We start from the raw sequence: 57671 nt of genomic DNA on the forward strand, positions 1-57671 counted from the left end.
TTGGAGGCGTCGTCAAGAAGCCTGATCCAACCTTTCGGAGAGGTCTGCTTCGAGAACGAGAGCCTGAGACTTGGGGATCATTGGGACAACTATTATTTTGAACACCTGCGCTTCGTCGCAGAATCGCTGGACCCCGAGAAGTACTTGATCGTTGGACGTCGGGGAAGCGGGAAGTCATCGCTCTTGGAGCACTTCAAGTATCAGACCCGCTATAAGAATGCAGGATGCATCATTGTGAACAATGATCATGATTACTATGAGGAGATGTTCAGGGTGAGCTCTGAACTGCACGTTCAGAGCTCGCGTCTCAAGAAGTTGGTCTCGGTATGGGAGCATGTCTTCTGGCAGCTGGCATTCACCAAATTGCGCGAGCGGGAGCCGCGCTTGGATAACGTACTGGATCCGATCGAAGAGCATGCGGGATTCGCGAGCATTGTCAAGAGCGTGGTCGCTGGGGTCTTGTCCAAGTTCGCCATGGAGAACGCCTCTGCCGTTATCGATGCCGTAAGCAAAAGACTTCAAAGCACCCGGATGGTGGAGGCACGGGAGATGGCGTTGGCCGTCACTTCGAAATACCCGCTGTTCATCGCGATCGATTCACGGGAGCAGTACGAGGTGCGGAGCCAGGAAGAGATGCAGATCACGGCAGCGCTCATCGAATGCGCCTCCCGCTTCAATCTGCAATATGCCGGCCGAGGGTTGCACATCAAAGTATGTGTCGCTGACGAGGTCTTCCCTTACATCAAGGAGGACGCCATATCGAACACGGCGAAGCACATCCGTGATCCCCTGTTCATCACGTGGAGGCCCAAGGACCTGATGCGCTTGATCTGCTGGCGGTTGCACAAATACCTGGTCACCGTGGGGCTGCCGCACATCAGCGAACAGGAGGTGAATTGGGATTCGTTCGAGGATATCCATGCCAAGATCTGGCTCAGGCATTTTGATGAGAAACTGCTCAACCGATGCGGAATTGAGGAGCGGTCGTGGCCATACGTGCTCAGACACACACACCTGAAGCCTCGACAACTGGTTCAATTGTGTAATCGTATCGCGCGACTGGCGGGGGAGCGGAACGAGTTCCCGCGGTTCACTGGTGCCACGATACGCGACGCCGTTCGGCAGTGCGAGGTGGATCTGGCAGATGAATTGATCAATTCCTATCGGTCCGTATACCCAAGGATCGGTGAGATCATCTCGGCGTTGGAAGGAGCTCCGGTCGAGTTCAAGGCCAACTTCCTGGATCGTATGGCTCATCGAACAGCAGGCCAATGGCCGGACCGGACATACTCCGCGTATGAGTTCAAGAAGTTGGTCATGGAACTGGGTGTGGTCGGACGCAGGAGAGGGTATACCGATGAGAAGACCTGTATCCTTCGGGCGGATTTCGAGTACTTTTTCGATGATAGGATATACTTGACCGAGAGCGATCATTGTGTGATCCATCCGATGTTCTTCGCCAAGCTGAACATCAATAGGACCGATCCCAAACGCATTTGTATCTATCCGTTCCCGGAAAACAAGGAGTTCATCAATTGATCGATGGTGCTGCTTATAACCAAGGCTCGGAAGAGGTGCCGATCGCGTGTGTTCGCCAGAGCTGTTAGGGGGGGGGGGGACGAAGAAGCGTGGTGCTCAGGCGGCGCGGCCCTGGCCCATCGCTATCTGGCGGGCGAGAGCATGGCCCATCCGGTGAGCGTGCTGCGCACTCGTGCCGTGTGCCAGGCCGCCCCGGAGGCGGACCGCGCCCGCCGGCGGTCCGAACGTGAGCGGGAGAAGGCGCGCTGGCATGCCTGGTGGCGATGGAGCGGGCGCAGCATCGCGCTGGGTTCCGCGGCCCTGGCCTGCGGCATCGTGTCCATCGCGGTGGGCTTCGCGCCCACCTGGTGAACGGCCGCGCACGAAAAGGCCGCACCGCCGGAGCGGTGCGGCCTATCGTTGCGGGGGTGGTCACTTCACCGAGGCGAGGCGCTTCTCGGTGCTGCGGATCACGCGGTCGAGCACGGCGCGCTGCTTCATCAGGTCGATCGATGTGCTGAGCAGCTTGCGTGCCTCGGTCGCGTTGCCGTCCTCGGCGGCGGCGAGGGCCAGCGTGTTCAACTGGGCGAAGAAGCGGATGTGCCCGAAGGTGTCGGCGCTGCGCTCGGGCGACTTCAGCAACGCGGCGCGTTGCCGCTTCACGGCCTGCTCCACGTTCTTCTTGCCCGAGCGTACGGCGAGCGCGCCGCCGTCGGCGGTCACCAGTTGTTTGAACTGGCGCAGCTGCGGGCTGGAGAGGGCCACGGCCGCGTGCAGGGCCGCCGGGTTGTCCGGCAGCCGCTCGGCCACCTCCTCCAGGGTCCGCATGCCGTCCTTCAGGGCCGGGGCGCCCTGGAAGGCGAGGGCGCGGGCCACCTCCTCGGTGAACCAGTCGCCGGCCACGCGCGCCTCCTCGGCACTGGCGGCCGGAGCCACGTGGATGCGCAGCGCGTTGCTGATCACCACCTGGCCTTCCACCTGCACCGCCGCCTGGATGGTGTAGAATCCGGGCTCGTCGATCACCCAGCCCTCCGGCGTGGCGCTCACCGGGTGCGCACCGTACACCGAGGCACCGTGCTTCAGATCATCGCCGTGGTGCTCGTGGCAGCGCGTGATCAGCGGCCGCCAGGGCTTCACCAGGCCGCCATCGCGCTGGATCAGCAGGCTGATGTGCCGTCCGTCGGACAGGTGGTCGGCGTCGACCACCGCCGCTCGCCCGGTGAGGTTGGTGAGCTTCAGCTCCAGATGCACCGGCTCCAGGAAGCGGAAGCTGTTGGACATCTTGTTGGGCCGGATCCGAAGGCTCCACGGGGCTAGGGCGTCGGGGGCCTCGAAGCCGTGGTCGGCGAACCAGGCCGAGTTGCCCATCTGTACGAAGCGCCGCGGGGCGTGCCGCATGAACAGCAGCTCCTGGTCGGAGAAGCGGAAGCGGAAATCCTCGAAGAAGGCACGCTCGCCGCCGCTCACGTTGTACGGGTAGTTCATGAAGGTGCGCGCCTCGGGTTCGTCCGTCAGCGGTACCCACGGGTTGCCGTAGGGCGCACCGAGGGACTTCTGCCAGCTATGCGCCAGGTTGAAGCCGTGGCCCATCTCGTGCACCGCCGTCCAGAACTGCATGCGCCGGCGCCAGGCCGCGGCCTGCGGATCGCCGGCCGGGGCGTCCTGGATGAAGCTGTCGGTGAAGATGGCCGTGCCCTGCCGGTGGTTGGGGCCGATGTCGTCGAACATGATCCCGCCCAGGCTGCGGCCCGAGTCGTGGCGCGCGGCGTACAGCACCCACATGGCCCACTGCGGCCGGTCGGCGAACAGCGACCAGTAGGTCACCATCGCGTTGTGCATCTCGCTGTCGCTCCACGTGCCGTTCGCTCCGGCGTCGGCCACCGGGATGGTGGAGGTGCCGGAGGACATGCGCACGTCGAACCCGGCGCGCTGGTACACCGTGGCCAGGGAGAGCGTCTCATCGGGCAGGTCGGCCGGCCGCACATCGTGCGAGCCCGTGTCATAGCTGGTCACCACGGTGCCGGCGTTGGACACCTGGTCCACTTCGAAGTTCACCGCATCGAAGTAGCGCGAGCGGAAGTGGAGAGTGAAGGTGCGCTTGGTGGTGCCGGCCCCGTGGAGCGTGATGCTGTAGGCCCCGTATCCTTTGCCGGTGGTGCGCTTCGCCCGGAAGGTGATGCGGTCCCCCGGGAACGCGGAGGTGTCGCCGTCGCGGTACACGATCTCGGCATGCACCACACGGTTGTTGAAGCCCACGCACAGGTCGCTCGTGACCTCGGCGATCACATGGGCCCGCTGCATGGGGAACCGGCGCGACAGCTCGACGGAGATCCGGCGTTGCGGATAGAAGCGGTCGACGTCCACGCGCACGGTGAGCTGCGGATCGAACGGCAGCGGCGAAATGCCGACGGGCATGATCGGTGGCATGGGCCTGCTGGTGCTGTAGCGGCCGCTCACGGGTCCGCACACGCGGAAGGGCGGGACGGGTGGGAACGGACCGGGCTTCACGGGCAGGTCGGGCACACCCGGGAAGGGCGGCCGGTCCGGCGGGAAGGGAGGAGGGAGCGGTGGCAGGGGAGGCAGCGGGGGCAGCGGCCCGTCGGGCACGGGCGTGAAGCTCTCGGGGCCGTCGTCCAGGCTGCCGTCCACATGGTCCGGATGCCGGTCATCGGGGATCAACCGCTCCGGCGGCGGTGCCGGTGCAGTGGCCTCCCCTCGTTTCGTGGTTCGACGTGTTGCGCTCATGGGAATGGGGGTTTGGGGGTTATGGAACAGGGACCGTCAGGGTCCTTTCATCAGCAGATGGGTTCAGGCATAGCGCGGCGGCGCGGTCATCGGGGCCAGCACGGGCCCATCGGGCGTCAGGTCCGCCGCGATGCCGTACGGGGCCTCCGTGATCACTAAGCGGGCCTCGCGCGCATGCCCCGCCACGGCCACGCGCATCACCGCACCGGACCGCACGGCCACGCGCACCACATCGGCCAGGCCGGTCTGCACCCGCGAGCGGGGATGCAGCGTGGCCACCAGGTGGTCGTCGCACCACAACCGCAGCTCCTCCCCGGCGAAGCCTTCGCGCAGGTGCACCTCCACCTCGGTGGTGTAGTGCTGTGCGTCCTTCGATGCTCGATCACGCGGTCTGCGGGGGCGGGGCGGCATGGTGGTCAGGGTGTTGAAGCCGGTGCATACAAAGCCAACCGATCCACGGCCGTTCCACAAGAGGGGAAACCACTGGATGCACCCACGGATTTCCACGTGGGTGAGGCATGTGGTTCCACAAGGGACAGGCATGTGTTTCCACGTGTGTCCGCTCCGGGTGCGCACGCCGCAGCGCACCACCGATGCGGGCCGGCGGGATGCGTGGATCAACGTGAAGGGGCCGTCGCCCTAGGGGCCCAGCAAGCGCTCGGTGAAGGCGTTGGCGAAGCGGCGTTCCGGGTCGAAGCGGTCGCGCTGCCGTGCCCACGCGTCGAAGCGCGGGTAGCACCGCCGGATGTGCGCGTGGTCGAACACCTCGTTGCGCTTGCCCCAATGCGGGATGGCGCCGTGCTTCTTCAGGTACTGCTGCACGCGGCCCACGCAGTTGGAGTTGCCGTAGGCGTCGCGCAGCACCGGTGCGTCCACGTAGCACACGTCGCGCTCGTGCTCCGGCGTCAGCCAATGCGCCGAGCGCCGCACGAAGCGCAGGCCCACCGGCGACGACAGGTGGAACCCGTGGCGCGCATGCAGCTCACGCAGCATGTCCAGCAGGCCGTCCACCACGTCGAGGTAGTGCTCTCCGCCGGGCGCCTGCCGCAGCGGCAGCGCGTTCTCCGTATCGTAGGCGCGGAGCTTCAGGTGGGCCGCGCCCTGGTAGAACACGCGGTGGGCCGTCTGCGTGTAGCCCTTGTCGCGCTGGCCGCGGATCGCCGAGCGCAGCAACCGACCGATGCGCTCGGGACGCCGGTTCAGCCGCCACACGAGCAGCCAGTAGGTGAAGCGGAAGTGGCCGGCGAGCAGCAGCAGCGGATTGCGGATCGCGTTGTTCAGCCAGCCTATACCGAACAGCAGGTCCTCGCGCAGCCGGCGCACACGGTCGATCGCCGCCACGCGTTGGTGCGTCATCACCAGCGTGGTCTCGCGGCCGGGCTCCTCGTACGGGTTGATCTGCACGAACACGCCGCTGTAGCGGTCGAGCAGCCCGTTGCGCAGCTCGTCCTTCGTGCGCGTCCAGTCGCTCTCGCGCCGCACCTCCTTCAGGAAGTAGGTGGGCTCGGCCTCCAGCACCATGCTGTGCACCAGGCCCAGTGCGCCCATGCTCACCACGGCGCTGTGGAAGGCCTCATCGTCCTGCAGCAGCAGGGGGCCGTTGGCGGGCCCGCGCGCGGGGTCGCTGAAGCCGGCGGAGGGCTCGATGCGGATGCTGTGCGCCATCGGACCATCGGCCACCACCAGCACCAGCGAGCGCACCATCCGGCTCAACGCGCCGTAGTCCATGGACGAGCCGTGCGTGCCGGTGAGGATGGCACCCACCACCGACTGCCCGTTGTAGCCGCCCATCGCGCGGATGCTGAGCCCCATGCGGTCAAGCGCGGTGTTGAGGTCGCGCACGCGCACGCCCGCCTCCACCTCCACGTACGGGCCCGGCGTGCGTGCGGCCGTGTAGGCGGCGATGCGGTCCAGGCGCGCGGTGTCCACCAGCACGTCCTCGGTGAAGGGCGCATCGCTGCTGCTGTGGCCGCGCCCCACGGCACGCACGCGCAGGCCCAGCGCGCGGGCCTCGTTCACCACGCGTTCCAGGTCCGCCAGCGTGCGCGGCCGCTCCAGGCGCAGCGGATGCAGTTCGGTCGTGTAGGTGCTGTTCCACCATTGGTCGCGGCCGCGGATCGGTCGGGGAGCGTGGGGCATGGGAGGATCGGTTGGCCGAAACACGAAGCTCTGCCGACCATTCATACCCACCAAGCGAAAAGGGCAGTGATTTCCACGTGGAGGGGGCAGGGAATTCCACGTGGGTCACCCACGTGATTCCCCCCTGGTCCGGAACCATCTTTCTTCGTATGCGATCGCGGCCGTTCATCGCCCGGAGCGAGGGGGTGCACGCTCCGCATCCCGCGCCGGCCGAAGGTCCCGCACGGTCATCGCACTGCCGTTCACCGCCGGTCGGCCCATGTGCGGCCGGCCGCAGTGAACGGAGGTGGTGCTGCCGCGTTCCACCGACGCGCTTCCCCGGATCGCGACGGCCGGGTACTTTCAGGCCGCGATGGGCAGCACAGGAAAGCGACGAGTGATGCGCATCGCGCGCGTCAGCCTGGTGGCGATCGCAGCGGTGCTGCTGGTATCCTTGATGCGCTGCTCCTTTCTGCAGGCACCGGTCGCGCTGCCCTGCACCACGGCTGGGGACGCCGTCGCGATCACGCTCGTGCGTGCGGACAGGGCATGGACCACGATCGCCCGCGTGGAGGCCGGCCGGTGCTACCGGCTGCAGGCCTTCGGGTCGTGGCGTGATGGAGGCCTCAAGCCCTGTTCGGCCAATGGCCTGGACCCCGCGGGGTGGTCCCTGCTGCACGGCCTGCTCATCGCCCCCTACGCGCCGTGGTTCAGCCTCATCGGCCGGGTGGGCGGCGATGGCGATCCCTTCCCGATCGGCACGGACCGCGTGTGGACGGCCCCGGCCTCCGGCGTGCTTTCCGCCTGCGCCAACGATGTGCCCGGCTTCGCGTTCAACAACCGCGGTCCCTTGGTGCTGCTCATCCGGCCGCATCCCATCCCGACCGTCCCATGATGCGGCTGCTTCACCTTGGCCTCCGTTGGTGGGACCGTCATCACCTCAGCGAGCGCCTGCGCGCCCTGGCGGTGTTCCTGCCGGGTGTGTTGCTCGTGGTGGTCATCCATGTGCTGTTCCTGCAGCTCGACCAGGGCCGCGACCTGGTGCGCCTCACCCTGGAGCACCCCCTGCGCCGCGGGGTCCTGGGCCTCGCCGTCATCGCCCTCGCATATGTATCATGGTATGGCGCCCGCGTCGTCGCCTTCCTCCGCTGGGCGCGCACCGGCCGCCATCCCCGCATCCGCAGCGTGCTGCCGCGCCTCATCGGCCACGGCACCTATATGGCCGCCCTGGTGGCCGTGGTGCGCGCGGGCAACGGGCTGCAGCAGTGGACCTGCGAATGCCCGGTGATCCTCACCGTGTCGCTCGACGCGGTGTGGTTCGTCGTCCTCACCCGCCTCTGCCACGCCCTGCGCGTGCGGGTGCGGGCGCGCCTCATCGGCGCCGTGCGCGGCGACCGGGCCGCCGTTCCCCGCAAGCTGGCCCGGCTGCGCGTCCAGCTCCACGCCCTGCTCTTCATCGGCCCGTTGGTGCTCGTGGTGTCGGGTCAGGACACGCGGCTGCAGCTCCCCGGGCTGCCGTGGCTTGTGCCGGTGGCCATGCTCGTGCTGATGCAAAGCGCGTTCGGCGTGCTGGTCAACCTCCGCAGCCAGTGGCTGCCGGTGATCCACCCTCGTGTGCCGCGGCCCGGAGCGCCGTGGCCGTTCCTGTTCCCCGGCAGGGAGGAGGAGCACCGGCCGCAGCATCACGACATGCTGCCCTACGACCATGAGCTGAGCCACTTCCGGCGGTTCAACCTGATCGCCACGGGGCTCCTGGCGGCGCACCTGCTCTTGTGGGCCTTCCCTGCGGCGGCACCCGCGGTGGGGGGGCTCGGCATCGCCTGGGCGGGCTTCGCGCTCATCACCGGCCTGGTGAACCTGCTGCGGGTGCTCGGCCGTCGCACGGGCCTGCCCATCGGGCTCGGGCTGCTGGGGCTTGTGCTCCTGATGGGCGCCGTGCGCGATCACCACGCCGTGCACCTGCACACGGAGAAAGCCCCCGTGCGCGACGAACGGCCCGACATCGCGCAGGCCTTGTCGAACTGGTATAGGCGTCAACCGCAGGGCCGGAAGGGCCCACTGCCCATGGTCTTCGTGCTGGCCGATGGCGGTGCCAGCCGCAGCGGCCATTGGGTGCTGCGCGTGCTGGACACCCTGGGCCGGGCCGAACCGTGCTTCCCGGTGAAGCTCTTCGCCCTCAGCGGCACCAGCGGCGGCGCCGTGGGGCTCGCGGCCTATCACCTGGACCTGCGTCTTGCCGACGCGAACGGCAGCATGGGTACCACGCACAGCAGCCTGCGCGCCGACCTGCTGAGCCCCACGCTCGCCCACCTGCTCGGCCCCGACCTGCTCAACCTGGGCGGTGGCCTCTGGCCCGATCGCGCGCGCGCGCTGGAGCAGGCCCTCGAACGGGCCGACAGCGCCTGGGGACGACCGGTGCGCGCCGTGTTCAACCGGTATGCGGACACGCTGCCCCTGCTCTTCCTCAACACCACTCGCGTGCACGATGGCCTGCCCGGCGTGATCGCCAGCATGCGGCTCTGTGGCGACAGCGACGCGGTGAGCCGCCGCACCGACCTGCTCGCCCAACGCTTCGCCGGCGATGCGGACCTGGCCTTCAGCACCGCCGCCATCCTCAGCGCGCGCTTCCCCTACATGAGCCCCGCCGGCGGCTTGTACTTCAACGGCCGGTGGAACCACTATGTGGACGGCGGTTACTTCGACAACAGCGGCGCCGGCATCGTCACCGAGATCCTGCGCCACATCGCCACCCTGCGCATGAACAGCCCGGACACCGCGTGGATCCAGCGCGTGCGGCCCGTGGTGCTGCACATCAGCAACACGGCGCCCGATCGTCCGGACGGCGGTGAGGGCCGCCTGCACACCCTGGCCAACGACCTGGCCGCACCGCTGCTCACCGTGCTGGGCACCTACACCGCACAGACCGGCATCAACGACGAGCGCCTGCGCGCCGAGCTGCGCCATAGCTTCCGCTGCGACACCTGCTATGTGGACATCAACCTCTACGAGCAGGCCGCCGACATGGACTTCACCATGAGCTGGAGCATGAGCCGCCAGATGCAGGACTCGCTGGACGCGCTCGCCCGCCGGCACCCCAAGGTGACCACCGCCCTGCGCCGCATGCGTTCGGCACCGTGAATTGCACATCGGCACCCACGTAGTTTCACGGGGGTCCACCCACGGGTTTCCACGTGGGTCCGGATCAGGGGAATTTCGTAGCGCCACCCGGCGAAGGACAGGGCTACGGTCCTGGGTCCTCGGTCCAGGGCCCGCGCCCGGCGCGGGCGGGGCGGGTTCTTGGGTTTTCGGTAGGTAGGTGGGGAGGCAGGCGGAGCCCGCACGGTCGGCCTGGTCGGCAGGGATGAGCGGCTGATGGAACCTCTTTCACAGTTCACATGCAGCGGATAATTTCCCAGCGCGATGAGCCCCCTCACCCCCGAACAACTCGCCCGCGAGCGCATCGACCAGATGCTCGCGGCTTCGGGCTGGGCCGTGCAGGATAAGCAGGCCCTCAACCCCTCGGCATCACTCGGCGTGGCCGTGCGCGAGTACGACACCGACGTGGGCCCCGCCGACTACATCCTCTTCGTAGACCGTGTGCCCGTGGGCGTGGTGGAGGCCAAGAAGCCCACCGAGGCCGAGAAGTTCACCGTGCACGAGGAGCAGGCCACCGGCTATGCCAGCGCCAAGCTGCGCTGGACCATCGGCCAGAGCAATCTGCCCTTCATCTACCTCAGTACCGGCGAGGTCACCCGGCATTGGGATATGCGCGACCCCAAGCCCCGCGCCCGCGAGGTGTTCAGCTTCCACCGGCCGGAGAGTTTGCAGGAATGGCTGAAGGAGGATAGCCTGCGCACGCGCCTCACCAAGTTCCCCGGGCTCGACCCCGCAGGACTGCGCAGCTGCCAGGTGAACGCCATCACCAACCTGGAGAAGAGCCTCAGCCAGAACAAGCCGCGCGCGCTGGTGCAGATGGCCACTGGCAGCGGCAAGACCTTCACCGCCATCACCAGCGTGTACCGCCTGTTGAAGCCGCCTGTGCGCATGCGCCGCGTGCTCTTCCTGGTGGACACCAAGAACCTGGGCGAACAGGCCGAGCAGGAGTTCCAGAGCTACACGCCCAACGACGACAAGCGCAAGTTCACCGAGCTGTATGCCGTGCAGCGGCTCAGCAGCAGCTTCATCGACCCCGGCGCGCAGGTGTGCATCAGCACCATCCAGCGCATGTACAGCATCCTGCAAGGGGTGGAGATGGCCGAGGGCGCCGAAGAGGCGCCAGCGGCCGACGTGGCCCGCGCGATGGCCGTAGCGGCGACGCATGCGTCGCCCGTGAACGGCCATGGCGCCACCGACGCCGCGCGTACGCCGCCCCCTGTTGCATACAATCCCTCGATCCCGCCCGAGTTCTTCGACCTCATCATCATCGACGAGTGCCACCGCAGCATCTACAACCTGTGGCGGCAGGTGCTGGAGTACTTCGATGCCTACCTGGTGGGCCTCACCGCCACACCCGATGCGCGCACCTACGCCTTCTTCAACGAGAACGTGGTGAGCGAGTACACCCACGAGCAGGCCGTGGCCGATGGCGTGAACGTGGGGCACGACGCCTACGTGATCGAGACCAAGGTGACCCAACAGGGCGCGGAGATCAAGGCGCAGCAGTACATCGACAAGCGCGACCGCCTCACACGCACCAAGCGCTGGGAGCAGGCCGATGAGGACGTGCGCTACACCGGCACCCAGCTGGACCGCGATGTAGTGAACCCCAGCCAGATCCGCACCGTGATCAAGGCCTTCAAGCAGGCGGTGGAAACGGAGATCTTCCCCCACCGCACCGAGGTGCCCAAGACGCTCATCTTCGCCAAGACCGACAGCCACGCGGACGACATCATCCAGATCGTGCGCGAGGAATACGGCGAGGGCAACGAGTTCTGCAAGAAGATCACCTACAGCACGGAGGAGGACCCCAAGAGCCTGCTGGCCCGCTTCCGCAACGATTACCACCCGCGCGTCGCCGTCACGGTGGACATGATCGCCACCGGCACGGATGTGCGGCCGCTGGAGCTGCTCCTCTTCATGCGCGATGTGAAGAGCAAGAACTACTTCGAGCAGATGAAGGGCCGCGGCACGCGCACCCTGGATGCCGACGGCCTGCGCAAGGTGACCCCCAGCGCCACCACCAACAAAACGCACTTCGTGATCGTGGACGCCGTGGGCGTGCTGGAGAGCTGCAAGACCGACAGCCGTCCGCTGGAGCGCAAGCCCGGTGTGAGCCTGAAAGACCTGATGATGCAAGTGGTGCTGGGCCATCGCGACGAGGACACGCTCACCAGTTTGGCCAACCGCCTTACGCGCATGGAGAAGCAGCTGGCGCCGAAGGAGAAGGAGCAGTTCCAGGAGAAGGCCGGTGGGCGCAGCATCCAGCAGGTGGTGCATGGGTTGCTGGAAGCGCACGACCCCGACACCGTGGCCGCGCACCCCGGCACCGATCTGCCGAAGCGAGCTACCGTGGTATTTGACGATGCCGCCTTCCGCGAGTACGTGGAGAACGCCCGCAAGAAGTACGAGCAGCTCATCGACACCGTGAACCGCGACGAGGTGCTCTACGCCGGTCCGCAGGGCCGCGTGCAGGAGCAGGCCGCCGCCGTGGTGCAGACCTTCAAGGACTTCCTCGCCGCCAAGCGCGACACCCTCACCGCCCTGCGCATCTACTACAGCCAGCCCTACCGCCGCAAGGAGCTCACCTTCCAGATGGTAACCGAACTGGCGGAGGAATTGGCGAAGCCCCCGTTCAACCTCACCGTGGTGCGGGTGTGGGACGCTTACGAGCGGGGCGCGGCTTCGGGCCATGGGCCTCGTGGCTCGGGCACTGGCGCAGACGTGCCCGAGGCCCGGAGCCCGAAGCCCGCGGCCTCCTTCCAACGACAGCTCACCGACCTCGTCTCCTTGATACGGTATGAGTTAAAGATCGACGACACGCTACGCCCCTACGCCGACACCGTGCGCAAGAACTTCCAGGAATGGGCCTTCCGCAAGCAGGCGGGACAGATCAAATACACCGAGGCGCAGATGGCCTGGCTGCACCTGGTGCGCGACCACATCGCCACCAGCGTACACCTGGACCGCGACGACCTGGAGCTGGGCACCATGGGCCAGCAGGGCGGCTTGGCGAAGATGTACCAGCTCTTTGGCGAGGAGATGGATACCCTTATTGATGAGTTGAACGAAACGTTGGCGGCGTGAGAATGTGATGTTGCGGATTAACCCCATAGTACTATATTTGCCAAACACATTGTGGTGTGAAGGTCAGCATTGAGAACAAGCACCTTCTTGAACTGTACACGACCGGCGCCTCGCGGAAGTACCGCGTGCCGGACAACGTGGCCGTGGAGTTCGTCGCAGCGGTGCGCGAACTGCAATCCGCTGTCACGATACACGACATCTGGAGGCAGCATCCCAAGCGGAAGTTCGAACGGCTCAAAGGCCACGCGAACCGCTACTCGATGCGCCTGAACAAGCAATACCGGCTGGAACTGTCGGTGGTCTGGTCCAACACGGAAAAGACCACGGGCGAGTTCACCGTCGAGGACCTGAGCAACCACTACGACTGAGCCCCAACACCCCATCCGCCATGGCCGACCTGAGCCAACTCAAACCCTTCATCAACCTGCCGCCGGGGCATTTCATTAAAGACCGGCTGGAAGAGCGCGAATGGACGCAGGAAGAACTGGCCGCTGTGCTGGACATCACCCCCAAACACCTGGGCCAGGTGATGAGCGGCGAGAAGCAGCTGACCTATGACCTCGCGCAGAAACTCGGTACCGCCTTCGAAACCAGTGCCCAGTTCTGGACCAACCTCTACCTGAGCTACCTGAAGTGGGAAGAGAAGGAGGATCCCGAGCTGGAGGATACGGAAGTGCGCAGCAGCATCCACTCGCGCATGCCCATCAAGGACATGGTGAAGAAGAAGTGGATACCGTCCTGCCGCACCGTGAAGGAGCTGAAGAAGCAGGCCCTGGGCTATTGGGACATCAAGGAACTGGACTTCACCTTCATCGACGAACAGTTCACCCCCTGCCTCAACCGCAAGAGCGAGGCCTACAACCAGTTCAATGCCAGCTATGCCGCCACTTGGTACCGCAAGGCGCAGTTGGTGGCCAAGGAATACAAGGTGCCCGCGTACAACGAGGCCAAGCTGAGCACGCTGGCCAGCGGCCTGCACCGCTTCACACCGGACGAGGCCAACATCCCCGAGTTCATCAACGGGCTGCAAGCCTGTGGGGTGAAGTTCTTCGTGCTGCCCCACTTGGAGAAGACCTACCTGGATGGGGCCGCCTTCATGGACGGCAAGCACCCGGTGGTGGTGTACACCGCCCGCTACAAGCGCATAGACAACTTCTGGTTCACCGTGGCGCACGAGATCGCCCACGTGCTGAAGCACCTGGGGCCGAACTGCCCCTTTGTGCTGGACGACCTGAAGCGCGGCGATGTGGACAAACTGGAACGCGAGGCGAACCAGCTGGCCGGCAAGTGGCTGAAGCACCCGGAAGCATTGGACTGGATCGACGAGAATACCGCAACCTACCTGACCCGGGAGAAGGTGTTGGCCTGTGCGGAGGCCGTGGCCATCCACCCCAGCATCATCATCGGGGCGCTCTCGCACCGCGGTACCATCAGCCACCGCAACCTGCACCTGTTCAATGGCAATGTGCTGGAGGTGATCCCGGAGATGTACCAGCATTGAAATGAACGGTGGAATGATCGAAGCGCTCCTGAATACCACAGAGGTACTGCCAAAGGGTTGGCGACTCGTCCAGCTAGGCGATGTGCTGTCCGATATCATTGGAGGAGGCACGCCTTCACGCGAGGTCGAGCGCTATTGGAACGGCGACATCCCATGGATCACGGTGAAGGATATGCGCACCCGAAGGCCCGAAGCCATCCAGGAGCATATCACCGAAGCAGGGGTGAACGAATGCGCGACGAACATCATTCCTGCGGATACTGTGATCACCGCCACGCGTGTGGGCTTGGGCAAGGTTGTCCGCGTACCCTACCCGGCGGCGATCAACCAGGACCTCAAAGCGCTGATCGTTGGACCTGATCTGGACAAGGACTATTTGGAGTGGTGGATAATTTCTCAAGCCAACCACATCGAGTCCATTGGTTCTGGTACGACCGTGAAGGGTATCCGACTGAACCAGTTGAAGGAACTGCAGATCCCCCTCGCCCCGCTCCCCCAGCAGCGTCGTATCGTGGAAGCGATCGAGCTGCAGCTGGGCCGGCTGGATGCGGCGGTGGCGCGGCTGCAGGGGGCCAAGGCCCGGTTGAAACGGTACAAGCAGGCGGTGTTGAAGGCGGCGGTGGAGGGGAGGTTGACGGAGGAGTGGAGGGATAAGAACCCGGATATTGAAAGCGCCGAGCGGATTGTTGAGCGGATACAAGAAAGACGGGCGACGATTGAGAGGACCAGTCGAAAGACCAAGACTTCCACACCTGCGGAACTAGACTTGGACAGTCTACCATCGCTGCCTGAAGGATGGATGTGGTCAACACTACCTCAACTCGGCGAACTGAACCGGGGGAAGTCAAAGCATAGGCCAAGGGATGATAAGCGTCTATACGGCGGACCATATCCCTTCATACAGACAGGTGATGTTCGGTATGCAAACGGAAGGCTCACTGAGTTCACATCGACCTACTCGGAGTTCGGTCTAGCTCAAAGCCGACTCTGGCCAGCTGGAACGATGTGCATTACGATCGCGGCGAACATTGCGGATACCGCGGTGCTTGAGTTCGATGCGTGCTTCCCCGACAGTGTCGTTGGGTTCATTCCGGAAGAAGACTCCATAGATGTCCACTTCGCCGAACTCTACATACGGACAGTGAAGCAAGACATCGAGCGCTATGCGCCGGCAACTGCCCAGAAGAACATCAATCTGGAGGTGCTTCGTGACGTTGCTATTGCATTACCGCCAAGGGCTGAACAAGCCGAGATCATGCGGATAGCTAACTCCATCCTGACCACCACAGACGAAACGGAAGCCACCCTCGACGCGCAGCTGCAGCAGGCGGTGCGGTTGCGGCAGGCGGTGTTGAAGCGGGCGTTTGAGGGGAGGTTGGTTTGAACCTTTTGCCGCCATGCCCCTGATACGCGAATACGGCCTAACACTCATTCACTGGAGTGATGCGGCAGATGAAAGGATATGGAGGACATTATCTACGCATATCATTGAACGGTTCGGAAGCGGTCCATTCGCTCGCACAGACGAAGTTGTGCCGATTTTCTTTGAGGCACTGAAGTGGATGCTTGGTCAGTTTCGAGATAAGACTGCGTCTGAGCTCTCTTCAGGGTTCTACAAGACACTGGTAGGGCTTTACGAGAATACGGTTCCTCTTATTGAACACGTCAGCGATGGCTCAGGATTCGAGAATATATCCATCGACGACTTCACCCAGAATAGAAGTTCCCTGCGGCTACTCATCGAGCGGGCATGTGAACTCGAACTTGTACGCACAAGTGATGAAACCCCCATTGCGGCCCGACGGATGGAGAAGATTGAGGAACTGCTTGTCATCGGGAAGTGGGCCTTCACCTTCTCGGAGTTGATTGCGATGGATAAACTCCTTGGAGAAGGCTATGAGGTCCATGTCGCCGATGGGCTCATTCGACTGGAGGAACCGATGCGGTTCGGACAGGTTCTGAAGCACATTAAACAGCAGGTGCAGCGCCTGATGTCCCAAGCCTTAGTCGATACCAGTGGGGCCCAAGACCTCAAGGTCGCATTGAAGGACTGTCTGGGAGTCGAGTACGACAGGAATGCTGGACTCGTACCAGCATACAAGACAATCCACTCCAGCGGCTTCCCAATCCTACAAGACGTCAAGTACGATGAACTGATTGAGCGTTTCGCGGAACAGTCTGGTTTCCCTCTTGAGGGCACAAAGACCTTCTATGCTGGTTTGACTCTTTCAATCACGAGCAAGGAGAGCCTTGAGAACATCATCTACAAGCCGCACTCGAACAAGAGGTACATGAACAGACCAGTCCTCAAGTGGTCCATCAATGGTGAGCCGAGGGCGATAGTAGGACCTCAGAAATGGGCCGAGAGTATAGTGCTTGCGATAACCAACGCCGTACAATGGGCCACAATAGCCGATGAGTGGAAGGCCAATCAGTGCTTGAGCACTTTCGTACTACGAAAGAGTGATGAGCACGACAAGCTACTTGAGGATCCAGTGGAACAATTGCTCAAGGATCACGGTGTGAAGTACTCTCGCAATGTCACTCGGTTGCGTGCGGCCAACGGTGCGGGCACCAGCGTCGATGAAGCGGGACTCGGAGAAATAGACTTTCTCTACCTCAATGAAATGACGAAAACGCTCTGTGTCGTTGATTGCAAGTACCATCGACGGCATAGTAACATGGTAGGATTCTCAGGGGATTACTCCAAGTTCGTCAAGGACTATGAGCCCAAGTTGAAGCGGAAGGTTGATTGGTATCAGAAGAATATGCTTCTCGTTCAAGAACACTTCGCCCAAGTGTACCCAGCCAACCCTTTAGACCTATCAAAATACAAGGTGGAAGGTTCTTTCATAGTGAACAATCCGACGTACTATTCCTTCAACGGGTCTTACCGGGCGTATTCCATTCAAGAGTTCCGGGAGTTGATGGATGGCACCCTTAAGGATGCCATATTCTACATCGAGGATGGTGACAGCGTTGCCATCATTCAACGACCATACTTCCAGAAACCGATACAGCTTGACTTCACTGGTCTTGACCTGGATGAAACACCAAACACCAAATGACCGAGATACAACCCTTCGAGCAGCTTCATTCTGATGAACGGGAACGGATTCTTCAGAACCGAATCTCGACTAGACTAACAGCTCTGCGAACCACACTCGGGTTCGAAGACCTCGGCAAGGACTCGGCGGTGATCGACCCAACCACGGATTTTGAGGCGCCACCGATTGTTATGGATGAGAAGCATCTTGCTCAGATTCTCGTGTATTCACCACCGACGCATGCTGGCCGCTGGATTCGGACCCTTGTTCGTATCTACCTCGCATGGGGTAGGGTGCACTACCGGCAACTTGAACAAGACAAGTTCCTCGTTACCGTGACCTTTCCACCTATCCCGGCCGCAGGCGCTGCTGACGAATAGGTCATGCAACCCGAGTAACACACCATCCAGCAAGCCCACATCCACCCATGACCCAACCCTTCAGCGTGCGCATCTTCCTGGTGGATGGCGACCCGGCCGGCATCAAGGTGGTGGAGAAGAGCAATTGGACCGGCGTGGGGTTGGTCTTCCCCCAGAGCCTGTTCGGCAAGGCCAAGGCCCGGCCGGAGCTGCTGCGCACCGGCGTGTACGTGCTGGTGGGCCCCGGCGAGAGCGCCCAGCCGCGGATCCATTGCCGAGGAAGTGCCACGCGATGAGATTCCTGATAAGTTCAATGCCGCCCGACCGGACGCTCATTCACCCCTGAAAGACAACACCCCAAAACCACGCCCTCATGCCCCTAATCGATGTCCAATTCAACTTGCTCAGCACGCAATGCTGTTTTGCCCTGTACAATGGCTCACTTACTGGTGCGGGCAACGTTCAGATGTACTTCGTGGACAATGGCCAGACCGTGGTGGATACGCAGGCCGCGGGTACGACCCGCTATTACCATATCCAACAGAGCACCGCAGGCGGTTGGCTTCGATTGCAATGGGATACACCGGACAATGTGCTGCTCTTGTTCGCACAGTGCAACGACGGCCTGAGCCAGGTGGTCGTGAACGGCGGTGCACCGGTGAACATACCGGTGGGCACATGCCCGTTCACGCCGGCATTGACCAAAGAAGAACCGAACCTCCGCGTTGAGGCGGGAAGTTGAACGGAAGCGAAAGTGACCGGGTCAAAGATGTCCACCGCGCTTCAACCACTTGCGCCGGAAGCGATAAAGCTCAGCCTCCGACATGGAGCCTTGCGCGAACTCGGTGTAATTGCCGGTCACCCGCCACTCTTGCCCTGTCCAGAAGATCGACTTGTTCCAGAACAGACCGAAGTGGTAGGTGCCCTGGGCATCCTGCGTGGTAACGAAGTCGCCATTGCCAACGCTGAGCGGAAAGCTCGTTGGATAGTCCCGGTCCTTCAAGTGTTTGCCCTTCGCATTGAACACCTTGATTGTCTGTTCTCCAAGTGGAGAAGCTTTGCTGGGTCGGGTGGTTCTCTTGGCCATGATGGAGGTTGGGTGGTTGCGAGCTCTAAGGTAGCCTTCGTTGAAACCGCACCAAGCTTGTCAGGGACCAGCCAGTGCATTACGCGGCGGAACATGCTGGAATTGGGCCTCACATCGAAAGACACGCCGATCCGGAGGACCAGCCTCCAACAACTCCGCACACGATCATGACCCAACCCTTCAGCGTGCGCATCTTCCTGGTGGATGGCGACCCGGCCGGCATCAAGGTGGTGGAGAAGAGCAATTGGACCGGCGTGGGGCTGGTGTTCCCCCAGAGCCTGTTCGGCAAGGCCAAGGCACGGCCGGAGCTGCTGCGCACCGGCGTGTACGTGTTGGTGGGCCCGGGCGAGAGCGCCCAGCGCCCGCGCGTGTACATCGGCGAGGGCGACCCTATTTTACCCCGCCTCAACCAGCACGAACTGAAGAAGGACTGGTGGACCCATGCCGTCTGCTTCACCAGCAAGGACCAGAATCTGAACAAGGCGCACATCCAATACCTGGAGTCGCGCCTGGTGGAGCTGGCCGCCGCCGCCAAGCGCTGCGACCTGGACAACGGCAACACGCCCCAGCCCCCCAGCCTCAGCGAAGCTGACCGCGCCGATGCCGAGGGCTTCCTGCAAGATGTCCTGCTCTGCATGCCCATCCTGGGTCATGCCTTCTTCGAGCAGGCCAGCCAGGCCAAAGCCATCAGTCAGCGCTACCACCTGAGCGCACGTGGGGTGCAAGCCGAGGGCTTCGAGAGCTCGGAGGGCTTTGTGGTGGTGAAGGGGTCGCAGATCGCTTCTGACGATGTCCCCAGCATGCAGGCGTACCTCCGCGAGATGCGAGCGGCATTGGAGAAGGATGGCTTGCTGACCGTGGAGGGGGCGCTTCATCCTAACGCAGGACTACACGTTCGCCAGCCCCAGCACGGCAGCGAGCGTGATGGTGGGGCGGAACATGAACGGCCGCGAGGCGTGGAAGACGAAGGAGGGGCGGACGTTGAAGGAGGTGCAGGAGGGGAACTTGCCTGAAGCATGAGCGCGGGTCCACAGAAACGCACCGAGCATAAGCGAACGCCGGGTGACATTGAGATCACGCGCTTCGAGCTGCTGCGCATCTTCGATGGGGAAGCCGCGGAGGTGGAACTGTTCGAGCGCAAGTACTTCTGCGGCACCTGCCATGTTCCCAACCGCCGCTTGGTGAACTACCGGGTGATGGTGACCAAGCTGAACGACATCGCCTTGCTGGGCACGTGCAGCGGCTGCCACACCATTGCCGCCCGCTACATCGAGACCGGCGAGGACCCGGAGAAGGTGAAGCGGATACGGGCGGTGCTGCGGGAGCGGAAGAAGCGATAGACCCGCAGCTGACACTCAATAACCACAGGACATTGGATGTGCTTATGGCACATCTGCGGCACTTGGCGCAGGGTCATCAATTGCCCTCCAGTGGCAGCTCTGGCGCAAAGGCCTTCACGTCCATCAATGGCAGCAGCGCCCCGTGCAAGGGCGTACCCTTGAACACGCCGAACATGATGCCGCGGGTGGTGGAAATGGCGATGCCATTGAGCGTGGCCATAAGCTCCGGCGGAAGAACGGCGATGCCTTGATCGTTCTTGGGAATGTGCGACGTGTAGTCGGCCAGAGAGAACGACACCACCGCAGCCAGCCTGCCGACCGGCAACGAACTGCGCTGCGTGCTGATGTTCACAGTGACCACGCTAAGGATCCACCCCTGTTCATCGTGGACCAAGTTCTCCAGGTTCACGTTGAAGTTCAGACCAGAAGCCGCCTCCTCCGGCAGCGGTGCGGGGTGGATATGCGCCTCGCGCAGTTCGATCGCATTGATGCTGTATCTATACGGGGGCTTGGGATCGCTCATCAGGCGTAGCAGTGTTGGTGCGTGCCATACAGGAACATCGGTTCGCTAACCGTATTGGTGGTGCCCGTGGCCCGCGAACGGCTCACCAGTTCACCACCTGCGAGATGGGCTTCGCGAGGTATGGTACCCTGCGCAGCAACAATGATGTTGACGCTCTTCGAGAAGATGACCCTGTTCTCCACGGGGCGCACAAGGTCAGCCACGGTCACACCGAGCACGGCTGCGATATCCACCAAGGCGTCCATCGTGAAATTATGCCCACCTGAAAGCCACTTGGTGACCAAGGAGGCACCCTTCAGCTCGCATTGTTCGGCGAGCTGCTTCTTCTGCATGCCGCGTTCGTCGAGCAGGTTGCCAATGCGGGTGGCCACGCGCAGTTTGATCGCCACTTTCTCCTGCTGCTTCGGTGTGATCTGTGCGAGGATGGCGTCCAGCATGGGGCTGTTCCAGGCTTCAGGGGTCTTGCTCATCATCAAGTACAATTGTGAAGTCACCTATCCATTCGAGTTCGTCGGCCGTCCAGGTGAGCTCTCGTTCTGTCATCTTTTGCTTCATGGCCTCGGAGATGGCGATCATCTCTTCGGCCGCTGCTCTCAACTTCGGGTCATCCTGCCAGGCTCGTACGGTCTTCGGCCCACCGCCACCAAGCAGGAGGATCGTAGCGCCATATCGAATGCCGTATGCGCGGAGTTTATGATCCGGATCATCGGAAACGGCAACAACTAGATCGCCCGGCAGTCCTTCGTTCACCCGAAAGAGGTGCGCGTTCAAACCAGTCTGTTGTCCCATGGCCCGGAGCTTGGCCACTAGGTTCGCGGTCTCGTCTGGGTGGTGTGTGTTGCATTCCTTCAGAAAGGCATCGAACAAGGTCACATTCTCACCCTCTTTTACAAGGGTATAGATGGTAGCCCGGCGGCCAGAGAGTTGTACGTACTTGACGACCCGATAGTTCATCTAAAGCCGAAGTTGAACCTACCGTACGGATCGCCGAGCACCCAAAATTCACCCGGAGGTGTATTTTGACAGGGCAAAGATAGGGTATCCCGGTTCGTCGAGCTCCATCCCCTGATCGTCGATTTTCCAGTCAACCGCATAATGCCTAAGATAGCCGAATGACCAGTACAGCCATCGTCAACAAAGTCTGGAACTTCTGCCACACCCTGCGCGATGATGGCGTGGGCTACGGCGACTACCTGGAGCAGCTCACCTACCTGCTGTTCCTGAAGATGGCCGATGAGTACAGCAAGCCGCCCTACACCCGCGATACGCACATCCCCAAGGGCTTCGACTGGCAGAGCCTGCGCGGCAAGAGCGGCGCCGAGCTGGAGAGCCACTACGTGAAGCTGCTGGACAAGCTGGGCAAGGAACCCGGCATGCTCGGCGACATCTTCGTGAAGGCCCAGAACAAGATCAGCGACCCGGCCAAACTCCACAAGCTCATCAACCTGATCGACGGTGAGAGCTGGGTGCTGCTGGGCGCCGATGTGAAGGGCGACATCTACGAGGGTCTGCTGCAGAAGAACGCCGAGGACACCAAGAGCGGTGCCGGGCAGTACTTCACGCCGCGTCCACTGATCCAGGCCATGGTGGAGTGCGTGCGCCCCGAGCCCATGAAGACCATCGCCGACCCGGCCTGCGGTACCGGCGGTTTCTTCCTGGCGGCCTATGACTTCCTGACCACCGAGCACAAGCTGAACAAGGAGCAGCTGAAGTTCCTGAAGTACGAAACGTTCCAAGGCTGGGAGATCGTGGCCAGTACCGCACGCCTGGCGCTGATGAACCTCTTCCTCCACAACGTGGGGGACATGGACCACCAAAGCCCCATCACCCGCGACGACAGCTTGCGCGCCACGCCCGCCAAGAGCTTCGACTATGTGCTGACCAACCCGCCCTTCGGCAAGAAGAGCAGCACCACGGTGACCAACGACCAAGGCGAAGAGAAGCGCGAAGCCCTGAGCTACAACCGGCAGGACTTCTGGGCCACTACGAGCAACAAGCAGCTCAACTTCGTGCAGCACATCCGCAGCATGCTGAAGATCGGTGGCACGGCGGCCGTGGTATTGCCGGACAACGTCCTCTTCGAGGGTGGTGCGGGCGAAACTGTGCGGAAGGAGTTGCTGAAGACCACCGAACTGCACACCATCCTACGCTTGCCCACGGGCCTATTCTATGCGCAAGGCGTAAAGGCGAACGTGCTCTTCTTCGAGAACAAAGCTGCCAGCAAGAACCCCTGGTCCAACGAGGTGTGGATCTACGACTACCGCACCAACATCAAGCACACGCTGAAGACCGATCCGCTCCAGTACGAGGACCTGAAGGACTTCATTGCCTGCTACAACCCCGAGGACCGTCACAAGCGCAAGGCTACCTGGTCTGACAAGTCACCCGAAGGCCGTTGGCGCAAGTACAGCTACGGCGAGATCGTGGCCCGCGACAAGGCCAGCCTGGACATCTTCTGGCTGAAGGACGACAGCCTGGAGGACAGCGCCAACCTGCCCGAACCCGGCGTACTCGCCGCCGCGATCGTGGAGGACCTGGAGGCGGCGCTGGAACAGTTCAGGATGATCGCGGGGGATCTGACCAAGTGAGGGACATGGGCTTTGCCATCGCGATGTGACCCATGATCGGGCGAGTGGACAAAGAAGCGCAGGCGTTTGAGTGATCTGCCATACATGACCGACCGAGGAAGGACGGCGAGGGCGGCTGGTGGCCGGAAGCTGGAGGCCAAGAGCCAAGGACCAAGGAGCAAGAATGAAGAACCAAGACCGCCTGCGCCACTGAGGACCGAACGATGGAGGAGGGTGTGGGCGGCTGGTGGCCGGAAGCCGGAAGCTGGAGGCTGGAGGCTGGAGCCAAGGACCAAGAGCCCAGGTCCACAGCACCCACCAACCCGCCCACGGCCTCCGGCCGGCCGGCGGACCAGCTGACCTGAAGACCTGGAGCGCGGCCTGGGATGACGGTGGGGCGTTGATCGGTACATGCACCAAGCACTTCCATGCCGTCACTGCGAGGCGGCAGATGGCCGCCGCAGCAGTCTCCCCGGGGTGGACGGGATCATGCACGGCGAGGGGCCGCCTTCGCTGAAGCTGCGGCGAGCCGAAGAGATCGCTCCGCCGGCAGAGTCCGGTTCGCGATGACGGGTGAGGAGATGATCAGCACATGCACCAAACGCGACCGTACCGTTCCTGCGAGGCGGTAGGAGGTCGCCGATCCCCATCCCCCCGCTTCTCCCCATCTTCGTGGAACACCCCATTCCCATGCGCACGATCCTCATCCCCATCCTGCTGCTGGCCGGGGCGCTGCCCGCCCAACAGGTGACGCTGACGCAGACCGGTCCGTGGACGGCGCCGGCGGGGGTGGACACCATCACGGTGGAACTGATCGGTCCCGGCGGCAACGGCGGCACCAACGGCGGTGGTGGTGGCGGTGGGGGCGGATATGTGCGCCGCACGGTGGCGGTGCAGCCGGGCAGCGCGATCAGTTTCGTGGTGGGCACCGGCGGCAGCGGGCTGGGCACCATCGCAGGCGGCCTGGGCCTCATCGCGGAGGCGGGCGCCAACGGCACCACGGTGCCCAACCCCGGCATCGGGGGCGGTGGCGCGGGCGGTGCGGGCATCGGCGGCACGGTGAACCGCAGCGGCGGCCCGGGCGGCGGCGGCTACTGGACCTACTTCGGCGGTGGGGGCGGTGGCGCCGCGGGCGCACAGGGCAACGGTGGGCCGGGCGGCAACACCATTGCGTGGAACGGCAACTGCCTGACGCCGGGCGGCGCGGGCGGCAGCGGCGGCGGAGCGCCGGCCGGTGCGGGCGGCAAGGGTGCGGGCTTCACCGATGCCAACTGCACGGTGACCGATCCCGAGGGCCACGGCGGTGCATTCGGCGGCGGCGGCGGTGGCGGCAACGGCATCGGTTCGCCCGGTGGCACGGGCGGCGATGGCGTGGTGATCATCACGTGGAACACGTCCACCGCCTTGGTGGAGCGCGATGCCTGGGCCGGCCTGCGTGCGGTGGTGTCGGAGGGCCGCGTGGAGCTGCGCAATGCCCCGGCGGGCGCGTGGTGCACGCTGGTGGATGCGCGCGGCGCGGTGCGGTGCAGCGGATCGGCGGACGCCCTCGCCCGCTGCACGGACCTGCCCCCGGGCGTGTGGGCCGTGCACGTGCGCACCGGCACGCAGGAGCGGGTGCTGAAGGTGGTGGTGCCGGCGCTGTAGCGGTGCGCGGGCCCATCTGCGCGCCGACGACCTGCGTTCCGTTCCTTCAGTAGCGCGGACGCGACATGTTCACCGATCCGCCATCCGCACCAGTCGGATACACCGGAGCATGGTGCCTTCCGCGTTGCGCAGCACCAGCAGGAAGGTGCCCGAGGCAGGCAGTTCCGCGCCGCCCAGGCGGACCTGTCCGGCACTGGTGAGGGCACGCTGGTGGAGCCTGGCACCGGTCATCGAGTAAACCTCGAGGACTGCGGCTTGCAGGTCGGCCGGAAGGTCGATGATGCAGCTCTCAGAGAAGGGGTTCGGTGCCGCCCGCAGCCCGGAGATGGACCGGTCCGGCACGGCTGTGGGCTGGGCGGGGAGATCGGCCACCCAGGCGCCCCTGCCGAAGGTGAAGATGAAGAGCTTGCGATCCGCTCGTCGCAACCGCAGCGCGTGAACGGACACAGGTGGCAGGCCGGGTTCGCGCATCCACGAGGTGCCGCCGTCCTCGGTATGGAAGAGCCCGGCGTCGTGCCCGATGTACAGGTGATCAGGGTCGAGCGGATCGACGGCCATGCACTGGATGCCGGCACCGGCATTGAAGTTGGCGGAGAGCAGGGTGCTCACCAGTTGCGCACCGGCCGTCAGGCGGCACTGCCACAGCTGCGTGGAGCTTGCCACGAAGCAGGTGGAGTCCTGCACCGGGTGGGCCAGGATGAACCTGGCGCCCGGCACCGGCGATGGGAAGCGCAGTTCCTGGCCCGCTTGGGCCGTAAGCCCGTGGAGGTGCACCAGCACGCTGTCCCCCTCGGTCCACCATACCTGCGGGGAGGCCTGGTGCGAAGCAGAGATGGCCAGGGTGCTCACCGCGGTGTAGGGTTGGCTGATGGGGCTCCATGAATCGCCGCGGTCGATGCTTCGCCACAGCCGCTTCTTGGTGGGGAAGAAGAGCACATCGCTGTTCTGATCGAGCACCATGAACGGATGGATGAAGAGGGCGCCCTCATCGATGCTGTTGTTGTTGTCCGCGTCCAGTTCGTTCATGATGGACACGTACGAACTGGTGTACGGGACATGGATGTCGTTGTCGCGATGGATCCGCCCGCTCTGGTAGCTGGCGTAAGCCACGGTGGTGTCCTGCTTGTGGATGAAGCACCAGGCCCCGTCGTATCCCAGGACGGTGATGTGCGACGACGGGTCGAACTGGATGGCCGTACCGATGTCCTGCCTGCCGGCGATGATGGACGTGCCGGTGGGGAAATGGTCGCCCCAGTAGATCTGTTGGTTCACCAGCAGGCTGTCGCTCCTGAACTGGGCATCGAACGGGTAGGGAGCGAAGGGTACGGTATGGATCTCCCCGAACCCGCCGTCATATACGGCGAAGGCCTTGGTGGGATCGAAGCGGTCGAACGCGAACTGCCAATGATCCACGCCGAGCCCCTGCCAGTGGACGAAGCCGTAGCCCCCGTTGTGGCTGATGAACATCCCGGTCTGGCCGGCGATCAGCACATCGGGGTCGTCCGGCCGCACCGCCAGGGCTTTGCCGATGATGCTCTGCACCAAGGTGTCGGTGACGGTCCACGTGATGCCACCGTCATCGGAGCGGTGCACGGCCGACGGCGATGGGGCCGTGGACAGTGCGTACATGCGGTCGGGCACGGTGCGGCAGTGGGCCAATTGAAGGATCACGCCGGCGCCTTGGACCTTGCTGGCCAGAAAGGTCCCCGGATCGCCAGTGGTCGAGCGGAACACCGAGTCCGCACGCACCATGCGCACACTGCCGTCCTCCCGCACCAGCAGATCGCGCAGGTCGACCGTGGTGCGGTGGAAGACGCTTTGGAAAGTGAGGCCACCATCGTCCGACCGCCAAAGGTGCCTGTTCGCGCCGGGCCCGTTGGCCAGGGCATAGATGCGTCCGGGTGTGGAGGGATCGGTGGCGATGTCCTCCACGTATTCCAGGACATCGGCTCCTGTCTGTGGCAGGTAGTGGAAGGTGAGGCCATGGTCCGTGCTTCGCAGCAGATCGCTCCGTTGCACACCCAGGCTGTCGAAGATCGCCCGGTCGGTGCACATGTACAGGGTGTCGGGTCGGGAAGGGTCCTGGGCCAGGGCCGTCACGTTCATGGGGTGGAACCGGTCCTGCACCGGGCTCCAGGTGAGACCTCGGTCCGCGCTGGTCCACAGGCCGCCGGTGGAGCTGCCCACCCAGAGGCGATCTGGATCGCTCACATCCTGCATCACGGCGACGTTCCGTCCGGCACCGTTGAAGAACCCGACGCACTGAAGTCCAACGAGGCTCTTGGCATTTCCATGCGCACCATGGTCCCGCAGGGACAAGGCCTCCTCCCTGGTCCCTTTTCCCTCCTCGGCCCCGGTCTCCAGCGCCGGGTACATGGCGCGCTGGTCCTCGGTCCGTCCGCCCACCTGGCAGGCGGCCAAGGCGAACACCGGAACAGCAAGGAGAAGGGGTTTGGCGTACCGCATGGTCATTGGCAGACGTGGAGGGATCCGCTGCGTTGCCTGGCGGAGCTTGAGCGCTCACTGCGCAGACCCTCCTGAATGCGTTCGCAGCGGCGCACGAGGGATGGCCCAAGCGGGCGCCGTCCGACCCTATTCCAGCACCACCCGCACCGCCGTCGGACCCATGCCGTGCAGCAGGTAGGCGCCGGGCGGCAGCGCACCCAGGTCGAGGCGCGCGGGCGAGGCGATGGGTGTGAAGCGCAGGAGCGTGCGGCCCGTGAGGTCGCAGAGGGACAGGGGGCCGGGCGTGCCCGGCGTGTCCACCACGAGCAAGCCCGAGGTGGGGTTGGGATGCACGCTGGGCGCAGGCGCAGCGATCGGACCGTTCACGGCGGTGGGCACGACCACGTCGAAGCCGATGTCCTGCCAGGTGGTGACCACGCTCTGGCCCGTGGGCGAACTGAGGTCGTTCCAGTAGAGCTTGCGGCCGGCCTGGTTGGTGGCGAGCGTGCCGAAGTTGGTGGTGGCGCTGCCCGTGAAGCTCAGGTCCACGACCAGGGTGCGCGTGGGGTCGTAGGTGAAGGTGCTGTCCAGCTCGATCGCGAACCAATCGCCGGTGGTGCCCGGGGCGATGCTGTAGCTGGCGCGCGCGAGCGCGGTGTCCAGCCCGGTGAAGAAGGTGTCGCCGCCGGCGAAGGCCGTGGCCGTGGTCTGCGTCAGGCGCACCATGAAGTCCGTGAGCGCGTTGCCGCTGGCCTGGCCGGTGCTGCCGTAGCGGTAGTACAGGCGGGTGATCTCGCCGGCCACCGCGCCCGTGAGGTCGCCGGGCAGGTAGAGGCATTGGCTGTGGTTCGCTGTGGTGAGGTTGCCCAGCAGGAAGGTGCTGTTGCTGGACCCGCAGCATTTCTGAACGTCCTGGGCCTTCAACAGAGGGCCGAACAACGGAAGCAGGAGGAGGAGCGAGGTGCGCATGGGCCTGGCTTGGTCGGTCCAAAGTAGGCCACGGCCGCGGTCGAGAACGGACCGCGGTGACGACGCGTGATGCGTCCTACTGCAGCACCACCCTCAACGCCTGGTCCGCCGCGCCGTGCAGCAGGTAGGTGCCGGGGGCGAGCCCTGCGGTGGGCAGCACGACGCGATCACCGGTGGTGCTGAAGGGTGTGCTGGTGAGGCGGCCCTCCACGGTGGTGAGGCGCAGCAGGCGGCCGGCCGTCACCCCGGTGAGGACGAGCTCCTGGCCGGCAAGGGCGGGCACGGGGCCCAGGCGAACGGCCGAGGCATGCGCATCCGCGAGGCCGGTGCAGATCTCGATGGTGATCGTGGTGCTGTCCGAGACCGCGCAGGTGCCCTGCGTGGCCGTGACGCTGAAGGTGGTGGTCTGCGTGATGCTGATGGGCAGGGTGGGGGTGCTGGCGTTGCCGGGCTGCCACACGTAGGTGCAGCCGGGGCAGGGGCCGGGATCGAGGATGGTGGTGAGGCTGTCGCACACGGTCTCGCTGGGCGGCAGGTCGGCGGTGGCACTGCCGGCCGTGAGCGGAAGGGTGACGGGAGCACTGCTGCCGCAGGCATTGGTGGCGGCCACGCCGATGGTGCTGGGCCCGGCGTCGACGGCCAGTAGTTGCACGGTGCCGGTGCCCTGGCCGGCGGCGATGTTCCAGGTGCCAGGGTCCCACGTGTAGGTGGAAGCGTCCCCGAAGGCGTCGACGGCCAGGGACACGGTGTCACCCACGCACCAACTGCTGGTGAGCACGTCGATGCCGAACGGATCGTAGGGGGCGCCGCCGCACCAGCCGTAGAGCGCCACCACGCCATCGTCGTTGCCGGAGGGCAGGCTCAGCACGCCGGGGCCGGGGTCGAAGTCGACGGCGTAGTTCTGGTTCAACGAGCCTACGGCGAAGGTGCCGCCGCGCAGGTCGAAGCCCTTGGCGATGGGGTAGGTGCAGTCCGTACCGCTGTAGAGTTGGAGGCTGAAGTCCACCAGGCCGCTCACGTTCATCTTGAAGAAGCGGTAATAGCTGGCCGTGCAGTTGTTGCTGTAGCTGCCGATGGCGCCGCCCTGCTCATCGGCCACATAGTCGCCCAGTCGCAGGTTGCCCGTGCTGATCAGCGCGGTCTGGTAGATCTGGTTCAAGGTCTGCCCGCTGCGGTCGAACTTCAAGGCCCAGAAGCCGGCTCCGGCGCTGGCGCGCGCCATCAGGTAGGCGTTGTCGGCCTCGTCCACCGCCAGGCGTTGGTCGCCGTAGCCGATGTAGGCATGGGCGATGAAGGCGAAGCTGCTGTCGTAGCGCAGCAGGTGCTGCGAGTCGTTGTACACGTTGAAGATGCCGGGGCCCGGGTCCACGTCGATCTGGCCGCTCAGTGGTCCGCCGTTGTCCAGCGACCGGGTGAAGTAGAAGCCGGAACCGTCGCGCAGCGCCGCGATGTCGCGGCTGCTGCTGAAGCTGCTGGGCCAGGCGCTCACCTCGGCCCAGTGCAGGCTGCCATCGGCGCGGTAGCGGGCCACGAAGGTGCCGATGCAGGAAGAGGGCACCACCAGGTCGAACACACCGGGGCCGGGGTCCATGTCGTAGGTGCCCTGGCCCAGGTCGCCCGCGATGAAGAGGTTGCCGGCATCGTCGCAGCTGATGCCACCATAGTCCTCGCTGAGGTCGGTGGTGTTCTCCACGCTGAAGCCCCAGAGGAACTGGCCGCTGCTGGTGTACTTGGCGTACACCTTGCCGGGGTCCACCAGCGTGGTGAAGGGGCCGGGGTCCAGGTCGAGCTGCCCGGTGCTGAGGCCCACATAAATGAACACGTTGTCGCTGGCGTCCACGTCCATGTCGATCGCGTAAAGCGATGGCGCGCTGAAGGTCTTGGTCCAAAGGACGTTGCCGGTGGTGCTATAGCGCTGCAGCACCACGTTGTTACCGCCGGTGCCCAGGGCGAAGACCTCGCCGTTGGCGGCGAACTTCACGCGCACGATGCCCTGCGGGGCGGGTGTGGCCCAGTTCAGGTCGAACTGTTGGGCGTGGGTGTTCAGGAAGGTGACGAGGACGACGAGGAGGAACGGTGCACGCATGCGGATCGGGATGTGGGGGTGAAGGTAGAGGGCGGTCAAGCATGGCGGTGCCGATCGGCACCGTGGCGGGTGCCGGAGCCCATGACCCGGAGCGGCCGGGCCTAGTCCGCCTTGGCCGCGCCCCGACCGAGCATGAAGCCGACGGCCCCGCCCACACCGGCGGTCCACACCGTGTTGGCGGCCACGTCCACCACCACGGCCATGGGCCCGTCGAACAGGTTCATCATGGCCATGAAGGAGAGGTCGACGCTCAGGTAGAACAGGAAGCCGACGACGGCACCGGCCACCAGCCTTCGGTGAGGCTGTTGACGCCCATGCGCCCGAAGGACCAGGCCAGCAGCAGCGCCAGGCACAGGTTGCTCAGGAACATGAGCGCCAGGTTCATTTCCTCCTCGGTCTTCATCAGCCCGGGGTAGCTCAGCATGTGGGCCTCCATCCAGCCCATCAGCAGCATGCCGAAGATCAGCCAGCCCAGCAGGAAGGCGACGACACCGCCCACCAGGGCGGCCAGCAACGTACGCGTGTCCATGGTCATCGGGTGTTGGTGTACATCGAAAGTACCCATCCCGGCCGGATCGATCAGGCATGGTCTTCCTTCCTCCGTTCGGCTTCCAGCTTCCGGCCTCCAGCCTCCAGCCGCAGGCTTTCAGCTTTGATCATTCATCTTTCATTTTTCACCTTTCAGCGTACTGCTTTCCCCTTTCCTGTCCTCCACCTTTGTCACATGGAACGCACCCTGCGCACCTATCCGGTGACGGGCATGACCTGTGCGAGCTGCGTGTTGAGCGTGGAGAAGGCGCTACGGGCCGAAGCGGGCGTCACTGACGTGAACGTGAACCTGGCGACGCACACCGCGCAGGTGGCTTGGCAGGGCGATGTGGTGAATGCCCAGGGATTACGTGCAGCCGTGCAGCGTGCCGGCTACGACCTTTTAGTGACGGACGAGAGCGAGGCGCTGGAGGCGGCCGAACGCATGCAGCAGCGCGAGCACGACGCGTTGCGACGGCGTTTAAGGGCGGCCCTGGGGTTCACCGCGCCGCTCGTGGTGGTGGGCATGGCCTTCATGCACGCTCCGTGGAGCCCGTGGGTGCAGTGGGCCCTGGCCACGCCGGTGGTGCTCGTGTTCGGGCGCTCGTTCTTCACCAACGCCTGGAGGCAGGCGAAGCACCGCAGCGCCAACATGGACACCCTGGTGGCCCTCAGCACCGGTGTGTCGTACGGGTTCAGCGTGTTCGCCACCCTCGTTCCGGCGTTCTGGACCGCTCGGGGACTGACGCCCCATGTGTACTTCGAGGCTGCCGCGGTGGTCATCACCTTCATCCTGCTGGGCAGGTTCCTGGAGGAGCGCGCCAAGGCCGGCACCGGTCGCGCGATCAAGAAGCTCATGGGCCTTCGTCCGAACATCGTGCTGCGCGAAGCGGCCGACGGTTCCACCCGCGAGGTGCCCATCGCCGAGGTGAACGTGGACGACATCCTGGTGCTGCGGCCGGGCGAGCGCATCGGCGTGGACGGCGAGGTGCTGAGCGGCGAGAGCCATGTGGACGAGAGCATGCTGAGCGGCGAGCCCGTGCCCGTGGCGAAGACGCCCGGCGCGAAGCTGCTGGCCGGCACCATCAACCAGAAGGGGAGCCTGCGCATGCGGGCCGAGAAGGTCGGCACGGCCACGCTGCTGGCGAACATCGTGCGGGCCGTGCAGCAGGCCCAGGGCAGCAAGGCGCCCGTGCAGCAGCTGGTGGACAAGGTGGCGGCGGTGTTCGTGCCCATCGTGATCGGCATCGCGATCCTCAGCGCCGTGCTGTGGTGGGTGTTCGGCGGCGAGCACGCGTTCACCCAAGGGCTGCTGGCGCTCGTCACCGTGCTGGTGATCGCCTGCCCCTGTGCGCTGGGCCTCGCCACGCCCACGGCCATCATGGCCGGCATGGGCAAGGGTGCCGAGAACGGCATCCTCATCAAGGACGCCGAAAGCCTCGAGCGTGCGCGCGCCATCACCGCGATGGTGCTGGACAAGACCGGCACCATCACCGAAGGCAGGCCGGAGGTGGTGGAGGCCGTGGGCCTGGAGGATGCCGAGGCCATGACGGCCCTGTTCGCGATCGAGACACGCTCCACGCATCCGCTTGCGGAAGCGGTCGTGCGGCACCTCCACCCACTGCACACCTCGCTGTCCACACCCCGCGTCTCGAGCGTCGAGGACCTCGCTGGCAAAGGCGTGAAAGCCACCGTGGCAGGCGCCACCTGGCTGGTGGGCAACCGCCGCCTGCTGGAGGAGCACGGCATCGCCATCACCGGCGAATGGCGTGAGCAGGAGAAGCGCTGGCAGGATTCGGCATACACCCTGGTGTGGCTGGCCGACGGCACGCAAGTGCGTGCGGCCCTCGCCATCACCGACCGGATCAAGCCTTCGGCGGCGGAGGCCATCGCCCGGCTGCAGAAGGCCGGCATCAAGGTGTACATGCAGACCGGCGATGCGCGACGCACCGCGCAGGCTGTAGCGAAGGCGGTGGGCATCGCCGACTTCCGCAGCGAGGTGCTGCCCAGGGACAAGGGCGCCTTCGTGGCCGGCTTGCAGCAGCAGGGCCACGTGGTGGCCATGGTGGGCGACGGCATCAACGACAGCGAGGCGCTCGCCAAGGCCGATGTGAGCATCGCCATGGGCAGGGGCAGCGACATCGCCATGGACGTGGCGCGCATGACCCTTATCAGCACCGACCTGCTCGCCATCCCGCGCGCCATCCAGCTCTCACGCCGTACCGTGTCGCTCATCCGCCAGAACCTCTTCTGGGCCTTCATCTACAACCTCATCGGCATCCCGATCGCGGCGGGCGTGCTCATCCCGGTCAACGGGTTCCACCTGGACCCGATGATCGCCGGGGCCGCGATGGCGCTCAGCAGTGTGAGCGTGGTGGCGAACAGCCTGCGCCTTCGGGCGGTGCGGCTGGATGGTTGAGCCATCGCCCTGCCGATGTGCGGCGGGGCGTCCTCGTTCCGCATGCGTCAGATGGCACTGAGCCCGCCATCCACGCCGATCACCTGCCCGGTGATCCAACGGGCGTCGTGGCCCAGCAGGAAGACGGCCATCGCCGCGAGCTCGTCGGCCTCGCCCACGCGCTTGAGCGGATGGCGGTCCGCACTGGCGGCCTCGCGCTCGGGGGAGCTCAGCAACTTCTCGGCGAGGGGAGTGCGTGTGAGGCTCGGTGCGATGCAGTTGACGCGCACGTGCGGCGCGAGCTCGGCGGCGAGCGACTTGGCCAGGCCTTCCACGGCGCCCTTGGCCGCTGCCACACCCGCATGGAAGGCCATTCCTCGCTTCACGGCCACGGTGCTGAAGAGCACGATGCCGCTGCCCGGGGCCTTTTTCAGCCGGTCGGCACAGGCCTGGATGGTCGTGAACGCGCCCACGACATTGAGCTCAAAGGCGCTGCGGAGGTCTTCGGCCTTGGTGGAGCGCAGCGGCTTGAGGTCGATGCTGCCGGGGGCATACACCAGGCCGGAGAGCTCGGTGGGCGGACGGTCGGTAGGGAAGGGCCCGGAGGTGACGTCGTGCGGGATGTGCGGTGCGTCGAGGCCGGTGCCGCGCCGGCCGCAGGTGATCACGGGGTGGCCCTGGGCGAGCAGGCGCCGTGCGGTGGCCTGGCCGATGCCGCTCGATGCGCCGACCACAAGGAGGGGAGCGGGGGACATGTGCCCCAGGAACAGCGGCGGCGCCCGCCTTGTTCGCGATCAGAGGCTCAGCAGTTCCTTGAAGCGCGTGGCCTGCCGGCGGCTCACCTCGACGCTCTCACCGGCCGTGCCGCTCTTGTCCGCGGGCTTCAGCTTCACCATCAGCCCGCCGTTGAACCATGGTTCGATCTTGTCGACCCACCGCAGGTTGATGATGTGCTTGCGGCTGGCGCGGAAGAAGGTGATCGGGTCGAGCTTCTCCTCCAGCTTGTTGAGGCTGCGCAGCACCAGCGGCTTCTGGTCGGCGAAGCGCACCCGCACGTAGTTGCCCTCGCTCTCGAAGACGCGTACGTCCTTCAGCGTCACGAACCAGCACTTCTCCCCGTCCTTCAGGAAGATCTGGTCGTTCTCGCGCAGGATGTCGCGCTGCGGCACGTCCTCGCCCGTGGGCTGGGGCACCTTGGCCAGCGCGGCGTCCAGGCGTTCGGGATCGATGGGCTTCAGCACGTAGTCCAGCGCGTTCACCTGGAAGGCGCGGATGGCGTGCTCGTCGTAGGCCGTGACGAAGATCACGTGCGGCGGCCGGTCCAGCGCGCTCAGCAGCTCGAAGCCGTCGCGCCCCGGCATGTTGATGTCCAGGAAGATGAGGTCGGGGTGCTTCTCGGCGATCAGGGCCTCGGCCTCGTCGGCGTTGGCCGCCTCGCCCACGACCTCCACGTCCTCGTGCTTCTCCAGCAGCGAGATCAGCTCCTTGCGGGCCAGGCGTTCGTCATCGATGATCAGCGTCTTCATGGTCGTTGGGTGTTCGTCCTCGGGACGTTCGAGCGGGGTCGGGATCCAGGCCGCGGGCTTCCAGCTTTCAGCCGCAGGCCAACAGCTTCCAGCCTCTGGCTTCCGGCCTCTTGCTTCCGGCTTCCAGCCTGCGGCCCGATCGCATGGGTGAGTTCCATTTTCCTCTTTCCTCTTTCAGCTTTCCACGTTCAGCTCTCCTCCTCCGCCACCTTGGCCTCCACACGGGGGATCAGCACATCGGTGACCACCATGCCGTCGGCGTTGCTGATGTGCAGGTTGGCCTTTCGGCCGTAGATGAGATCGAGGCGGCGCTGGGTGTTGCGCAGGCCGATGCCGCTGCCGTTGATGCGGCCGGGTTCATAGTGGCCGGTGTTGCGCACGGTGAGGTGAAGGCCGTCTTCCGCATGGCGCGCCGCGATGTGGATGTCGCCGCCCTGGGTCAGCTTGGCGACGCCATGGCGCACGGCGTTCTCCACCAGGGTCTGCAGCAGCATGGGCGGCACGGGTTCGCGTTCCAGCCCCTGGGGTACGTCGATCTGAACACGGAGGCGCTCCTCGAAGCGCATGGCCTCCAGCGCGAGGTAGGCCTTCACGATGTCCACCTCCTCACCAAGAGGGACGGTGGTGCGCTTCACGGTGTTCATCGCGTTGCGCAGGATGGCGCTCAGCTGGGTGATGGCCCGCTTGGCCTGCGCGGGGTCCTCGTCGATCAGCGCGCGGATGCCGTTCAGGGCGTTGAACATGAAGTGCGGGTTCAGCTGGCTCCGCAGGTTGTTCAGTTGATTCTCGCGGTCGGCCGTCTGCAGGCGCAGGTTGCGGATCTCCTCCAGGCGGTTGCGCGCGAAATAGTGGTAGGCGAGGTAGGCCAGGGACCACACCACCAGCAGCACCACCCAGTTGATGAGCTGTTCGAAGAAGCGGGCGGCATCGCTGCTGAAGAGCGAGTCATACTGCGGCAACAGCAGCTCCACCAGGACGCCCTCCATCACCGTGGCGGTGAGGCCCAGCAGCAAGCCGGTGAGGGCCAGCCGCGGGATCAGGAGGCCCAGGGGGCGTTCCAGCCAGTGGTTGCGGACCATCACCTCGCGCAGGGCGTGGCTGGTGGCGATCCCCAGGGCGAACACCAGCACCAGGATCAGGTTGAGCTCCGGATCGAACGTTCCGCCCACGTACGTCCACAGCGCGTACAGCCCCACATAGCCGCCCCACGCCCCAAGCTGGGTGGCCCAATAGAGCAGATAGCGCCGTTGAGGTGACATGGATGGACCACGAAGGTACCGGGAGGCTTCGCGATGGACGGGAGCATTCCATGAGCGGCGGACGGTCGGGTTGGAAGGGCGGTACCTTCGGGCCCCTCATGAACTTCCTGGGCCACCTGTACCTGAGCGGGAACGATCCGCTGGTGATCACGGGCAACTTCATGGCCGACGCCATCAAGGGCGGCGACCTCAGCCGCTTCCCCGCCGACCTGCAACGCGGCATCCGGCTGCACCGCGCCATCGACCACTACACCGACCAGCACCCGCTGGCCCGTGCGGGCCGTGAACGGGCCCGGGCCCACGCCGGCCGCTACGCCCCGGTGGTGATGGACCTGTTCTACGACCATCTGCTCGCGGCCCACTGGAACACCCTGCACCCCGAACCGCTGGATCAGTTCACCGCCCGCATGTACACCGTGCTGAAGGCCCACGCCACCTGGATGGAGGGTCGGCCGGCGCGCATGCTGCCCCACCTGATGGCCGAGGACTGGCTGGGGGCCTATGCGCACCGCGAGGGCTTGGCCGGCGCCTTGCGCGGCATGGCGCGCAGGGCGCCCGAGGGCCACGCCATGGTGGGCGCCGAGGAGGTGCTCTGGCAGCACTACGACGCCTATCGCGCGGAGTTCATCGGCTTCCTCACGGACATCGAACGCGACACACGCTCCCTGCGATGACCCGCGCACAACGGATCGCCCTCGTCGGCCTGCTCGTGATCGGTCTCATCGGCCTGGTGCTCTGGTTCCGCACGGAGGTCGTCGTTCCGCGCAGCGTCCAACACCCCTGGTCCGAACCGGTGGTGGACCGCGACCTGGCGATGATCGCAGCGGATACCCTGCGTGTGCTGGTGGTGGAACATCCGCTAACATACGAACGCTTCCCCGGAGGTGAACGTGGGGCGGAGCTCGAACTGCTGGAACGGTTCGCCCGCCAGCGGAAGCTCCCGCTGAAGGTCCTGGCCGTGGCGCCCGACAGCCTGCTGCCCCTGCTGCAGCGTGGGGCCGGTGATGTGGTGGCCGCACTGGTCCATCGCGGACGATTCGGTGATGCGGTGTCCTCCACGATGCCGTGGTGGCATGCCGCGCCGGTGCGTGTGCAGCTGCGCCCCGACCGGGCTGCGGAGGTGGGGCCCGGCGATGCGGACACGGTGCACGTGAACGCCTTCGGAGCATGGGCGACGGACAGTGCGGCGTCCCCACTGCGGCGGGCCGATGTGCGCACAGGCACCGCCTTGATCGAGGCGGTGGCGGTGGGGGAGCTGGCCGCCGCGCTGGTGAGCGACCTGGAGGCACGCCATCACGCCGAGGACCTGCCGCAGCTGGCCTTCGAGCCGGTGGACGACCCACCGGTGGACCTGGTGTTCGCGGTGCGACGCAACGCGGTGCGGCTGCGCGACGCACTGGACGGCTGGCTGTCGATGCCCGCCGAGCAGGAGGCGCGCGCCCTCATCATCGCGGCCTACGGCGACCGGTTGCCAAGGCGTGGTCCCTTGGGCGCCACGCGCGGTAGGCCACTGACCGGTGACTCCTTGTCGCCGTTCGATGCGCTTTTCCAGGAGAAGGCGGACCTGATGCACTGGGACTGGGAACTGCTCGCCGCCATCGCGTTCAAGGAATCGCGCTTCGACACGGCCGCGCTCAGTGTGAAAGGTGCGCAGGGCCTCATGCAGATGATGCCCGCCACGGCCGAACGCCTGGGCGTGGACAGCATGCAGTTGGTGGAAGGGCAGGTGCACGCTGCGGCCATCTACCTGGCCATGCTGGACAGCCTGTGGCGGCGCTCCATCCCGGAGGCGGACGAACGCCTGCACTTCGTACTGGCCGCCTACAACGCCGGTCCGGGCCATGTGCGCGACGCGCAACGCCTCGCTCAGGAGCTGGGCCTGGACAGCCGTCGGTGGACCGGTCACGTGGAACGCGCCATCACGCTGCTGGCCTTTCCGGCCTATTACCAGCGTCCGGGCATCACGGCAGGGCGCTGCAAGGGTTCGCAGACCTTCCGGTACGTCCGCGAGGTGCTCGGTCTGCACCGCAGGTTCAGGGCGGCCGGGCGTTGAGAGGTCCGTCCCTGTACCTTGCGGGGCCATGTCACGTCGCGTTCCCTCATCCGTCCCGGCACGCCTGCTCACGGGCCTCGCCGGTGCTTTCGCCCTTCTGATGCCCCTGGCCACGTTCGCGCAACAGGGGCTGCCGCACGCGCTCGATCCTTCGGAGGTGCCGCTGATCCGTGCTTACCGCGACAGCCGCGCCCAGGATGCGCGAGGCACCGCCACACCGCCCCCCTTCGCGCCCCGCACCATGGCCGAATGGGAGGAGGTGCAGACGCTCTGCGTGGCCTGGGTGTCCTTTCCCAGCATCCTCAAGCAGATCGTGCGGCACGCCAAGGCCGAGTGCCAGGTGCTCATCCTCTGCGGCAACCCCGGGACCACCAACTCGCAGACCAACATCACCACCTACCTGCTGGCGAACAACGCGGGCGGGGCTCCGCTGCCGGACCTCACCAACATCAGTTTCCTGAACACGCCCTACAACAGCATCTGGATGCGCGACTACGGTCCGGAGTGCATCTATCAGAACGAGGTGGACTCGCTGTTCCTGCTGGACTGGATCTACAACCGGCCTCGGCCGGCGGACGATGCCACCCCCGACGCCATCGGCGCCTTCAAGAACATCGCCGTGTACAGCACCACCACCGCGCCGAACGACCTGGTGCACACCGGGGGCAACTTCATGAGCGACGGCTTCGGCACGGGCTTCAGCAGCGACCTGGTGATCGAGGAGAACGGCCCTTCCGGGGCGTACAACCAGACGGACAAGACCCCCGCGCAGGTGGACGCGCTGATGACCACCTGGATGGGCATCCAGCCGGGGCGCTACGTGCGGATGACGCAGCTGCCCTTCGACGGCATCAACCACATCGACATGCACATGAAGCTGCTCGACGAGCGGACGCTGTTGATCGGGCAGTTCCCGAACGGGGTCAGCGACGGGCCGCAGATCGAGGCCAACATCCAGGCCATCCAGCAGAACGTCACCAGCGTGTTCGGCACGCCGTACCGCATCATCCGGGTGCCCATGCCACCGAGCACCGGCGGCGCCTACCCGCCGAGCAGCAGCTACCGCACCTACACCAACAGCATCTTCATCAACCGCACCATCCTGGTGCCCACCTACCGAGAGCAGTACGACACCACCGCGCTGCGCATCTATCGCGAAGCGCTGCCGGGATACAAGGTCGTTCCGATCGACTGTGACGATGCGAGCGGCAACATCATCGCCCAGAGCGGGGCGCTGCACTGCATCACGAAGGCGATCGGGGTGTCCAAGCCGCTGTTGATCCGCCACGAGCCGCTCGCCGACCGGACGAACGCGGGCGTCGGCTATCCGGTGGAGGCCTACATCCGGCACCAGAGCGGCATCGCCTCGGCACAGGTGTATTGGACCACGGACACCACCCAAGGGTACACGGCATTGGCCATGGCGCCCATCGGCGGAAATGAATGGGCAGCGACGATCCCCGAACAGCCCGGTGGCGGCACGGTGTACTACCACCTCCGGGCGGTGGCCCAGAGCGGCAAGGTGCAGGTGAGGCCCATCACGGCCCCGCAGGGGGGGTGGCGCTTCACCATCACCCCGGCGCCGGGCCTCGCCCTGGCGGTGCGCGCCTACCTGGAAGGGGCCTTCGATGCCAACGCGGGCCAGATGCGCGACGACCTGCGCACGCAAGGCCTGCTCCCTCTCGCCGAGCCCTACACGGCCGCGGGCATCCCCCTGGTCGGCAACACCACGGGCACCACCACCGCACCTGTGCTCGCCGTCACCGGGGCGAACGCCATCGTGGACTGGGTGCTGTTGGAGCTGCGCGATGCCGCGGTGCCGACCACGGTGCTGCGGAGCCGCACGGCGCTGGTGCAACGCGATGGCGACATCGTGGCGGTGGACGGCACCTCGCCCGTGTCCTTCGACCTGCCACCAGGCACCTACCATGTCGCGGCGCGCCACCGGAACCACTTGGGCGTGATGACGGCCACGGCCCTGACGCTGGGGGGCGGCACCACAGCGCTCGACCTCACCGCGGCGGCCACGCCCACCTGGGGCACGGACGCGCGGAAGACCGTTGGGAACGTGCGAGCGCTGTGGGCGGGCAACGTCCTGCGCGATGACCGGTTGAAGTACGCCGGTTCCGCCAACGACCGGGACCCGGTGCTGACCGCGATCGGCGGCACGGTGCCCACGACCACGCTGAGCGGGCAGTACAGGCCGGAAGATGTGAACCTGGACGGGGTGGTGAAGTACGCCGGCGGTGCCAATGACCGCGACCCCATCCTGGTGAACATCGGCGGCACGGTGCCCACGGCCACGCGGCTGGAGCAACTTCCTTGAATCAACAACGACCAACACGTTCAACATGAGAATTTGGATCGGAGCCGGCCTGATGGCCATGACCGCGAGCGCCTTCGCGCAAAGGCCTGTCCGCATCGGCGATGAGACCGAACACGTTCCCGGCCATGTGCTTGTGCGTCTGGCCCCGGAAGCCGATCCGCGCGACCTTGAGCGCGACCTGGCCTTCATCGATGGACGGCCCACAGCGCTCAGCGTATCGTGGGAGGTGAGCCCCCCGGCGCGGATCTGGCTGCTGCAGCACGATCCCGCCGTGAACGGCGCCGTCGTCCTTGAACGCATCCGGCGGCATGCCGCCGTGGAAGTGGCCCAGTTCGATCACGTGGTCCACGAACGCATCACGCCGAACGACACCCAGTTCGGCCAGCAGTGGCATCATGTGGATCCGCAGGACAACGACATCGACACCGACCTGGCCTGGAACACCACCACCGGCGGCAACACGGCCTTGGGCGACACCATCGTGGTCTGCGTGGTGGAGGGCTTCGACCGGTCGCACAGCGATCTGAACGCCAATGCCTGGGTGAACCGGGCGGAGATCGATGGCAACGGCGCGGACGATGATGCGAACGGCTACATCGACGATGTGTTCGGATGGAACCCTTCCGCGGGCAATGACAACACGCTCTTCAGTGGCAGCCACGGCACCAGCTGCGCGGGCATGGTGGGGGCGCGGGGCAACAACGCCAACGGCGTGGTGGGCGCCAACTGGGCGGTGAAGATGATCCCGGTGCGCATCGGCAGCCTCACGGAGGCCAACGTCATCGCCAGTTACACCTATCCGCTGGTGTTGCGCCAGCGCTGGAACCAGACGAACGGCGCGGAGGGGGCCTTCGTGGTGGCCACCAGCAGCAGCTGGGGCATCGACAACGCGGACCCGGACAACTATCCGCTCTGGTGCGGCTTCTACGACACGATGGGCCAGGCGGGGATCCTGAACTGCGGCGCCACGGCCAACAACAACGTGAACGTGGACGTGGTGGGTGACATGCCCACGGCGTGCAGCAGCCCGTACATGATCAGCGTCACGGCCACGGATGCCAACGACCAGCGCACCTTCAGCGGCTATGGCCTCACCACCATCGACGTGGGCGCCCCCGGCTCCAGCGTCCGCACCACCTCGTCCAGCAACGGATACACCACCACCAGCGGTACGAGCTTCGCCACACCGCTCACAGCCGGCGTCATCGCGCTGATGTACAGCGCACCGTGCAACGGGATCGCGCAGCTTGCGCGCACCGATCCGCAGGATGCCGCCGATGCGATCCGCACCGCCCTCTTCGCGGGGGTGGAGCAGGTGGGCAACCTGCCGGGCCAGACGGTCACCGGAGGGCGGATCAATGCGAACAACAGCGTGCAGCACGTCATGACCAACTGCGCCTCCTACAGCCCATCGATCGTCCTGGACGCGAAGGTCCTGCTCGAAGGCGCCTATGTGGAAGCCTCCGGCCAGATGCGCGACGACCTGCGTACGCAAGGCCTGCTCCCTCTCGCCGAGCCGTACACGGCCGCAGGCATCCCCCTGGTCGGCAACACCACGGCCACGACCACCGCACCTGTGCTCGCCGTCACCGGGGCGAACGCCATCGTGGACTGGGTGCTGCTGGAGCTGCGCGACGCCACAATGCCTTCCACGGTGCTCCGGAGCCGAACGGCCCTGGTGCAGCGCGATGGCGACATCGTGGGCGTCGACGGGTCGTCCCCAGTGACCTTCGACCTCTCACCAGGCACGTACCATATCGCAGTGCGCCACCGGAATCACTTGGGCGTGATGACGGCCACGGCCCTGACACTGGGTGCAGCCGTCACCGTGCTCGACCTCACTGCGGCGGCCACGCCCACCTGGGGCACCGACGCTCGGAAGTCGCTGGGCACCGTCCAGTTGTTGTGGGCCGGCAATGCCTTGCGCGACGAACGGCTGAAGTATCCAGGCTCCACCAACGACCGGGACCCGGTGCTGACGGCGATCGGCGGCACGGTGCCCACGGCCACACTGAACGGAGAGTACCGGTCGGAAGATGTGAACATGAACGGGGTGGTGAAGTACGCCGGCGGCGTCAACGACCGCGACCCCATCCTGGTGAACATCGGCGGCACGGTGCCCACGGCCACGCGGCAGGAGCAACTGCCCTGAGGGGTCTGCTTTCCAAGTCCCGTTCCCGCCCGGGTTGATGCCTGCGGGGAAGCAGCGCTACCTTGGCGCGGAACGAACGCCCATGTTGCGCCGCATTCCCTTCCTCGCCCTCTTCCTCGCCCCCTCCTTCGGCCTGCACGCCCAGGAGCGCGCCCCGCTGCCCCATGTGCTGGCTCCGCATGAGCACGCCCTGATCCGCGACTACCGCGACAGCCGCGCGAACGCCGGAAGGGGCATCACCACACCGCCGCCGGGGCCGGTGCGCACCATGGCCGAGTGGGAGGAGATCCAGAGCCTGGTGATCTGCTGGGCGCAGTACGAGGGCATCCTGAAGCAGATCGTCCGCCATGCCAAGGAGGAGTGCGAGGTGATCATCGTGTGCGACAACGCCGCCGATGTCACCAGCTACCTGAACAACGCGCAGTACGGCGGTCCATTGAACAACCTCAACAACGTGACCCTGCTGGAGAGCGGCTTCAACAGCGTATGGGCCCGCGACTACTTCGCCGAGAGCATCTTCATCAACGAGGTGGACTCGCTGCTGCTGCTGGACTGGATCTACAATCGCCCACGTCCACTGGACGACGTCATGCCCGACGCGGTGGGCGCGTTCAAGAACATCCCGGTGTACAGCACGAGCCAGGCCCCGAACGACCTCGTGCACACCGGCGGCAACTTCATGAGCGACGGCTTCGGCACGGCCTTCAGCAGCGAGCTCGTGCTGGAGGAGAACGGCCCCAACGGGCAGTTCAACCAGACGGTGAAGAGCGAGGCCCAGGTGGACGCCATCATGACCACATGGATGGGCATCCAACCCGGGCGCTACATCAAGATGGCGGCGCTGCCCTACGACAACATCAACCACATCGACATGCACATGAAGCTGCTCGATGAGGAGCACCTGCTGGTGGGTGAGTTCCCGTTGGGGCTCAGCGATGGACCGCAGATCGAGACCAACCTGGACGACGTGACCAGCACGTTCAACAGTGTGTTCGGCACCCCGTACGAGACCATCCGGGTGCCCATGCCCCCCAGCACCGGTGGCAACTTCGCGCCCAACGCCAGCTACCGCACCTACGCGAACAACGTGTTCGTGAACGGCACCGTGCTGGTGCCCACCTACCGGGCGGAGTATGACACGGTGGGCCTGCGGATCCTGCGCGAGAGCCTGCCCGGTTACAACGTGGTGGGGATCGACTGCGATGACCAGGGCATGAACATCATCGGCGCGAGCGGCGCCATCCACTGCATCACCAAGGGCATCGGCGTCAGCGATCCGTTGCTGATCCGGCACCAGCGGCTGGACGACACGTACGAGACGGTGAACCCCTACCCGGTGGAGGCCTACATCCGCCATCGCACGGGGATCTCCGGCGCGCAGCTGTACTGGACCACGGACACCGCCTCCGGCTTCGCTGCACTGCCGATGACCGATCAAGGCGGCAACGTGTGGGCCGGGGCCATCCCCGCGCAGCCCGTGGGCACCCGCATCTTCTATTTCATCGAGGCCACGGCCAACAGCGGCAAGGTGCAGGTGCGTCCCCTGGTGGCGCCCGACGGTTGGTGGGACTTCCGCGTGCTCGATGCCAACACGGCGGTGACGCCCGTGGACGCTCCGGCGTTCGCATCGCTCTATCCCAACCCCGCCACCTCCATCGTGGTGGTGGGGGTTGAGCCGGGCCGCACGGACCGCCTGGAGCTCCGCCTGCTGGACGCCACCGGTCGTGTGGTGCACAGCGTCTTCCGCGGGATCCCACCGGCCGATGGCCGCGTGTTCGTGGATATCGCCACGCTCCCCGTGGGCGTGTACCAGCTGGAGCTGCGCAGCGCATCGGGCCGCAGCACCCGCACGCTCCTCAAGCAGTGAGGTGCACGGATCGGCACGCCCTTCGCGTTCACCGGTCGTGAACATGTCCTTGCCCTCCCGCGCGTGGCCTTCGGCCTTGTTCCTGGCCGCCTCTCTGCTCATCGCGCCATTGCATGCGCAGACCAATATCCCCTGGAGCGCGCAACGGCCGCTCACCTGGGCTGATTTCCTCGGCACGCCGCCGCGGGGCGTCGACCGTGACGCCTACACCTACTACGGCATCTCGGCGAGCTTCGAGCGCGACGGGGAGGGCCGCATCACCGCCGAGGTGAGCTGCGTCTTCATGCCGGCGGAGAGCTGGGTGCGGGCGCCCGCCAAGGCCAGCGCCCGGTTGCTGGCGCACGAGCAGCTCCACTTCGACCTGGCCGAGCTGCACGCGCGGCGCTTCGCCCACGAGCTTCCGGCCCAACTCGGGGGTGCGGGCCCCGAGGCCGCCTTCCAGCGCGCGCACGACCGCATGATGGCACGCCTGCGGGAGGAACAGGAGCGTTACGACCGCGACACGGATCACGGTCGGGATGCGGCCGCACAGGCCCGTTGGGCCGCGGACGTTCGTCGTCGCCTCGCCGAGGACGAACGGTGATCAGCGCGCCACCACGAAGCGCACCGATCCGTTCACGCCGCCATCGAGCCGCAGCAGGTAGGTCCCGTTGGCCAGGTCGCCCACGGCAAGCTCAGCCCTTCCGCCGGCGGCGCGCAGCGCGACGGACCGCACCACGCGCCCTTGCAGGTCGAGCACCTCGGCCGCTCGCGCCCAGGCGGGCACGCCGGTCACCTGCAGCACATCGTTCACCGGAACGGGGAAGGCGCCTAGCGCGGGCCGGTCCCGTTCGGCCACGGCGGTGGGCAGGGCGGCCTGATCGCAGAGGGTGAAGGTGCCCGCGTCGGCGCCGCCGCCGTTCCACACGCGCACAAGCAGGTCGGTGTTCAGGGGCAGGCCATTCATCGTCACGGGCGCCACCACCTCGGTGAAGCAGTCGATGTAGGTGGGCGTCGCACAATCGGTGTACACGGCCATGTTGAGCGCGGCGGCGCTCTGCTCCTCCAAGGTCAGCACATGCGTGCCGGTGTCGCCGGTATTGAACGTGTACCACACGTCGATGATGTTGGCCCACGGGTCGCACGGTGGGTTGGGCAGCGGCGAACCATAGGCGCACACGTTGGTGCCGGCGGTGGGTGTGGCGCAGATGCCCAGCGGAAGCGTGGGCACGGGCGTGGCCCCCGCACAGGCGTCGTTGGATGGGATGTTCGCGCACGGCGGGGCGCAGGACAGCGTGAGCAGGAAGGTGCCCGTGGCACCGTCATACCCGTGCACCAGCACCAAGTACTCCACACCGTTCTGGGCGAAGAAGGTGACGCTGCTCGTGTTTCCGGGGCAGTCCACCGCGTCGTCGTTGCCGGCCACGCACACCGGGCTGCTGCAGCTGCCCTCGAACACGCTGATCCGCGTGTCGAACGAGGCCTGGTCGCAGGTGAACACCGTGGCGTCCTCGCCGGTGCCGATGAAGATGTACCAGAGCCCCGGTGCGCTCACCGCCGCACTGGCGCAGGTGGGGGCCGGTGCGAAGAGGCCCTCGTTCGTGTCGCCCAGCAGCGTGTCGCCGCAGTTGATCGCGGCGGCCTGGTTGCAGAACGCGTTCGTCGCCACCGGGTCCAGCAGGGTGGTGAAGGCGAGGGGCCCTGCCACCGGGCTCAACTCGCCGCCGCCGCAGTCCTCCTGCACGTACAGCTCCAGGTCGGTGCCGGGCGTCAGCCCGTTCAGCGTCACCGGCGGACCATTGATGCCGATGGTGCCGCTCACCACCGTGCCGGTGCCGGGGGTGAAGCCCCCGGGCCCGAACTCCACGCTGAAGGTGCCGCTGGCGTTGGCGCTGGTCCAGTACACGTTGGCCTGGGTGTCGCTGGGGCTCACCACCACGTTCTGCGGGGGCGCGCAGCTGTTGCAGCTCAACGCCAGGGTGAAGTCGCCCATCTGTCCATCGTAGCCCTGCACCAGCACGAAGTAGGTGACGCCCGCATCCGTCAGCACCGTCACTTCCGAGGTGAAGTCGGCGCACAATGGGCTGTCGTCGTTGCCGCCCACGCACACCAGGTTGCCGCAGGTGCCGGTGTACACGTTGATGCGCGTGTCGTAGGTGGCCGAGTTGCAGGTGCTGAGCGTGGCGCTGCCCTGCACACCGGTGAAGCTGTACCAGATGCCGGGCGCTTCGATGCCCGTGCCGCAACCCGCCACCGCATCGGCGAAGGCGTCGGTGGTGGAGCCCTGAACGGTGTCGCCGCAGACCAGCGGCAGCGCGTCGATGCAGTCGTCGTTCGGCACCAGCGGATTGCCCGCCGTGGTCACCGGCCACGGTCCGATGCTCATGCCCTGGCCGCAGTTCACGTCCAGGTACACCGCGTACGCTGTTCCTTCGGAAAGCCCGGTAAAGGTCACCGGAGGCCCGTCCACGCCCACCGTTCCGGTGATCAGCGTGCCGGTACCGGGGGTGAAGCCGGCGGGGCCCAATTCCGCACTGAACAGCGTGCCGGGCGGCTGTGCGGGCCAGTTCACGGTGATGCTGCTGTCCGTGCTGGAAACGATGGGCGGGTAGGGACCGGGGCAATCGTGCAGCATCAGGTCCCAGGTGAAGCCGTCGGTGCTCCAGCGGTCGTCCCATTCGATGTAGTAGGTGACGCCGGGCACCACGGCCAGGCCCGCCACCAGCGAGTTGCAGGGCGGGTAGCCGCCGGGGCAGCCGTCGTCGTCGATGGCCAGCTGCGTCAGGTTGGTGCAGGTGCCCGTGTGGATGATCACCCGCGTATCGGTGGCGCCGTCCACGCAGCTGTTCACCGTCATGTAGCCGGGTTGGTTGGTCTCGAAGGCATACCAGTCGGCGTTCGTGGCGTTGCCCTGTGTGGCGCCCCCACCACTGGATGGACCATCGGCGGTGTACCCGCCGGGACCGATCAGGACGGCGCTCGTGCATAGGTCGCCTTGGGCGTGCACAAGTGAGGTGGCGAGCAGCAGGGCGGGGGTGAAGCTGTGGCGCATGCGACGAGGGCTGGGTGGGAAAGATATCCGGTAGGGGGGACTCCGAGATGATCCCGATAAGGCTGGACGATCATCCCGAAGTTCAGCGAGCCCAGAGCGCGTTGCCCGGGCGGAAATGGTGATCGGATCCCGTTGCTGCTCTGGAGATCCCGGTACAGAAGCATTGCCGGTGAATACCGCGACTTTTCGACAGCGGGAACCAATGCGTCGATCGTGCATTACATTGGATGCCCTTGGCGTCCTGTGCCTCCATCCAGGTTCATGAAGCATCGCATGCCCGGCTGCACTGCGGAGGCGTTTGCTAGCGGCGGAGGGCTGGAAACCGAAAGCCTACAGCGGGCGGCCGGAAGCCTTCAGCGGGTGGCCGGAAGCTGGAAGCCTGCGGCTGGAGGCTGGAGCTGGAGGCTGAGGCCGGAAGCTGGCGGCTGGAAGCTGGAAGCCTGCGGCTGGAGGCTGGAGGCCGGAAGCTGGCGGCTGGAGGCTGGAGGCCGACAAGCCTGGGACCTACCAAGGGGTACTTCGAAGAACCTCGAACGGATGGCGCACGCAGCTATCGTTCGGTCAGACGAGGCGCTCCGAAAGGAGGATACTGAAACGAAGTATCCGACTGAGGAGCAACGAAGTATGACCGAAGGAGAGCAAGTGTATACGGCCCGAGAGCCTGCCATGAACGCCGCCGGAGCGAGGTTCTTCGAGGTACCCCAAGGGAACCTCACCAACGATCGATGAAAGAAGCCCCGGCGCTTGCAACACCAGGGGCCTCGGTTACTCATGTTCCACCTAACCCTCGCTAAAAGGGAAACGAAACAGAGCAGCGCGAAGATAAGGTGCCACCGCCGAGCCACCCAGGCAGCGCCGGGCCGTGCAGACACGGTCTCTCAGCGGAGCCTTGCCGCACCCCGCGACGGACAAGGACTTGAACGGAGCGGAAGAGGACCGGAATGATGCTCCCGGCTACTAGGACGAACAGAACTTTCGACTGATGAAGCGATCAGGCCTTGCCGCAAACTACGTTACAAAAACGATCCGGGACGTGATAACCGCCTCGGGTCTGTTGACCTGCGGTGTAGCACAAGGCCAGAACTGGGTGCCCAACCCGGGGTTCGAAGAGGCGGATACGTGCATACACCAGCTTGGTCCCGGTGGCTTGCAGGATTGGTACAGCGCCTATCTGCATTTCGATCGCTTGCAGGCTTGTCTTGCGTATGGAAGCACGAATGGATTACCGATGAATGCATTCACTTTTCAGGATCCCTTCGAGGGTGGATCGTGCATCGGGCTATTCTCGTACCACCTGAACGGCTTCGAGCAGCAGCGCGAATGGGCCATGGTGCCCTTGTTGCAACCTTTGGAGGTGGGCCAGATGTATTACTGTAGTTTCCGGGCCAACGCGGCTTTCGGGGGCAATGCGCAGTATCCCACCATCTGGCTGGCCAGTAGTAACATCGGCATGCTTTTCACTACGTACGATCGGCATTGGTACCAGGGCGATGCGTACCCGGCACCGCTGAACATGGCGCATGTGTTACGCACCCAGGTTCTGTCGGATACAGTGGGCTGGACCTTGGTGAGCGGCAGCTTTGTGGCGGACAGCGCCTACACCTACCTGATGATCGGCAACTTCTTCAGCAATGCGCTCACCGATACACTGCATTTCGCTGATCCGGATTCCGTATTCCCCTGGTATCCATGGGGCTATACGCTGATCGATGCGGTGTGCGTATCGCCCAAACCGATGGGCTGCGATCTGGGCCAGGATGTAGAAGAGGTGAAGGAGGAAAGCGGGGTCCTGTTCCCCAACCCGGCGAGCGATCAGTTGTTCATTGTCGGTCGTACCGGTGCAGAATACCAGGTGCTGGATGCGCTGGGCCGAGCCATGGCGCAGGGCAGGGCGCTGAACAATCGCTGGGGGTTGGATGTGGGCGCATGGCCACCTGGCGCATACATCATGCGCTTGGCCACGGCGGGAAGGATGGAAGTTCGAAAGTTCGTTGTAGCGGAATAGGGAGCATCATCCCGGTCCTTTCGGAAATTACTTAAAACGAAAGGACATGAGAACGAGGGTTTTACTTGCACATGCCTTGTGCGGTGTGTGCCTGCTTACGGCGCAGCGCGCCGGTGCGCAGGCAACGGTGCTTGGGAATTTGGGCGGGCCTGGCAACTATTCTGGCTGGAACGGCGCGAGCACCCTTCCCTTGGAGGTCCGCCACAACGGCAACCAGCCGATCCAATGGTGGACGGACAGCATCCAGCGGATGCAGTTGTATCACACCCGAACGGGCACCTTGCAGCTGCTCGGCGGTGGTTCGATCAACGTGCAGCAGGATGGCTACCTCGGCTTGAGCGGCACCCCTGGGTTTTTCGCCACGAACGGATACGGGCCTTTCTCGCGATTGCACCTGGCCGACCTGGACCCCAATAGCGAGGGCCAGAACCACTACAACCAGCCATGGGGATACCGCAGCTGGATGAAGAACGGCGTCACCCTGACCGGCAACCACGATCACGCGTACATCGGCCAACGCTACTACGGGCACGACAGCACGGACCTAGTGATCCACTGGAGCGATAACGCCGAAAAGAGCCCCTTCGGTCCTGATCGGTTGCGCTTCATCTTCACCACGGACAACACGGGGGCGACCCAGGGTTCGCGCAGCCAGGAGGGCCTGGAGTTCATGCGCATGTATCCGGTGAACCAGAACCAGGGCTTCGTGGGCATCGGGGATTTCGCGCGGCCGGGGATATCGCCCGATCCGGAGCCCAGCGAGCGGTTGGACATCCTGGATCAGACGATCCGCATCCGGCGGTTGGTCCCGGATTACGAGGACGACCAGTTGGACCGCCTGGTGGTGACGGACGCCAACGGCCGGTTGCATTGGAGGGATGTGAGCAGCCTGCCTGCACCGCCGGACAATTGCGAATGGACCATGGGCGTCAACCCGAACCCCAATCACGTATGGACCGCCGTGGGTCCTGCGGATCCGGATTGCCCGGATGGCGAGGATAACGTCGGGATCGGCACGAACAGCTTGGTCGGAGGCACGAAGCTGAACGTCATCGAGAACACGCCCCATGCCAGCTTGTCCAACAGGGGCATATTCGTGCGCACCGAGATCCCTGCGGGTTCCAGCGGAGCGGGCGCCACGTGCGTGGGGGCTCGCGCAGAGGCGGCGAACGCTGCGACGAACGTGGGCCTGCTGGGTGCCGCCATCTCCTCCAACACGCTGTCGGCGGGCATCAACTATGGGATCGAGGGAACGGCGACCGCTTCGGGCACGGTGACGAACAACCATGGCGGGCACTTCACGGCCGCAACGGCCAGTGGTGTGGCGGTCACCGCGAACCGTGGGGTGTTCTCCCGAGCGACCAATAACGCCGCAAGCGCACTGAACTGGGGCGGTCAGTTCGAGGCCTATAGCGCGGGCACCTCCGCGTCGAACCGAGGGGTTGAGTCCTATGTGCAAGGCGACGGCACCGCACAAACGAATTTCGGCCTGCGGAGCTACCTCTGGTGCCCGGGTGGGAGTTCGGCCAACTTCGGCGTCTGGAGCCGGGTGGATGCGCCGAGTTCAAGCAACAACATCGCTGTGTACGGCGCTGTGCCCGACACCTTGGCCAACAATTGGGCCGGCTTCTTCCAAGGGCGCGTGCAGGTGACCGGCAGCATGTGGAACAACGGGACCTACATCTTCTCCGACGCGGACATCAAGACCAACGTGGAGGACATCGAAGGACCGACAGCGGCCGATCTGCTGGGTCAACTGATGCCTCGTTCGTACAACTACCAAAGCGCGCAGTACCCGCAGTTGTATCTGCCCGGCGGAGAGCAGTACGGTTTTCTTGCACAGGAGGTGGCGCAGGTGATCCCGGCGGTGGTGAGTAGCACCACCGTACCCGAAGAGGTGGATAGCCTCGGCCAGGTGATCCATCCGGAGATGGACGTGGAAGGCATCAACTACACGGCGATGATCCCGTTGCTCGTGGCGGGGTTCAAAGAGCAACAAGCCACCATCAGCAGCTTGCAGGACCAACTGGCCGCCGTGCAACAAGACCTCGCTTCGTGCTGCGCCGCCCATGGCGAACCGGATCAACGCAGCATGAACCCAGGAGCAGGAGGTGCAGGCGCGGCCGAAGTCCTGCGCACCGACCTCTTCATTTTGCCCAACCCGGTGGCGGACCTCACGCAGCTGCGCTACACGGTGGCCGTGCCGGGCCGCGCGCGCCTGGAGGTCAGCGATGCCCATGGCAAGCGGCTGGAGGTGCTGGAGGAGGCCGTGCGTGAGGTGGGGACGTACACCCGCGATTGGACCACGACCGACCTGGCGCCGGGCACCTACCACTGTACCCTCTACCTCAACGACAGCTTCGTGGTGAAGAAGGCCGTGAAGGTGGCGCGGTAACCTTTTGCTGAACCTTGGCCGAGGGCCGCTTCGCGTTCGCGGGGCGGCCCTTGGTGCATGGGCCCATGGCCGCATGCCCTTCCCGCCTCAATTCCCCTTGCCCCGCCGCTGGCGGCGCTCGGCGCGCCGTTGGGGATCCTCGTGGAAGAAGTAGCGCAGGTCCACCGTGAGGTAGCTGCCGCTGAGGCCGGTGAGGAGGGCGCGGCCCACGCTGTTGGCATCGAAGTAGGTGAGCTCGGCCACGGCCATGTCGTCGAAGGCGCGGTGGTAGGTGGCACCGAAATAGAAGTAGCCCGAGCGTTCGGTGCGGTACTCGAACCCGATGTTGCCCACCGCGCCCACCTGCAGCCAGTTCCTTCGGAAGAGGTAGGCCCGCGCATCGTCGGTGTTGTTGATGGCGTCGCTCGGGTACATGTCCAGGCTCGCGCCCAGGGCGGTGTTCATCCAGGTGCGTTCGCCGAGGCGGATGTAGACCAGCAGCAGCACGGGCACCTCGTAGCCCACGTAGCGGATGCGTCCGCTGCCGGCGATGTCCACCGTGTCGTTCAGCAGTTCCCAGCGGTAGTTGCGGCGGATCTGGTGGATGCCGGTCTCCAGCGACAGCATGCGCGTGAACCCGTGCCGCACCTGCATGCCGAAGCCGAACCCGCCGGTGAGCTCCACGCTCCCGCTCAAGGCACCATCCTGCACCTCCACGCGCGGGTCGAAGAAGGACAGGGGCACCACCGGCTTCACCTGCATGCCGAACGTGGTGACGCCTTGCTGGGCTTCAGCGCGCAGCTGGAGGAACAGGAACAGGAACAGAAGAAGGCGCAAGCGCAGGAGCCACGCTGTCATCCGTGCCGTCGGCGCGCCAGCTTGGTGCAGGCGCTTCAGCGTCCCGAACGCTCGTCCACCAGGAGCTGTTGTCCCACGCGGAGGATCGAGCGCCGGGTGATTCCGTTCAGGTCGCACAGGGCTTGGATCGACGTGCCGTATTGCTCGGCGATGGCGTAAAGATGGTCACCTTTCGCCACCGTGTGGAAGTGCGTGCCCTTTGGATAGGCGGCGTAGGCGTGGCGCGTGCGCTTGATCACCAGCGTGTCGGCCTGCAGGGTGCCGGTGGACAGATCGATGATGCGCGCCGGGTCCAACGGCATGCCGCGGAAACGCACCTCGAAGTGCAGGTGGCTGCCCGAGGAGCGACCGGAGCTTCCACCGAGGCCGATCAGCTCGCCCGCATCCACCACATCACCGGCCTTCACCTTGAAGCGGTGCAGGTGCGCGTAATACGTTTCCAGGCCGTTGTAATGGCGCACCACCACCACGCGGCCGTAGCCGTTCTGCACACCGGCATGGCGCACCACGCCCGGGAAGGCCGTGCGCACGCTGTCCCACACGTCCAGGTCCAGGTCGATGCCGTTGTGCGGGCGGCCGTCGCGCCAGCCGAACCGCGAGGTGAGCGGACCGTTCACCGGCAGCGTGAAGCCGCACTGTGCTTCGCTGTCGATCAGTTGTAGCAGCAGCACGCTGTCGTGCACGGCGGAGGCGGGCGTGCAGGCATGCACGGCCAGCGTGTTCCAGTCGGCGTACAGGCCAGTGATGTCGTGCGTGGGGTCGTCCAGCCAGGCCAGCAGGCCACTGCGGTCCACCTCACCCTGGGTGGGCATCTGGGCGCTGTACAGGTTGATCTCGTTGATCAGTGCGTAGGGCACGGTGTCCAGTTCGAAGAGGGAGTCGATGAGCTGGATGATGCCGCCCTCATCGAGCCCGCGGATCCGTTTGTAGAGCGCCAGGTCGCGCAGCAGATCGGCCGGAGGGTCCGTGAGCGCGCACAGGGAATCGAGCATCGCATCGAGCCGGTCGTCGGTGAGCGCTTCGCCTTCGGAGAGGGTGCGATCGCCGTACATCACCAGGGCGGTGAGGGTGTCCGTGCGCAGGGTGTCGCTGCCGGGCGGAACAGCGGCGAACGCCCGCCCGGTGAGGCCGGCCAACAGAAGGGACACGTGCAGGAGCGCGCGCATGCGGGCGTGTGTACGCGTGAGGGGGTGGCGAAGATACCCGGAGGGGTGCCCTGTTCCCGGTCCATCGACCAGCGCGACCATCCGATCGCTGGATCGCTGAAAAGATCGGACAAAGGAGTGCGAGGCGGTCCTACACCTCCTGCCAGGACATCACATCGGGCAAGGGCTTGCGATATCCCTTGGGCCAGTCCGCCGCCGGGTAGCCGATGTAGAACAGACCCATGCAGCGGTCGCCGTCGGCCAGGCCCAGGAAGCGGCGCATGCCATCGCCGGTGACCACCGCACCGGTTCCCCAGAAGCCGCCCAGCCCGTAGGCGGTGCAGGTGAGGTGCATGTTCTGTACGGCGCAGGCCAGGGCCAGCTGCTCCTCCAGCTCGCTGATCTTGCCGCGCGGGTCGCGGGCCAGGCCCAACGCCACCACCACGCTGGCCTGCAGCGGCCGTTGGACGGCGTTCTCGTGCTTGCGCGGCATGAACTTCTCCGGCGGGGTGATCCGGGTGTACTCCTCGCCCATGAAGGCGGACAGCCGTTGGCGCGCATCAGCGGCGAACACGATGAACCGCCACGGTTGGGTCATGCCGTGGTTCGGCGCCCAGGTGCCGTTGGACAGGATGAGCTCCACCATGTCACGCTGCACCACGCGGTCGCTCATGTCCTTGGGGTGGATGGTGCGGCGGTCGCGGATCACCGCGGTGAGGTCACTGACGCTGTGGCGCATGGGTGTGGGCGGACGGTCCCGCGGGGCAGCGAAAGTACCGGTCACCGCATCTACCTTGCGCCACCCTATCCCGGCATCCCCATGCAGCGCACCCTCACCCTCTCCCTCCTGGCCTTCATCGCCGCTCCGCTCCTGGCACAACCCACGATCGAGGCCTCCGAGAACCAACCCGGGATCGGCGACGCCATCACGGTGAACACCGGTGCGTACACCAGCGCCGGCGCTGCGGGCAACAACCAGACCTACGACTTCAGCACGCTCACCAGCGCGGGCACCCGCACCTGGACCTACATCGATCCGGCGGTCTACCCGGACGCCGGCACGCTGTTCCCGACGGCCAACATCGCCATGACGGACGGTGCCACGGACACCACGTTCTTCGCCATGAGCGGCTCGGCCCTGACGGTGGTGGGTGAGGATGCCGCGTTGCTGGGATTCGGCTATACAGCGCCGATCGCCCAAGGCCCGGACCACATCCGCTGGCCGGCCAGCCTCGGCACCAATTGGTCGGGTCCCATCTCGGCCACGTTCGACATCGATGGGGTGGGCACCTTCACCCGATCGGGCAGCTACACGGCCGTGGTGGATGGCGCCGGCACACTGGTGCTGCCGGGCGGCACGAGCATGGAGGTGATCCGCGTGCGGTTCACTTCCAACGAGGTGAACGCCGGTACTTTGGTGACGGTCACGCGCAAGAAGGAGATCTACAGCTACCACACGCGCTTCAAGGCGCATCCGGTGGTGCGGATCATCGCCGACTCCCTCAGCTCGAACATCGGGCCCTCGCTCAACACCCTGGTCACCGAATGGCTCGATGTCACCGAGGTGGGCATCGGAGAAGCGGATGCGCTGAACATCGATCTGGCCCCGAACCCGGCGAAGGAGCTTGTGGTGCTCACCACGGAACGCCCGGTGGTGGCGGTGGAGCTGCGCGATGCGGCCGGTCGCCTGGTGCCGACGAGCGCGGCCCGCATCCAGGGCACACGCGTCGAGCTCGGGCTTGCGGGCCTGCGACCGGGCTTCTACCTGGTGCAGGTCACCGCTGCCGATGGTGGCCGGGCCACGCGCCGCCTGGTGGTGGAGTGAGCCGGCACGCGCGCCGGATTACCTTCGGGCAAACCGAAGCCGCATGAACCGGACATTCCTCCTCGTGCCGATCTGCACCTATGTTTCCGCAGCCCTGGCGCAGCCCAACCTGACCCTGGCCACCCAGCAGCCTGCGGCGGGCCAGGTCTTTGAGAACCTGAGCAGTGCCGCACTGCCACCGGGCAACAGCGGTCCGAACCAGACCTACGACTTCACTTCCGCCGCAACGAGCTCCGGCCCGGGCTTCACCTATGTGGTGCCCAATACCGCCCCCGGTGCATCCTTTTTCCCCGCAGCCACCGCCTGCTCGGATAACGATGGCCTGGCCTACATCTTCGAGCAATACACGAACCAAGGGGCTTTTCTGCTCGGGACGGAAGTTGCCGGTCTTGGACGGACGGTCTACGGTGACCCGCTCCAGCAGCTGAAGTTCCCGCTCACCTTCAACACGAGCTGGACGGACAACTACAGCGCCAGCGTGGACATCTCGGGGCTCACGGGCACCATCACGGGGGATCAGAGCGCGGTGGCCGATGGCTACGGGACCCTGCAACTCCCCTGGGGCAACGTGCCGGATGTGCTTCGTGTGCGCGTGACGCGGAACGAGACGGTGGTCTTCGCGGGCAACACCACGGTCGCGGAGTTCGAGTTCCACTACTACCTGAAGTCCGGGATCGCGGTGCCCGTGGCGCAACGCGTGACCCAGACCACCACCGGCACCGGTGGCACCCAGGTGAACGAGTCCCTGAACTACCTCACCGAGGCGTCCATGGTCGTGGGCCTGGAGGAGACCGATGCCGCCCTTCCTGTGCGCATCGCACCGGTGCCCGCGTCAGAGCGGCTTACCGTGGCCCTGTCCGATGCGGCGATCGCCACCGTGGAGGTGAGCGACATGGCCGGTCGTGCCGTGTCCGTTCCTGCTCCGCTGGCCGGAGCGCGGGAGGCGGTGCTCGATGTCAGTACATGGGCCCGTGGGCCCTACGTGCTGCGCATCCTGGCCACCGATGGCCGCGTGGCCGTGCGCACCATCGCGGTGCATTGAGCCGAACCGATACCGCTTCATGGACGTTCCGTTTCTTCGATGCCCGGCCACCGCTTCTCGAAGTACATCCCGCCGCAGGACGAGCGTTCGCCCTTCGAGAAGCTGCTTCCGCTCTTCCTGGAGCTGCTCACGCACACGAGCGGCGAGGTGGAAGAGGCCTTGGATTGGATGGACCAGCTCGACAAGGAACACGGCTTCTACACAGCTGAGTATGGGCGCAAGGAGTTCGAGGACGACCTGCGCAAGCACGGCATGATCGGCAGGCCCACCAAGGGCGGCAAGGCCCCGCTCACCAGCAAGGCCGAGAAGCTCATCCGTGAGCGCGCGTTGGACCAGGTGTTCGGCAAGCTGAAGAAGGTGGACCGCGGCAACCACGCGCTCCGCCGCACAGGGCAGGGCGACGAGCCCACGAGCGAGCGGCGCAGCTATCGTTTCGGCGACCGCCTCGAGCAGGTGGCCATGAGCGACAGCATCCGCAACGCCCAGCAGCGGGGGCTGGATGACCTGCACCTGAGTGAGGACGACCTGGAGGTGATCGAGACCGAGCACCAGAGCGCCTGCGCCACCGTGCTCATGATCGACATCAGCCACAGCATGATCCTGTACGGAGAGGATCGCATCACACCGGCCAAAAAGGTGGCCATGGCGCTCGCCGAGCTCATCAAGCGGCGCTACCCCAAGGACACGCTGGACATCGTGGTGTTCGGCAACGACGCGTGGCAGGTGAGCCTGAAGGACCTGCCCTACCTGCAGGTGGGGCCCTTCCACACCAACACCGTGGCCGGGCTGGAGCTCGCGATGGACATCCTGCGCCGCCGCAAGGTCCGCAACCGCCGCATCGTGATGATCACCGACGGCAAGCCAAGCTGCATCAAGAAGGACGGCGAGTACTACATGAACAGCTTCGGGTTGGACGAGTTCATCGTGGCCCGCACGTTGGATGCGGCGGTCCGCGCGCGCAAGGCCGGCATCCCCATCACCACGTTCATGATCGCGCGCGACAGCTACCTGCAACGCTTCATCGAGCGCTTCACCGAGGCCAACCAGGGCCGTGCGTTCTACACCGGCCTGCAAGGCCTTGCGGACATGG

At 65.3% G+C, this 57671-nt stretch carries 47 protein-coding genes and 1 pseudogene (2 of these 48 cut by a window edge); 29 read left to right on the forward strand and 19 right to left on the reverse strand.

All coding sequences use genetic code 11. The features are described 5' to 3' along the window. Positions 1-1539 carry the 3' portion of an ATP-binding protein gene (locus IPJ87_01955; GenBank protein ID MBK7940637.1) on the forward strand. Its footprint begins 30 nt before the window's first position, so the window shows 1539 of its 1569 coding nt (coding positions 31-1569); its start codon lies off the left edge, out of view; it ends in the stop codon at positions 1537-1539. A gap of 141 nt (positions 1540-1680) precedes the next feature. Continuing rightward, the gene (locus IPJ87_01960) at positions 1681-1890 is read left to right on the forward strand and encodes a hypothetical protein (GenBank protein MBK7940638.1); all 210 of its coding nucleotides are present in this window, start codon (positions 1681-1683) and stop codon (positions 1888-1890) included. A 60-nt stretch (positions 1891-1950) separates the two neighbouring features. Here IPJ87_01960 and IPJ87_01965 read toward each other — a convergent pair whose 3' ends face one another. The 3 genes from IPJ87_01965 to IPJ87_01975 form a co-directional block, all read right to left on the reverse strand. Then, positions 1951-4197: a hypothetical protein gene (locus IPJ87_01965; GenBank protein MBK7940639.1), complete on the reverse strand. Its 2247-nt coding sequence runs from the start codon at positions 4195-4197 to the stop codon at positions 1951-1953. Positions 4198-4326: 129 nt separating this feature from the next. Beyond that, positions 4327-4674, reverse strand: a complete 348-nt coding sequence (locus IPJ87_01970; GenBank protein ID MBK7940640.1) for a hypothetical protein — start codon at positions 4672-4674, stop codon at positions 4327-4329. A 228-nt stretch (positions 4675-4902) separates the two neighbouring features. After that, on the reverse strand, positions 4903-6402 hold the full coding sequence (locus tag IPJ87_01975) for an FAD-binding protein (GenBank protein ID MBK7940641.1): 1500 nt from the start codon (positions 6400-6402) through the stop codon (positions 4903-4905). A 379-nt stretch (positions 6403-6781) separates the two neighbouring features. Here IPJ87_01975 and IPJ87_01980 point away from each other — a divergent pair, with 379 nt between their 5' ends. From IPJ87_01980 to IPJ87_02025, 10 genes are all read left to right on the forward strand, one after another. Continuing rightward, complete coding sequence (locus tag IPJ87_01980; GenBank protein MBK7940642.1) at positions 6782-7276, forward strand: hypothetical protein; 495 nt, start codon at positions 6782-6784, stop codon at positions 7274-7276. After that, positions 7273-9519, forward strand: a complete 2247-nt coding sequence (locus IPJ87_01985; GenBank protein ID MBK7940643.1) for a patatin-like phospholipase family protein — start codon at positions 7273-7275, stop codon at positions 9517-9519. The genes IPJ87_01980 and IPJ87_01985 overlap by 4 nt, the downstream gene beginning before the upstream one ends. A 282-nt stretch (positions 9520-9801) precedes the next feature. After that, complete coding sequence (locus tag IPJ87_01990; GenBank protein ID MBK7940644.1) at positions 9802-12624, forward strand: DEAD/DEAH box helicase family protein; 2823 nt, start codon at positions 9802-9804, stop codon at positions 12622-12624. A 56-nt stretch (positions 12625-12680) separates the two neighbouring features. Then, a complete protein-coding gene (locus IPJ87_01995) occupies positions 12681-12992 on the forward strand; it encodes a type II toxin-antitoxin system RelE/ParE family toxin (GenBank protein MBK7940645.1) in 312 nt (103 codons plus the stop codon). 20 nt (positions 12993-13012) lie between these two features. Beyond that, positions 13013-14125 carry a helix-turn-helix domain-containing protein gene (locus IPJ87_02000; protein MBK7940646.1) on the forward strand — a complete coding sequence of 371 codons (1113 nt, stop codon included), beginning with the start codon at positions 13013-13015 and terminating at the stop codon, positions 14123-14125. A gap of 13 nt (positions 14126-14138) precedes the next feature. Then, complete coding sequence (locus tag IPJ87_02005) at positions 14139-15509, forward strand: restriction endonuclease subunit S (GenBank protein ID MBK7940647.1); 1371 nt, start codon at positions 14139-14141, stop codon at positions 15507-15509. A 13-nt stretch (positions 15510-15522) separates the two neighbouring features. Beyond that, on the forward strand, positions 15523-17193 hold the full coding sequence (locus tag IPJ87_02010; GenBank protein MBK7940648.1) for a hypothetical protein: 1671 nt from the start codon (positions 15523-15525) through the stop codon (positions 17191-17193). Further along, positions 17190-17552, forward strand: a complete 363-nt coding sequence (locus IPJ87_02015; GenBank protein ID MBK7940649.1) for a hypothetical protein — start codon at positions 17190-17192, stop codon at positions 17550-17552. The genes IPJ87_02010 and IPJ87_02015 overlap by 4 nt, the downstream gene beginning before the upstream one ends. 47 nt (positions 17553-17599) lie before the next feature. After that, positions 17600-17827: a hypothetical protein gene (locus tag IPJ87_02020; protein MBK7940650.1), complete on the forward strand. Its 228-nt coding sequence runs from the start codon at positions 17600-17602 to the stop codon at positions 17825-17827. 77 nt (positions 17828-17904) lie between these two features. After that, positions 17905-18273 carry a hypothetical protein gene (locus tag IPJ87_02025; protein ID MBK7940651.1) on the forward strand — a complete coding sequence of 123 codons (369 nt, stop codon included), beginning with the start codon at positions 17905-17907 and terminating at the stop codon, positions 18271-18273. 21 nt (positions 18274-18294) lie between these two features. On the opposite strand, the gene IPJ87_02030 is transcribed toward IPJ87_02025, so the two are convergent. Continuing rightward, the gene (locus IPJ87_02030) at positions 18295-18618 is read right to left on the reverse strand and encodes a hypothetical protein (GenBank protein MBK7940652.1); all 324 of its coding nucleotides are present in this window, start codon (positions 18616-18618) and stop codon (positions 18295-18297) included. Between the two features lie 167 nt (positions 18619-18785). Here IPJ87_02030 and IPJ87_02035 point away from each other — a divergent pair. Then, a pseudogene (locus IPJ87_02035) lies at positions 18786-19638 on the forward strand (GIY-YIG nuclease family protein). Further along, on the forward strand, positions 19635-19958 hold the full coding sequence (locus IPJ87_02040; protein ID MBK7940653.1) for a hypothetical protein: 324 nt from the start codon (positions 19635-19637) through the stop codon (positions 19956-19958). Before IPJ87_02035 ends, IPJ87_02040 begins: the two are co-directional and overlap by 4 nt. A gap of 76 nt (positions 19959-20034) precedes the next feature. Here IPJ87_02040 and IPJ87_02045 read toward each other — a convergent pair whose 3' ends face one another. The 3 genes from IPJ87_02045 to IPJ87_02055 are packed head-to-tail and all read right to left on the reverse strand — an operon-like array spanning position 20035 to position 21435. Then, complete coding sequence (locus tag IPJ87_02045; GenBank protein MBK7940654.1) at positions 20035-20481, reverse strand: hypothetical protein; 447 nt, start codon at positions 20479-20481, stop codon at positions 20035-20037. Beyond that, the gene (locus tag IPJ87_02050; protein ID MBK7940655.1) at positions 20481-20918 is read right to left on the reverse strand and encodes a helix-turn-helix transcriptional regulator; all 438 of its coding nucleotides are present in this window, start codon (positions 20916-20918) and stop codon (positions 20481-20483) included. The genes IPJ87_02045 and IPJ87_02050 overlap by 1 nt, the downstream gene beginning before the upstream one ends. A 16-nt stretch (positions 20919-20934) precedes the next feature. Next, positions 20935-21435, reverse strand: a complete 501-nt coding sequence (locus IPJ87_02055) for a hypothetical protein (GenBank protein MBK7940656.1) — start codon at positions 21433-21435, stop codon at positions 20935-20937. A 158-nt stretch (positions 21436-21593) separates the two neighbouring features. Here IPJ87_02055 and IPJ87_02060 point away from each other — a divergent pair, with 158 nt between their 5' ends. Next, positions 21594-23069, forward strand: coding sequence for an SAM-dependent DNA methyltransferase (locus IPJ87_02060; GenBank protein MBK7940657.1), 1476 nt, complete (start codon positions 21594-21596; stop codon positions 23067-23069). Between the two features lie 669 nt (positions 23070-23738). Further along, positions 23739-24692 carry a hypothetical protein gene (locus tag IPJ87_02065; protein MBK7940658.1) on the forward strand — a complete coding sequence of 318 codons (954 nt, stop codon included), beginning with the start codon at positions 23739-23741 and terminating at the stop codon, positions 24690-24692. A gap of 69 nt (positions 24693-24761) precedes the next feature. On the opposite strand, the gene IPJ87_02070 is transcribed toward IPJ87_02065, so the two are convergent. From IPJ87_02070 to IPJ87_02090, 5 genes are all read right to left on the reverse strand, one after another. Then, positions 24762-27158, reverse strand: coding sequence for an exo-alpha-sialidase (locus IPJ87_02070; protein ID MBK7940659.1), 2397 nt, complete (start codon positions 27156-27158; stop codon positions 24762-24764). A gap of 126 nt (positions 27159-27284) precedes the next feature. Then, positions 27285-28106 carry a T9SS type A sorting domain-containing protein gene (locus IPJ87_02075; protein MBK7940660.1) on the reverse strand — a complete coding sequence of 274 codons (822 nt, stop codon included), beginning with the start codon at positions 28104-28106 and terminating at the stop codon, positions 27285-27287. A 76-nt stretch (positions 28107-28182) separates the two neighbouring features. Next, the gene (locus IPJ87_02080; protein ID MBK7940661.1) at positions 28183-30192 is read right to left on the reverse strand and encodes a hypothetical protein; all 2010 of its coding nucleotides are present in this window, start codon (positions 30190-30192) and stop codon (positions 28183-28185) included. Positions 30193-30293: 101 nt separating this feature from the next. Further along, a complete protein-coding gene (locus IPJ87_02085; protein MBK7940662.1) occupies positions 30294-30479 on the reverse strand; it encodes a hypothetical protein in 186 nt (61 codons plus the stop codon). Then, entirely contained in the window at positions 30443-30721 is a 279-nt protein-coding gene (locus IPJ87_02090; GenBank protein ID MBK7940663.1) for a hypothetical protein, read from the reverse strand. The genes IPJ87_02085 and IPJ87_02090 overlap by 37 nt, the downstream gene beginning before the upstream one ends. Before the next feature lie 195 nt (positions 30722-30916). Here IPJ87_02090 and IPJ87_02095 point away from each other — a divergent pair, with 195 nt between their 5' ends. Continuing rightward, the gene (locus IPJ87_02095; protein MBK7940664.1) at positions 30917-33139 is read left to right on the forward strand and encodes a copper-translocating P-type ATPase; all 2223 of its coding nucleotides are present in this window, start codon (positions 30917-30919) and stop codon (positions 33137-33139) included. Positions 33140-33186: 47 nt separating this feature from the next. On the opposite strand, the gene IPJ87_02100 is transcribed toward IPJ87_02095, so the two are convergent. The 3 genes from IPJ87_02100 to IPJ87_02110 all read right to left on the reverse strand — a co-directional run bounded on the left by IPJ87_02100 (position 33187) and on the right by IPJ87_02110 (position 35903). After that, complete coding sequence (locus tag IPJ87_02100; GenBank protein MBK7940665.1) at positions 33187-33873, reverse strand: SDR family oxidoreductase; 687 nt, start codon at positions 33871-33873, stop codon at positions 33187-33189. Between the two features lie 39 nt (positions 33874-33912). Beyond that, positions 33913-34644: a response regulator transcription factor gene (locus IPJ87_02105; GenBank protein MBK7940666.1), complete on the reverse strand. Its 732-nt coding sequence runs from the start codon at positions 34642-34644 to the stop codon at positions 33913-33915. 188 nt (positions 34645-34832) lie between these two features. Continuing rightward, positions 34833-35903 carry a histidine kinase gene (locus tag IPJ87_02110; protein MBK7940667.1) on the reverse strand — a complete coding sequence of 357 codons (1071 nt, stop codon included), beginning with the start codon at positions 35901-35903 and terminating at the stop codon, positions 34833-34835. A gap of 98 nt (positions 35904-36001) precedes the next feature. On the opposite strand from IPJ87_02110, the gene IPJ87_02115 reads away from it, so the two are divergent. From IPJ87_02115 to IPJ87_02140, 6 genes are all read left to right on the forward strand, one after another. Beyond that, positions 36002-36577 carry a DUF479 domain-containing protein gene (locus tag IPJ87_02115; GenBank protein ID MBK7940668.1) on the forward strand — a complete coding sequence of 192 codons (576 nt, stop codon included), beginning with the start codon at positions 36002-36004 and terminating at the stop codon, positions 36575-36577. After that, positions 36574-37956 (forward strand): transglycosylase SLT domain-containing protein, encoded by a 1383-nt coding sequence (locus IPJ87_02120; protein ID MBK7940669.1) that lies wholly within the window; start codon positions 36574-36576, stop codon positions 37954-37956. The genes IPJ87_02115 and IPJ87_02120 overlap by 4 nt, the downstream gene beginning before the upstream one ends. A 28-nt stretch (positions 37957-37984) precedes the next feature. Continuing rightward, entirely contained in the window at positions 37985-40282 is a 2298-nt protein-coding gene (locus IPJ87_02125) for an agmatine deiminase family protein (GenBank protein ID MBK7940670.1), read from the forward strand. Between the two features lie 25 nt (positions 40283-40307). Next, positions 40308-42434 carry a S8 family serine peptidase gene (locus tag IPJ87_02130; GenBank protein ID MBK7940671.1) on the forward strand — a complete coding sequence of 709 codons (2127 nt, stop codon included), beginning with the start codon at positions 40308-40310 and terminating at the stop codon, positions 42432-42434. An 82-nt stretch (positions 42435-42516) separates the two neighbouring features. Then, positions 42517-44301 carry an agmatine deiminase family protein gene (locus tag IPJ87_02135; protein ID MBK7940672.1) on the forward strand — a complete coding sequence of 595 codons (1785 nt, stop codon included), beginning with the start codon at positions 42517-42519 and terminating at the stop codon, positions 44299-44301. A 43-nt stretch (positions 44302-44344) separates the two neighbouring features. Beyond that, a complete protein-coding gene (locus IPJ87_02140) occupies positions 44345-44884 on the forward strand; it encodes a DUF922 domain-containing protein (protein MBK7940673.1) in 540 nt (179 codons plus the stop codon). On the opposite strand, the gene IPJ87_02145 is transcribed toward IPJ87_02140, so the two are convergent. Continuing rightward, a complete protein-coding gene (locus IPJ87_02145; protein ID MBK7940674.1) occupies positions 44885-47332 on the reverse strand; it encodes a T9SS type A sorting domain-containing protein in 2448 nt (815 codons plus the stop codon). 261 nt (positions 47333-47593) lie between these two features. On the opposite strand from IPJ87_02145, the gene IPJ87_02150 reads away from it, so the two are divergent. The 3 genes from IPJ87_02150 to IPJ87_02160 all read left to right on the forward strand — a co-directional run bounded on the left by IPJ87_02150 (position 47594) and on the right by IPJ87_02160 (position 51732). Further along, a complete protein-coding gene (locus IPJ87_02150) occupies positions 47594-48061 on the forward strand; it encodes a hypothetical protein (protein ID MBK7940675.1) in 468 nt (155 codons plus the stop codon). 253 nt (positions 48062-48314) lie between these two features. Beyond that, complete coding sequence (locus tag IPJ87_02155; protein ID MBK7940676.1) at positions 48315-49337, forward strand: T9SS type A sorting domain-containing protein; 1023 nt, start codon at positions 48315-48317, stop codon at positions 49335-49337. A 190-nt stretch (positions 49338-49527) separates the two neighbouring features. Beyond that, complete coding sequence (locus tag IPJ87_02160; GenBank protein MBK7940677.1) at positions 49528-51732, forward strand: tail fiber domain-containing protein; 2205 nt, start codon at positions 49528-49530, stop codon at positions 51730-51732. Between the two features lie 87 nt (positions 51733-51819). Here IPJ87_02160 and IPJ87_02165 read toward each other — a convergent pair whose 3' ends face one another. The 3 genes from IPJ87_02165 to IPJ87_02175 form a co-directional block, all read right to left on the reverse strand. Beyond that, positions 51820-52569 carry a hypothetical protein gene (locus IPJ87_02165; protein MBK7940678.1) on the reverse strand — a complete coding sequence of 250 codons (750 nt, stop codon included), beginning with the start codon at positions 52567-52569 and terminating at the stop codon, positions 51820-51822. 35 nt (positions 52570-52604) lie between these two features. After that, positions 52605-53735, reverse strand: coding sequence for a peptidoglycan DD-metalloendopeptidase family protein (locus tag IPJ87_02170; GenBank protein ID MBK7940679.1), 1131 nt, complete (start codon positions 53733-53735; stop codon positions 52605-52607). A gap of 130 nt (positions 53736-53865) precedes the next feature. Then, positions 53866-54453: a nitroreductase gene (locus IPJ87_02175; GenBank protein ID MBK7940680.1), complete on the reverse strand. Its 588-nt coding sequence runs from the start codon at positions 54451-54453 to the stop codon at positions 53866-53868. Between the two features lie 81 nt (positions 54454-54534). Here IPJ87_02175 and IPJ87_02180 point away from each other — a divergent pair, with 81 nt between their 5' ends. The 3 genes in view from IPJ87_02180 to IPJ87_02190 are tightly spaced (at most 43 nt apart) and all read left to right on the forward strand, a layout consistent with a single transcriptional unit that may run on beyond the window. Beyond that, positions 54535-55539: a T9SS type A sorting domain-containing protein gene (locus IPJ87_02180; GenBank protein ID MBK7940681.1), complete on the forward strand. Its 1005-nt coding sequence runs from the start codon at positions 54535-54537 to the stop codon at positions 55537-55539. A 43-nt stretch (positions 55540-55582) separates the two neighbouring features. Next, positions 55583-56581: a T9SS type A sorting domain-containing protein gene (locus IPJ87_02185; GenBank protein ID MBK7940682.1), complete on the forward strand. Its 999-nt coding sequence runs from the start codon at positions 55583-55585 to the stop codon at positions 56579-56581. A gap of 39 nt (positions 56582-56620) precedes the next feature. Beyond that, positions 56621-57671, forward strand: the 5' portion of a protein-coding gene (locus IPJ87_02190; protein ID MBK7940683.1) for a VWA domain-containing protein. Its footprint extends 38 nt past the window's final position; 1051 of the gene's 1089 nt are visible here — the first part of the coding sequence; it begins with the start codon at positions 56621-56623; its stop codon lies beyond the right edge, outside the window.

Source organism: Flavobacteriales bacterium (assembly GCA_016713875.1).
Classification (GTDB): domain Bacteria; phylum Bacteroidota; class Bacteroidia; order Flavobacteriales_F; family PHOS-HE28; genus PHOS-HE28.

Excerpts from the sequence above, each read along its gene's own strand:
- IPJ87_02090 (MBK7940663.1), bottom strand. The coding sequence starts at position 30,721 with ATGGACACGCGTACGTTGCTGGCCGCCCTGGTGGGCGGTGTCGTCGCC.
- IPJ87_02025 (MBK7940651.1), top strand. The coding sequence starts at position 17,905 with ATGCCCCTAATCGATGTCCAATTCAACTTGCTCAGCACGCAATGCTGT.
- IPJ87_02130 (MBK7940671.1), top strand. The coding sequence starts at position 40,308 with ATGAGAATTTGGATCGGAGCCGGCCTGATGGCCATGACCGCGAGCGCC.
- IPJ87_02050 (MBK7940655.1), bottom strand. The coding sequence starts at position 20,918 with ATGCTGGACGCCATCCTCGCACAGATCACACCGAAGCAGCAGGAGAAA.
- IPJ87_02075 (MBK7940660.1), bottom strand. The coding sequence starts at position 28,106 with ATGCGCACCTCGCTCCTCCTCCTGCTTCCGTTGTTCGGCCCTCTGTTG.
- IPJ87_02030 (MBK7940652.1), bottom strand. The coding sequence starts at position 18,618 with ATGGCCAAGAGAACCACCCGACCCAGCAAAGCTTCTCCACTTGGAGAA.
- IPJ87_02165 (MBK7940678.1), bottom strand. The coding sequence starts at position 52,569 with ATGACAGCGTGGCTCCTGCGCTTGCGCCTTCTTCTGTTCCTGTTCCTG.
- IPJ87_02070 (MBK7940659.1), bottom strand. The coding sequence starts at position 27,158 with ATGCGGTACGCCAAACCCCTTCTCCTTGCTGTTCCGGTGTTCGCCTTG.
- IPJ87_02115 (MBK7940668.1), top strand. The coding sequence starts at position 36,002 with ATGAACTTCCTGGGCCACCTGTACCTGAGCGGGAACGATCCGCTGGTG.
- IPJ87_02120 (MBK7940669.1), top strand. The coding sequence starts at position 36,574 with ATGACCCGCGCACAACGGATCGCCCTCGTCGGCCTGCTCGTGATCGGT.
- IPJ87_02045 (MBK7940654.1), bottom strand. The coding sequence starts at position 20,481 with ATGAGCGATCCCAAGCCCCCGTATAGATACAGCATCAATGCGATCGAA.
- IPJ87_02105 (MBK7940666.1), bottom strand. The coding sequence starts at position 34,644 with ATGAAGACGCTGATCATCGATGACGAACGCCTGGCCCGCAAGGAGCTG.
- IPJ87_01970 (MBK7940640.1), bottom strand. The coding sequence starts at position 4,674 with ATGCCGCCCCGCCCCCGCAGACCGCGTGATCGAGCATCGAAGGACGCA.
- IPJ87_02080 (MBK7940661.1), bottom strand. The coding sequence starts at position 30,192 with ATGCGTGCACCGTTCCTCCTCGTCGTCCTCGTCACCTTCCTGAACACC.
- IPJ87_01985 (MBK7940643.1), top strand. The coding sequence starts at position 7,273 with ATGATGCGGCTGCTTCACCTTGGCCTCCGTTGGTGGGACCGTCATCAC.
- IPJ87_02095 (MBK7940664.1), top strand. The coding sequence starts at position 30,917 with ATGGAACGCACCCTGCGCACCTATCCGGTGACGGGCATGACCTGTGCG.
- IPJ87_02065 (MBK7940658.1), top strand. The coding sequence starts at position 23,739 with ATGCGCACGATCCTCATCCCCATCCTGCTGCTGGCCGGGGCGCTGCCC.
- IPJ87_01990 (MBK7940644.1), top strand. The coding sequence starts at position 9,802 with ATGAGCCCCCTCACCCCCGAACAACTCGCCCGCGAGCGCATCGACCAG.
- IPJ87_02170 (MBK7940679.1), bottom strand. The coding sequence starts at position 53,735 with ATGCGCGCGCTCCTGCACGTGTCCCTTCTGTTGGCCGGCCTCACCGGG.
- IPJ87_02060 (MBK7940657.1), top strand. The coding sequence starts at position 21,594 with ATGACCAGTACAGCCATCGTCAACAAAGTCTGGAACTTCTGCCACACC.
- IPJ87_02180 (MBK7940681.1), top strand. The coding sequence starts at position 54,535 with ATGCAGCGCACCCTCACCCTCTCCCTCCTGGCCTTCATCGCCGCTCCG.
- IPJ87_01975 (MBK7940641.1), bottom strand. The coding sequence starts at position 6,402 with ATGCCCCACGCTCCCCGACCGATCCGCGGCCGCGACCAATGGTGGAAC.
- IPJ87_02110 (MBK7940667.1), bottom strand. The coding sequence starts at position 35,903 with ATGTCACCTCAACGGCGCTATCTGCTCTATTGGGCCACCCAGCTTGGG.
- IPJ87_02015 (MBK7940649.1), top strand. The coding sequence starts at position 17,190 with ATGACCGAGATACAACCCTTCGAGCAGCTTCATTCTGATGAACGGGAA.
- IPJ87_02140 (MBK7940673.1), top strand. The coding sequence starts at position 44,345 with ATGTCCTTGCCCTCCCGCGCGTGGCCTTCGGCCTTGTTCCTGGCCGCC.
- IPJ87_02005 (MBK7940647.1), top strand. The coding sequence starts at position 14,139 with ATGATCGAAGCGCTCCTGAATACCACAGAGGTACTGCCAAAGGGTTGG.
- IPJ87_02125 (MBK7940670.1), top strand. The coding sequence starts at position 37,985 with ATGTCACGTCGCGTTCCCTCATCCGTCCCGGCACGCCTGCTCACGGGC.
- IPJ87_02175 (MBK7940680.1), bottom strand. The coding sequence starts at position 54,453 with ATGCGCCACAGCGTCAGTGACCTCACCGCGGTGATCCGCGACCGCCGC.
- IPJ87_02150 (MBK7940675.1), top strand. The coding sequence starts at position 47,594 with ATGAAGCATCGCATGCCCGGCTGCACTGCGGAGGCGTTTGCTAGCGGC.
- IPJ87_02135 (MBK7940672.1), top strand. The coding sequence starts at position 42,517 with ATGTTGCGCCGCATTCCCTTCCTCGCCCTCTTCCTCGCCCCCTCCTTC.
- IPJ87_02055 (MBK7940656.1), bottom strand. The coding sequence starts at position 21,435 with ATGAACTATCGGGTCGTCAAGTACGTACAACTCTCTGGCCGCCGGGCT.
- IPJ87_02185 (MBK7940682.1), top strand. The coding sequence starts at position 55,583 with ATGAACCGGACATTCCTCCTCGTGCCGATCTGCACCTATGTTTCCGCA.
- IPJ87_02010 (MBK7940648.1), top strand. The coding sequence starts at position 15,523 with ATGCCCCTGATACGCGAATACGGCCTAACACTCATTCACTGGAGTGAT.
- IPJ87_02145 (MBK7940674.1), bottom strand. The coding sequence starts at position 47,332 with ATGCGCCACAGCTTCACCCCCGCCCTGCTGCTCGCCACCTCACTTGTG.
- IPJ87_02040 (MBK7940653.1), top strand. The coding sequence starts at position 19,635 with ATGAGCGCGGGTCCACAGAAACGCACCGAGCATAAGCGAACGCCGGGT.
- IPJ87_01960 (MBK7940638.1), top strand. The coding sequence starts at position 1,681 with ATGGCCCATCCGGTGAGCGTGCTGCGCACTCGTGCCGTGTGCCAGGCC.
- IPJ87_02100 (MBK7940665.1), bottom strand. The coding sequence starts at position 33,873 with ATGTCCCCCGCTCCCCTCCTTGTGGTCGGCGCATCGAGCGGCATCGGC.
- IPJ87_02020 (MBK7940650.1), top strand. The coding sequence starts at position 17,600 with ATGACCCAACCCTTCAGCGTGCGCATCTTCCTGGTGGATGGCGACCCG.
- IPJ87_02000 (MBK7940646.1), top strand. The coding sequence starts at position 13,013 with ATGGCCGACCTGAGCCAACTCAAACCCTTCATCAACCTGCCGCCGGGG.
- IPJ87_01980 (MBK7940642.1), top strand. The coding sequence starts at position 6,782 with ATGCGCATCGCGCGCGTCAGCCTGGTGGCGATCGCAGCGGTGCTGCTG.
- IPJ87_02155 (MBK7940676.1), top strand. The coding sequence starts at position 48,315 with ATGAAGCGATCAGGCCTTGCCGCAAACTACGTTACAAAAACGATCCGG.